Annotated in this window: 54 protein-coding genes, 1 tRNA gene and 1 pseudogene (1 of these 56 cut by a window edge); 27 read left to right on the top strand and 29 right to left on the bottom strand. The window is 65.5% G+C overall.

Features of this window, described 5'->3' with window-relative positions; all coding sequences use genetic code 11:
• Positions 1–991 carry the 3' end of an ATP-binding protein gene (locus H7841_05345; GenBank protein ID MEO5336306.1) on the top strand. 1,190 nt of this gene lie to the left of the window's left edge, so 991 of the gene's 2,181 nt are visible here — the last part of the coding sequence; its start codon lies beyond the left edge, outside the window; it ends in the stop codon at positions 989–991.
• Here H7841_05345 and H7841_05340 read toward each other — a convergent pair.
• Positions 969–1,553 carry an SCO family protein gene (locus H7841_05340; protein MEO5336305.1) on the bottom strand — a complete coding sequence of 195 codons (585 nt, stop codon included), beginning with the start codon at positions 1,551–1,553 and terminating at the stop codon, positions 969–971. The two genes, H7841_05345 and H7841_05340, sit on opposite strands and share 23 nt — an antisense overlap.
• Before the next feature lie 209 nt (positions 1,554–1,762).
• Between H7841_05340 and nosZ the strand changes: the two genes are divergently transcribed.
• From nosZ to H7841_05290, 10 genes are all read left to right on the top strand, one after another.
• Complete coding sequence (gene nosZ / locus H7841_05335) at positions 1,763–4,087, top strand: Sec-dependent nitrous-oxide reductase (GenBank protein ID MEO5336304.1); 2,325 nt, start codon at positions 1,763–1,765, stop codon at positions 4,085–4,087.
• Positions 4,088–4,171: 84 nt separating this feature from the next.
• Positions 4,172–4,894, top strand: a complete 723-nt coding sequence (locus H7841_05330; protein MEO5336303.1) for a c-type cytochrome — start codon at positions 4,172–4,174, stop codon at positions 4,892–4,894.
• A 27-nt stretch (positions 4,895–4,921) separates the two neighbouring features.
• Positions 4,922–5,710: a c-type cytochrome gene (locus H7841_05325; protein MEO5336302.1), complete on the top strand. Its 789-nt coding sequence runs from the start codon at positions 4,922–4,924 to the stop codon at positions 5,708–5,710.
• Between the two features lie 123 nt (positions 5,711–5,833).
• Positions 5,834–6,820, top strand: coding sequence for a hypothetical protein (locus tag H7841_05320; protein MEO5336301.1), 987 nt, complete (start codon positions 5,834–5,836; stop codon positions 6,818–6,820).
• A gap of 23 nt (positions 6,821–6,843) precedes the next feature.
• Positions 6,844–8,160 carry a nitrous oxide reductase family maturation protein NosD gene (nosD, locus tag H7841_05315; GenBank protein ID MEO5336300.1) on the top strand — a complete coding sequence of 439 codons (1,317 nt, stop codon included), beginning with the start codon at positions 6,844–6,846 and terminating at the stop codon, positions 8,158–8,160.
• A gap of 12 nt (positions 8,161–8,172) precedes the next feature.
• The gene (locus tag H7841_05310) at positions 8,173–8,937 is read left to right on the top strand and encodes a 4Fe-4S dicluster domain-containing protein (protein MEO5336299.1); all 765 of its coding nucleotides are present in this window, start codon (positions 8,173–8,175) and stop codon (positions 8,935–8,937) included.
• A complete protein-coding gene (locus H7841_05305; protein MEO5336298.1) occupies positions 8,937–9,962 on the top strand; it encodes a NapH/MauN family ferredoxin-type protein in 1,026 nt (341 codons plus the stop codon). Before H7841_05310 ends, H7841_05305 begins: the two co-directional genes overlap by 1 nt.
• Entirely contained in the window at positions 9,959–10,816 is an 858-nt protein-coding gene (locus H7841_05300) for an ABC transporter ATP-binding protein (GenBank protein MEO5336297.1), read from the top strand. The genes H7841_05305 and H7841_05300 overlap by 4 nt, the downstream gene beginning before the upstream one ends.
• Positions 10,813–11,640, top strand: a complete 828-nt coding sequence (locus H7841_05295; GenBank protein ID MEO5336296.1) for an ABC transporter permease — start codon at positions 10,813–10,815, stop codon at positions 11,638–11,640. The genes H7841_05300 and H7841_05295 overlap by 4 nt, the downstream gene beginning before the upstream one ends.
• On the top strand, positions 11,637–12,293 hold the full coding sequence (locus H7841_05290) for a c-type cytochrome (GenBank protein MEO5336295.1): 657 nt from the start codon (positions 11,637–11,639) through the stop codon (positions 12,291–12,293). The genes H7841_05295 and H7841_05290 overlap by 4 nt, the downstream gene beginning before the upstream one ends.
• Here H7841_05290 and H7841_05285 read toward each other — a convergent pair.
• A complete protein-coding gene (locus tag H7841_05285) occupies positions 12,269–12,721 on the bottom strand; it encodes a type II toxin-antitoxin system RatA family toxin (protein ID MEO5336294.1) in 453 nt (150 codons plus the stop codon). The two genes, H7841_05290 and H7841_05285, sit on opposite strands and share 25 nt — an antisense overlap.
• A 63-nt stretch (positions 12,722–12,784) precedes the next feature.
• Here H7841_05285 and H7841_05280 point away from each other — a divergent pair, with 63 nt between their 5' ends.
• Positions 12,785–14,185, top strand: a complete 1,401-nt coding sequence (locus H7841_05280) for a formylglycine-generating enzyme family protein (GenBank protein MEO5336293.1) — start codon at positions 12,785–12,787, stop codon at positions 14,183–14,185.
• 172 nt (positions 14,186–14,357) lie between these two features.
• Positions 14,358–15,113 (top strand): response regulator transcription factor, encoded by a 756-nt coding sequence (locus H7841_05275; GenBank protein ID MEO5336292.1) that lies wholly within the window; start codon positions 14,358–14,360, stop codon positions 15,111–15,113.
• Here the strand turns inward: H7841_05275 and H7841_05270 are convergent.
• The 3 genes from H7841_05270 to H7841_05260 form a co-directional block, all read right to left on the bottom strand.
• Positions 15,100–17,697, bottom strand: coding sequence for an ATP-binding protein (locus H7841_05270; GenBank protein MEO5336291.1), 2,598 nt, complete (start codon positions 17,695–17,697; stop codon positions 15,100–15,102). The genes H7841_05275 and H7841_05270 overlap by 14 nt on opposite strands.
• A gap of 41 nt (positions 17,698–17,738) precedes the next feature.
• Entirely contained in the window at positions 17,739–18,758 is a 1,020-nt protein-coding gene (locus tag H7841_05265) for a substrate-binding domain-containing protein (GenBank protein MEO5336290.1), read from the bottom strand.
• A 98-nt stretch (positions 18,759–18,856) separates the two neighbouring features.
• Complete coding sequence (locus H7841_05260) at positions 18,857–19,063, bottom strand: hypothetical protein (protein ID MEO5336289.1); 207 nt, start codon at positions 19,061–19,063, stop codon at positions 18,857–18,859.
• A gap of 312 nt (positions 19,064–19,375) precedes the next feature.
• Here H7841_05260 and H7841_05255 point away from each other — a divergent pair, with 312 nt between their 5' ends.
• The 8 genes from H7841_05255 to H7841_05220 all read left to right on the top strand — a co-directional run bounded on the left by H7841_05255 (position 19,376) and on the right by H7841_05220 (position 28,928).
• A complete protein-coding gene (locus H7841_05255; GenBank protein ID MEO5336288.1) occupies positions 19,376–19,918 on the top strand; it encodes a chemotaxis protein CheW in 543 nt (180 codons plus the stop codon).
• Entirely contained in the window at positions 19,915–21,324 is a 1,410-nt protein-coding gene (locus H7841_05250; GenBank protein MEO5336287.1) for a protein-glutamate O-methyltransferase CheR, read from the top strand. The genes H7841_05255 and H7841_05250 overlap by 4 nt, the downstream gene beginning before the upstream one ends.
• Positions 21,321–21,959 (top strand): chemotaxis protein CheW, encoded by a 639-nt coding sequence (locus tag H7841_05245; protein ID MEO5336286.1) that lies wholly within the window; start codon positions 21,321–21,323, stop codon positions 21,957–21,959. Before H7841_05250 ends, H7841_05245 begins: the two co-directional genes overlap by 4 nt.
• A gap of 20 nt (positions 21,960–21,979) precedes the next feature.
• Positions 21,980–23,599, top strand: coding sequence for a methyl-accepting chemotaxis protein (locus H7841_05240; GenBank protein ID MEO5336285.1), 1,620 nt, complete (start codon positions 21,980–21,982; stop codon positions 23,597–23,599).
• Complete coding sequence (locus tag H7841_05235; protein MEO5336284.1) at positions 23,599–25,836, top strand: response regulator; 2,238 nt, start codon at positions 23,599–23,601, stop codon at positions 25,834–25,836. The genes H7841_05240 and H7841_05235 overlap by 1 nt, the downstream gene beginning before the upstream one ends.
• Positions 25,837–25,840: 4 nt before the next feature.
• Positions 25,841–26,899 (top strand): chemotaxis-specific protein-glutamate methyltransferase CheB, encoded by a 1,059-nt coding sequence (gene cheB / locus H7841_05230; GenBank protein ID MEO5336283.1) that lies wholly within the window; start codon positions 25,841–25,843, stop codon positions 26,897–26,899.
• Complete coding sequence (locus H7841_05225) at positions 26,896–28,587, top strand: response regulator (GenBank protein MEO5336282.1); 1,692 nt, start codon at positions 26,896–26,898, stop codon at positions 28,585–28,587. Before cheB ends, H7841_05225 begins: the two co-directional genes overlap by 4 nt.
• 77 nt (positions 28,588–28,664) lie before the next feature.
• A complete protein-coding gene (locus H7841_05220; GenBank protein MEO5336281.1) occupies positions 28,665–28,928 on the top strand; it encodes a hypothetical protein in 264 nt (87 codons plus the stop codon).
• Between the two features lie 3 nt (positions 28,929–28,931).
• Here the strand turns inward: H7841_05220 and H7841_05215 are convergent, their stop codons facing one another.
• From H7841_05215 to H7841_05190, 6 genes are all read right to left on the bottom strand, one after another.
• Positions 28,932–29,405 carry a universal stress protein gene (locus H7841_05215; protein ID MEO5336280.1) on the bottom strand — a complete coding sequence of 158 codons (474 nt, stop codon included), beginning with the start codon at positions 29,403–29,405 and terminating at the stop codon, positions 28,932–28,934.
• Between the two features lies 1 nt (position 29,406).
• On the bottom strand, positions 29,407–30,255 hold the full coding sequence (locus tag H7841_05210; GenBank protein MEO5336279.1) for a universal stress protein: 849 nt from the start codon (positions 30,253–30,255) through the stop codon (positions 29,407–29,409).
• Positions 30,252–31,322 (bottom strand): sulfite exporter TauE/SafE family protein, encoded by a 1,071-nt coding sequence (locus tag H7841_05205; GenBank protein MEO5336278.1) that lies wholly within the window; start codon positions 31,320–31,322, stop codon positions 30,252–30,254. The genes H7841_05210 and H7841_05205 overlap by 4 nt, the downstream gene beginning before the upstream one ends.
• A gap of 4 nt (positions 31,323–31,326) precedes the next feature.
• Positions 31,327–31,557, bottom strand: a complete 231-nt coding sequence (locus tag H7841_05200; protein MEO5336277.1) for a hypothetical protein — start codon at positions 31,555–31,557, stop codon at positions 31,327–31,329.
• Between the two features lie 150 nt (positions 31,558–31,707).
• The gene (locus H7841_05195; GenBank protein ID MEO5336276.1) at positions 31,708–32,331 is read right to left on the bottom strand and encodes a response regulator; all 624 of its coding nucleotides are present in this window, start codon (positions 32,329–32,331) and stop codon (positions 31,708–31,710) included.
• A complete protein-coding gene (locus tag H7841_05190; protein ID MEO5336275.1) occupies positions 32,324–33,889 on the bottom strand; it encodes an ATP-binding protein in 1,566 nt (521 codons plus the stop codon). Before H7841_05190 ends, H7841_05195 begins: the two co-directional genes overlap by 8 nt.
• Positions 33,890–34,128: 239 nt before the next feature.
• On the opposite strand from H7841_05190, the gene H7841_05185 reads away from it, so the two are divergent.
• Positions 34,129–34,965, top strand: a complete 837-nt coding sequence (locus H7841_05185; GenBank protein ID MEO5336274.1) for a hypothetical protein — start codon at positions 34,129–34,131, stop codon at positions 34,963–34,965.
• Between the two features lie 6 nt (positions 34,966–34,971).
• Here H7841_05185 and H7841_05180 read toward each other — a convergent pair whose 3' ends face one another.
• Both H7841_05180 and H7841_05175 read right to left on the bottom strand, forming a co-directional pair.
• Positions 34,972–36,105: a DUF2336 domain-containing protein gene (locus tag H7841_05180; GenBank protein ID MEO5336273.1), complete on the bottom strand. Its 1,134-nt coding sequence runs from the start codon at positions 36,103–36,105 to the stop codon at positions 34,972–34,974.
• A 69-nt stretch (positions 36,106–36,174) separates the two neighbouring features.
• Positions 36,175–36,864: an orotate phosphoribosyltransferase gene (locus tag H7841_05175; protein MEO5336272.1), complete on the bottom strand. Its 690-nt coding sequence runs from the start codon at positions 36,862–36,864 to the stop codon at positions 36,175–36,177.
• 91 nt (positions 36,865–36,955) lie between these two features.
• Here H7841_05175 and H7841_05170 point away from each other — a divergent pair, with 91 nt between their 5' ends.
• Entirely contained in the window at positions 36,956–38,839 is a 1,884-nt protein-coding gene (locus tag H7841_05170; protein ID MEO5336271.1) for a tetratricopeptide repeat protein, read from the top strand.
• On the opposite strand, the gene H7841_05165 is transcribed toward H7841_05170, so the two are convergent.
• The 6 genes from H7841_05165 to H7841_05140 all read right to left on the bottom strand — a co-directional run bounded on the left by H7841_05165 (position 38,822) and on the right by H7841_05140 (position 43,670).
• Positions 38,822–40,501: a thiamine pyrophosphate-binding protein gene (locus tag H7841_05165; protein MEO5336270.1), complete on the bottom strand. Its 1,680-nt coding sequence runs from the start codon at positions 40,499–40,501 to the stop codon at positions 38,822–38,824. The two genes, H7841_05170 and H7841_05165, sit on opposite strands and share 18 nt — an antisense overlap.
• A 49-nt stretch (positions 40,502–40,550) precedes the next feature.
• Positions 40,551–41,642: a radical SAM protein gene (locus H7841_05160; protein ID MEO5336269.1), complete on the bottom strand. Its 1,092-nt coding sequence runs from the start codon at positions 41,640–41,642 to the stop codon at positions 40,551–40,553.
• Between the two features lie 90 nt (positions 41,643–41,732).
• Positions 41,733–42,461, bottom strand: a complete 729-nt coding sequence (locus H7841_05155; protein ID MEO5336268.1) for a PhoH family protein — start codon at positions 42,459–42,461, stop codon at positions 41,733–41,735.
• A 289-nt stretch (positions 42,462–42,750) separates the two neighbouring features.
• Positions 42,751–42,954 carry a hypothetical protein gene (locus H7841_05150; GenBank protein ID MEO5336267.1) on the bottom strand — a complete coding sequence of 68 codons (204 nt, stop codon included), beginning with the start codon at positions 42,952–42,954 and terminating at the stop codon, positions 42,751–42,753.
• A gap of 131 nt (positions 42,955–43,085) precedes the next feature.
• Positions 43,086–43,397, bottom strand: coding sequence for a hypothetical protein (locus H7841_05145; protein MEO5336266.1), 312 nt, complete (start codon positions 43,395–43,397; stop codon positions 43,086–43,088).
• Between the two features lie 39 nt (positions 43,398–43,436).
• Positions 43,437–43,670 (bottom strand): hypothetical protein, encoded by a 234-nt coding sequence (locus tag H7841_05140; protein MEO5336265.1) that lies wholly within the window; start codon positions 43,668–43,670, stop codon positions 43,437–43,439.
• A 182-nt stretch (positions 43,671–43,852) separates the two neighbouring features.
• Here H7841_05140 and H7841_05135 point away from each other — a divergent pair.
• Positions 43,853–43,927, top strand: a tRNA-Gln gene (locus tag H7841_05135).
• Between the two features lie 458 nt (positions 43,928–44,385).
• Positions 44,386–46,104 carry a diguanylate cyclase gene (locus tag H7841_05130; GenBank protein ID MEO5336264.1) on the top strand — a complete coding sequence of 573 codons (1,719 nt, stop codon included), beginning with the start codon at positions 44,386–44,388 and terminating at the stop codon, positions 46,102–46,104.
• A gap of 82 nt (positions 46,105–46,186) precedes the next feature.
• On the opposite strand, the gene H7841_05125 is transcribed toward H7841_05130, so the two are convergent.
• The 6 genes from H7841_05125 to H7841_05100 all read right to left on the bottom strand — a co-directional run bounded on the left by H7841_05125 (position 46,187) and on the right by H7841_05100 (position 53,838).
• Positions 46,187–46,453, bottom strand: a complete 267-nt coding sequence (locus H7841_05125) for a hypothetical protein (protein ID MEO5336263.1) — start codon at positions 46,451–46,453, stop codon at positions 46,187–46,189.
• Positions 46,454–46,522: 69 nt separating this feature from the next.
• Positions 46,523–47,821 carry an ABC transporter substrate-binding protein gene (locus tag H7841_05120; GenBank protein MEO5336262.1) on the bottom strand — a complete coding sequence of 433 codons (1,299 nt, stop codon included), beginning with the start codon at positions 47,819–47,821 and terminating at the stop codon, positions 46,523–46,525.
• 2 nt (positions 47,822–47,823) lie between these two features.
• Complete coding sequence (locus H7841_05115; GenBank protein ID MEO5336261.1) at positions 47,824–49,110, bottom strand: DUF2336 domain-containing protein; 1,287 nt, start codon at positions 49,108–49,110, stop codon at positions 47,824–47,826.
• Positions 49,111–49,112: 2 nt separating this feature from the next.
• Positions 49,113–50,384: a DUF2336 domain-containing protein gene (locus tag H7841_05110; GenBank protein ID MEO5336260.1), complete on the bottom strand. Its 1,272-nt coding sequence runs from the start codon at positions 50,382–50,384 to the stop codon at positions 49,113–49,115.
• Between the two features lie 10 nt (positions 50,385–50,394).
• Positions 50,395–52,065, bottom strand: coding sequence for a sensor domain-containing diguanylate cyclase (locus H7841_05105; GenBank protein ID MEO5336259.1), 1,671 nt, complete (start codon positions 52,063–52,065; stop codon positions 50,395–50,397).
• Between the two features lie 72 nt (positions 52,066–52,137).
• Positions 52,138–53,838: an EAL domain-containing protein gene (locus H7841_05100; protein MEO5336258.1), complete on the bottom strand. Its 1,701-nt coding sequence runs from the start codon at positions 53,836–53,838 to the stop codon at positions 52,138–52,140.
• 182 nt (positions 53,839–54,020) lie between these two features.
• Here H7841_05100 and msrA point away from each other — a divergent pair.
• A pseudogene (msrA, locus tag H7841_05095) lies at positions 54,021–54,470 on the top strand (peptide-methionine (S)-S-oxide reductase MsrA).
• Positions 54,471–54,653: 183 nt separating this feature from the next.
• Positions 54,654–55,070 (top strand): peptide-methionine (R)-S-oxide reductase MsrB, encoded by a 417-nt coding sequence (gene msrB, locus H7841_05090; GenBank protein MEO5336257.1) that lies wholly within the window; start codon positions 54,654–54,656, stop codon positions 55,068–55,070.
• A 9-nt stretch (positions 55,071–55,079) separates the two neighbouring features.
• On the opposite strand, the gene H7841_05085 is transcribed toward msrB, so the two are convergent.
• The 4 genes from H7841_05085 to H7841_05070 all read right to left on the bottom strand — a co-directional run.
• Positions 55,080–55,331: a hypothetical protein gene (locus H7841_05085; GenBank protein MEO5336256.1), complete on the bottom strand. Its 252-nt coding sequence runs from the start codon at positions 55,329–55,331 to the stop codon at positions 55,080–55,082.
• Entirely contained in the window at positions 55,328–56,086 is a 759-nt protein-coding gene (locus H7841_05080) for a molybdopterin-binding protein (protein MEO5336255.1), read from the bottom strand. Before H7841_05080 ends, H7841_05085 begins: the two co-directional genes overlap by 4 nt.
• Positions 56,087–56,104: 18 nt before the next feature.
• Entirely contained in the window at positions 56,105–56,560 is a 456-nt protein-coding gene (locus H7841_05075) for a (deoxy)nucleoside triphosphate pyrophosphohydrolase (GenBank protein MEO5336254.1), read from the bottom strand.
• Positions 56,557–56,776: bifunctional ornithine acetyltransferase/N-acetylglutamate synthase (locus H7841_05070; GenBank protein ID MEO5336253.1), on the bottom strand; the 220-nt coding region annotated here is incomplete at its 5' end. The genes H7841_05070 and H7841_05075, both read right to left, overlap by 4 nt.

The following is a 56,776-nucleotide window of genomic DNA, read 5'->3' as shown; positions in this document are numbered from 1 at the left end:
CGTGGTGTTCTGCAACGCCATCGACCATACCCACGATGCCGTCTTCGAGGGCATGAAGCCGCACGGCCACTATTGCGTGCCCATCATGACCGATCGGGAGGTGAAGGGGGTTCTGAACATCTATGTTCGCGAAGGGCATCCCTGGGACGAGCGGGAGGACCGCTTCCTGCGCACCGTTGCCAACACCTTGGCCGGCATCATCGAACGCAAGCGTGTCGAGGCCGACCTGGAACGGGCCAAGGAACTGGCCGAGTTCGCCAACCGCAGCAAGACCGAATTCCTGGCCAACATGAGCCACGAACTGCGCACGCCGCTGAATTCCATCATCGGCTTCTCCGATCTCCTGGTGGCCGAGATCTTCGGCAAGATCGGCGCGCCGCAATATGCGGAGTACGCCAAGGACATCAACGATTCCGGGCGCCATCTCCTGAACCTGATCAACGATATTCTGGACGTGTCGCGCATCGAGGTGGGCAAGCTGGAACTGCACGAAGCGCCCATCGATGTGGAACGGATGGTCGATGCATGCCGCCGACTGGTCGCCGAACGGGCCGGCACTCACAGCTTGGCCGTGCCGGTGACGGTGCAGAAAGTCCAGGCGGCGCTGGTGGCGGATGAAACGCGGGTCAAGCAGATCCTGCTCAACCTGCTGTCCAACGCCGTCAAGTTCACGCCCGACGGTGGTCAAGTCGCCATCGATGCCCGTCTCGACGACCGGGGCCGGTTCGTCTTTTCGGTCGCCGATACGGGAATCGGCATCGACGAATCGGATATGGAAAAAGTGATGCTGCCGTTCGGCCAGGCCGATGGTTCCCTGGCCCGGCGCTACGAGGGGGCCGGACTTGGCCTGCCGCTCGCCACGCGGTTGGCGGAATTGCACGGCGCCACCCTGGAACTGCGCAGCCAAGTGGGAAAGGGGACCACGGCGGTGGTCACCTTCCCGCCCGAACGGACCCGGATCTTCGGCGTCAACGCGACAGTTCTTCCCTGAGGCGGCGCGCCAGTTCCTCCGGCCCCATGCCGTGCAGGAACTTGACACGGAACCTGCCCTCGCGGTCCATCAGGTAAAGCCCGGCCGAATGGTCGATCAGGTATTCGTCGGGGGCGGCGCCCTGGGCGCCGGGAACCTTGCGGTAGGTCACCTTGTAGGTACGGGTCATCCGTTCGATCATTTCGGGATTGCCGGTCAGGCCCACCAAGCGCGGATGGAAATGTCCGACGAACTCGCGCAGCCGGGCCGCGGTGTCCCGTTCCGGGTCGACGGTGACGAAGACAGGGGTCAGCCGGTCCGCCTCCGCCCCGTCCAGCCGGGCCAACGCCTCGGCGACGGTTCCCAAGGCGGTCGGGCAGATGTCCGGACAGAAGGTGTAACCAAAGAAGATCAGCATGAACTTCCCATGGAAGTCCTGGTCGGTGACGATCCGTCCCGTATGATCGCTCAGGATGAATCGGCCCCCGATCTGAGGCTCGGCCGCGGAAAGGGAGTCTGGCGAGAGGGCCAGCCAAGCTCCGAACGAGGCCAAGGCGTGAAGAAAGTTTCGTCGCAACAACATGACAATTTCCTGAAGGTCAGAGGTATTGGAAGCAAGGCTTTCATTGTTCTAAGTGTAAGACTTTAGGAGGGGTTGACCGCCGTCAATGAGTTATACATGCTTTGCACGATAAACCGCTGCCGATCAAGAAGCGGCGGAGTGCCATTCGGTGAGCCCACCGTTGGCCGGATGCTGTCGAGAATCGAGTCAAACGAGGAAGGTACCTATCCATGAAATCCTTTTACAGGAAGGCGTTGATCACGCTGACCGCGGTGGGCTTCAGCCTTGCCGCGGGCGCCGATGCGTGGTCGGCCGAGAAGCTCAACGACGTGATGAAGCGTCGTGGGCTGACGGAGAAGGACGTCCTGGCCGCGGCCAAGACCTACGTGCCGACCGGCAAGCGCGATGAATTCATCGTGTTCAGCTCGGGCGGCCAGAGCGGCCAGGTGATCGTGTATGGCATTCCGTCCATGCGCATCCTCAAGTACATCGGCGTCTTCACGCCGGAGCCCTGGCAGGGCTACGGCTACGACGACGAATCGAAGGCCGTGCTGGCGCAGGGCAAGATCAACGGGAAGGACATCCTTTTCGGCGATACCCATCACCCCGCCATCTCGGAAACCAACGGCGAGTACGACGGGCAGTTCCTGTTCATCAACGACAAGAACAACCCCCGCATCGCGGTCATCGACCTGCACGACTTCGAGACCAAGCAGATCGTCGTCAACCCGATCATGAAGTCCGAACACGGCGGCGCCTTCGTGTCGCCCAATACCGACTACGTGCTCGAGCCGACGCAGTACGCCGCGCCGCTGACCAACGACTTCGTGCCGCTCTCGGAATTCAACGAGAAGTATCGCGGCGCCATCACCTACTGGAAGTTCGACCGCAAGAAGGGCCGGATCGTTCCCGAGGAATCCTTCTCGCTCGAACTGCCGCCGTACAGCCAGGACCTGTCCGACTTCGGCAAGGGTCCGTCCGACGGCTGGTCCTTCACCAACTCCTTCTGCTCCGAGCGTTATGTCGGCGGTATCGAGCGCGGTCGCCCGCCCTTCGAAGCCGGCTGCTCCCAGAAGGACACCGACTTCCTGCACGTCGTGAACTGGAAGAAGGCCGAAGAACTCGTCAAGGCCGGAAAGGCCAAAGAGATCAATGGCATGAAGGTGCTGCCGATGGACGTGACGGCCGCCGAAGGCGTGCTGTTCCTGATCCCCGAGCCCAAGTCCCCGCACGGCGCGGACGTGAGCCCGGACGGCAAGTTCGTGATCGTGTCCGGCAAGCTGGACACCCACGCTTCGGTCTACAGCTTCGAGAAGATCAAGGCCCTGACCGAGGCCAAGGACTTCGCAGGCAAGGACGCCTACGGCATCCCCATCCTGGACCTCAAGAAGTCGCTGCACACCCAGGTGCAGGTCGGCCTCGGCCCCCTGCACACCCAGTACGATTCCAAGCCCTGCGTGGTCTACACCTCCATCTACGTGGACAGCCAGGTCACCAAGTGGAACTACTGCGAAGGCAAGGTACTGGACAAGATTTCCGTCCACTACAACATCGGCCACTTGATGTCGATGGAAGGCGATTCCGTGACGCCGCAGGGTAAGTACCTGGTGTCGCTGAACAAGCTGGCCATCGACCGCTTCAATCCGGTCGGTCCCCTGCATCCGCAGAACCACCAGCTGATCGACATCAGCGGCGACAAGATGGAGCTGCTGTACGACATGCCGCTGCCGCTGGGCGAGCCGCACTACGCGGTGGCCATCAAGGCCGATCGCCTGAAGCCCGAGATCGCCTACAAGAGCGGCACCAACAGCCGCACCAACGAGCGTTCCGAATTCCGCACCCTGCCGGGCCGCGAGAAGATCGAGCGCAAGGACGGTGTGGTCCATGTCTACGCCACGGCGATCCGCTCGCACTTCAACCCCGAAATCATCGAGGTCGAGGAAGGCGAGACGGTGAGCATCCACATCACCAACCTGGAGCGCGCGGAAGACGAAACCCACGGTTTCGCCATCTTCGGCACCAACGCCAACCTGTCGCTGGAGCCGGGCAAGACCGCCTCGGCCACCATCGTCGCCGACAAGGCGGGCGTCTATCCGTACTACTGCACGGAGTTCTGCTCCGCGCTGCACCTGGAGATGCAGGGTTACCTGCTGGTCAAGCCGAAGGGCTACCAGGAGGCCTCCGCGAAGATCTCCGAGGGCCAGGCCTATACCGATGCCGACTACAAGAAACAGGTCGAGCAGAACGTGGCCACCCAAGGTGTGATCGACAGCGTGGTGAAGTTCATCACCGAGCATAACTTCCAGGACTTCAAGCCCGTCGTCGCGATGGTCGAGGACGCCACCGAGCAGCTCAAGTTCGCTGACGAGTGGAAGAAGAAGTCCGAAGAAGGTGCTGGCAAGCAGGATTGGCAGGCCGCCACCCTGAATGCCCAGCAGTGGTTCCAGTACCAGGTCAAGGCCGCCGACATCGGTCTGCGCGCCAAGACCTACCTCGAGCAGAACGGGGCCAAGCGCGTGAAGGCCGCTGAACCGGCCGCTCCCGCCAAGAAGTAAGACCCCGACTTGGCCAAAAGGGGGGGGACGGCGTCGTCGCCGTCCCCCTTCTCTCTTGCTAGACACCAGAGCCCGGGAGACCAAATGATGATCCGTAATGCAGGACTTTTCGCGATGGGTGGCGCCGTCGCCCTGATGTTGGCCGCCGGACCCGTCCAGGCTGGCGCCGCCGAGACCGTCCAACTTGCCCAGGCCGCGCCGGCCATGGCGCCGGATCGCATCTACATGATGATGACCTGCGTCGCCTGCCACGGCAAGGAAGGCAAGGGCATGCTGCCCGGCAACAAGCCGACGCTGCCCGAGTATCCCGTGTTGGCCGGCCAGGACGAGGCCTACATGGTGGCTCAGATCAACGATATCATCGAGGGCAAGCGCACCGGCAGCAACGACGCCACCGGCAATCCGCGCTCTCACGGCATGAAGGGCGCCCTGCTGGATACCGAGGGCAAGCCCCGCATTTCCAAAGACCAGATCCAGCAGATTTCCGCCTGGCTGGCCAAGATGGACCCCATCAAGCCGGCCGGTACGCCGGACGCGCAGAAGATCGAGGAAGGCAAGAAGCTCTACGTCGCCAACAAGTGCCAGACCTGCCACGGCGTCGACGGCAAGAAGCCGACGGTCAAGGGCTATCCGCAGACCGCAGGACAGAAGAAAGAGTACATCCTGATCCAAATCAAGGATATCCGCGACGGAAAGCGTACCAATGGGAAAAGCAAGTTGATGCTTCCCAACGTCAAGAACATGACGGACCAGCAGATGGAACTGGTCGCCGAGTATCTGTCGCAGGTCGACAGGACCGCGAAGTAAATCCAGCATCGTGACGGAGAACCAGGAATGAACCTCACCAACAAGATCAAGGCGGTTTCCGCCTTCGCCCTCGTGGCCGGACTCGCCCTGGCGGCGGCCGGCGCCGCCTTCGCGGCCGGCGGGGCCGCCCCCGCGGCGGCTACCGGCGGCATGAAGCCCCCGGCCGGCGAGAAGACTAATATCGACGTCTGGAACTCGCCGGGCGGCGAAAAGGACGAGGCGCTGCACCTCAAGCCCGACACGAAGAACGGCCGCGACGTCTACGAGGTCTGCGCCGCCTGCCATATGCCGGAAGGCTGGGGCCTGGACGATGGCACCTTCCCGCAGTTGGCCGGTCAGCACCGCAAGGTCATCATCAAGCAGCTGGCTGACATCCGCGCGCTGAACCGCGACAATCCGACCATGTACCCGTTCGCCCTGCCCAGCCAGATCGGCGGCCCGCAGTCCATCGCGGACGTGTCCGAATACATCGCCAAGCTGCCCATGAACCCCAACAACGGTGTGGGCGACGGCAAGGACCTGGAACACGGCAAGAAGCTCTACAAGGAAAACTGCGTCCGCTGCCACGGCGAGAACGGCGAGGGCGACGTCGAGAAGTACTATCCGCGCATCCAGGCTCAGCACTACAAGTACATGCTGCGCCAGTTCGAATGGATCCGCGACAAGAAGCGCCGCAACGCCAATCCGGACATGGTGCAGCAGATCAAGAACTTCACCGATCGCGACATGAAGGCGGTGATCGACTACACCTCGCGCATCAAGCCGCCCAAGGAGATGATCGCTCCCGTCGGCTGGCTGAATCCGGACTTCAAGTAAGCGAGACCGAGCGCCTATCCCCCGCCGCCGCGAGCGGCGGGGGAGACCCGGGGGGGAGAAGCCGGACGCAAGGGGGAGGACGCGCCGGCGGCGGCATACCTTTTTTCGAGGAACCGAGAGCCCATGAACGCCGACGCGAACGCCAAGCAAACCCTTCTTTTCCGCCTCCTCATCGTCGCCGCCCTGGTCTGTCTGGCGGTGGCCTACGTCTCCCCCATCTGGTGGGTGTCCCTGAAGGCGCCCCAGTATCCCGAGGTCGCCTTCCCGCAAGGCATCCGCATCCACTTTCATGTCGACAAGGTGGAAAACGGCTGCCAGATCATCGAATCGGCCGAGAAGACCCAGACCGAGCGGCTGAACTGCAAGCACGAGATGGACGCCATCAACCACTACGTCGGCATGTATCCCATTGCTGCCGGCGGTCCCGTCGAGCGCGCCTTCTCGCCGTTCCTGTTCTCCCTGCTGGGATTGATGATCGTGGCTTTCGCCATTCCGAAGAAGGGCTTGCAGGTGGGCGTCGTGGCCGCGGGCTCCCTCGGCATTGCCGTCTGGATGACAATGGCCATGTTCACCAAGGGCGGGGTTCTGATGCTGAGCCCCAACTATATCGGCGACTTCGTCGGCACCATGGACCTGGACCTCAAGGATTACGCCGACTGGTCCGGATTCGTCGTCATCGACGAAAGCTATCGCGAGGCCCTGGGCCGCTATTTCCGCGACATGCAAGAGATCGGGCACCGGTCCGGCATCATGAACGCGGCGGCCAAGGTGACTTATTGGGGCATCCTGGCGGCCTTGGCGGTGCTCAGCTTCGGCGTCTGGAAGTGGGGCTTCACCCGCTGGGTGCTGGTCATCGTGCCGGCCCTTTTGCCGGTGTTCTTCGTCATCGAATACTCGGCTTGGCTCTGGTGGTTCGGCCATAACCTGCACGAGATGGCGGCCTTCACCATCAAGCCCTTCATGCCCACCGTCTTCGGGCAAGGCAAGGTGGCCCAGTTCAGCACCCATTCCTATCCGCATTACGGCTTCGCCCTGTTCGCCGCGGTCGGGGTCAGCATGGCCCTGGCCGGCCTGCTGGAACTGAAGCGCACGCGGATGGCCGGTCACTGAACGGGCGGCGCCGGCAACGGGCCATGGCGATTATCAGGGTGGCAGCGGCGGTCGTGGCGGCGGGGCTGATGGGGCCCGCCGCCTGGGCGGCCGTCCTGCCCTCCGCCCAACCGTTCATCGACGCCGCCCAGGACAAGGACGTGGTGATCCTGCCGCCCGGCACCTATGCCGGGCCGCTAGTCGTTGCCAAACCCATCGTATTGGACGGCGACGGCAAGGTCACCATCGACGGCGGCGGCAAGGGAACGGTGCTGGCCATCGAGACCGACGGCGCCACGGTGCGCGGCCTGCGTCTGGTCAATTCCGGGGAATCCCATAACGACGTCGATGCCGGCATCCAGGTCAAGGGCAGCTTCAACGTCATCAAGGACAACGTCATCGAGGACACTCTGTTCGGCATCGACCTGCACCAGTCGGACAGCAACGTCGTGCGACGCAATGTCGTCCATTCCAAGGATCTGGAACTGGGCATGCGGGGCGATGCGATCCGGCTCTGGTTCAGCCGTTCCAATCGTATCGAGGAGAACGAGATCAGCCGTTCCCGCGACGTGGTGGTCTGGCATTCGGTGGACAATACGATCCGCGGCAACAAGGTCAGCGACAGCCGCTACGGCCTCCATTTCATGTACGCCCAGCATAATCTGGTCGAGGACAACACCTACTGGGACAATTCGGTCGGCATCATCCTGATGTATTCGGACGGCATCGTCATCCGGGGCAACCGGGTGACCAATGGCACCGGGGCCACGGGCGTCGGCATCGGCCTCAAGGAAACCAGCAGCACGACCATCGAGGACAACGAGATCGTCTACGTGTCCAACGGCATCTACCTGGACTTATCGCCCTTCCAGCCGGACACCGGCAACCGCATCGAACGCAACCACGTCGCCTTTACGGGGATCGGGGTTCTGTTCCATAATGACTGGAAAGGCAACGAACTGAGGGCCAACCGCTTCGAGCACAATCTGGTGCAGGTGTCGGTGAACGCCCGGGCCTCGGCGGCCCGGAACCTCTGGGACGGCAATTATTGGGACGACTACCAGGGGTTCGACCGCGACGGCGACGGCATCGGCGATACGCCTTACGAACTTCGGGTCTATGCGGATCGCCTGTGGATGGATGTCCCGCATGCCGCGTTCTTCCGCGGCGCGCCGGTGCTCACCTTGGTCGATTTCCTGGAACGCCTGGCGCCGCTCACCGACCCGATCCTGTTGATGCGCGACGACAAGCCGCTGATTATGCCGCCGGTGGCCGGGCGTCAGGCGCGGGCGGCTGCCAAGGGGGGAGACGACGGGGGGGAATTCGACCCGTTCGGCCTCAAGCAACGCCTGGGCAAGTAGAAAGACAGGATCATGAAACCCGAAGCCCCCCCGCCCAAGATCGTCAAGAATCCCAAGAAGCAACGCAAGGAACGGCGCGCCATCCTGCGTTCGGCGGCGGCTGGCGCCACGGTGGTCGGCGCCGCCCTGCTGGGCTTCTTCCCGGTGCTGAAGAAATGGACCGAGCGCCTGCGCCCGCCCGGCGCCATCGCCGAAAAGGACTTCCTCGCCGCCTGCATCAAGTGCGGCCAGTGTGTGCAGGTCTGCCCCGTCGAGGCGATCAAGCTGGGCGACCTGGACGAAGGCTTCGGGGTCGGCGTGCCCTACATCGACGCCCGGACCCAGGCCTGCGATTTTTCCTGCGATGCCACCCAGTGCATCCTGGCCTGCCCCACGGAAGCCTTGAGCCACAAGATCGACAAGAAGGAACAGGTGCGCATGGGCCTGGCCCGCCTGGCCCGTCCCGGCGCCTGCCTGGCGCGCCAGGGCAAGGGGTTCCAGGGCTACGCGCGGGGCGACGGTTTTCCGGGCTTGCACCGCTACAACGAGATCGACCGCTGGAAGCCCATTCCCCTGGGCCAGTACAAGTACGACCTGGCGCTTTGCGATCTTTGCGTCCGCGAATGCCCCATCGAAGGCGCCATCGCGCTCTATCGCATCCAGGCGGGCGACGACGATTTCCGCGGCTCGCCCGTCATCACCGACAAATGCGTCGGCTGCGGCATGTGCGAGATGATCTGTCCGGTGGAACCGGCGGCCATCGTGATCGACATCCGCAAGACCTGGGGAGACGTGTGATGAGCATGCTTCGCCAGACAGCCGTCATGCTGGGCCGTGCGCCCGACGCCAAGCCCCGCGATTCCGACTATACGCCGGCCGCCCGCGCCATCCACGCGGCTAAGCGGGCCATCGAGGACAAGAAGGAACGGGTCGCCGCCATCCGGGCCGAAGCCGACAAGGCGCGGTCCCACAAATGGCGCAACCGCCGCTGGGCGACCCTGCTGGTGGTCAATCTGCTGTTCGTGGTTTCCTACTGGTGGGACGTGCAACTGGTGGAAGGGGCGCTGACCGCCTCGCGGGTGGTCGGCTTTCACTTCGCGGACCTCAATTCGGCGCTCCAGGTCATGCTGGCTCACAAGAAGATCCTCATCAACCTGGTGATCGGCACCATCACGGTATTGATCCTCTGGTGGATCTTCGGTGGGCGGACCTTCTGTTCCTGGGTCTGCCCTTACCACCTGCTGGCCGAACTGGCGGAAAAGATCCACGTGAAGCTGGCCGAACAGAACCTGGTGCGCGATTTCACCATGCACCGGGGTACCAGGACGGTGCTTTATGCGATCTTCGCCGGCTTGGCCTTCGTGACCGGCTATACGGTCTTCGAGGCCATCTCGCCCACCGGCATTCTCAGCCGCGCCCTGATCTACGGGCCGACGTTGGCCCTATTGTGGGTGGCGGGTCTGCTGCTGTTCGAGATCTTCATCACCCGGCGCGCCTGGTGCCGCTACATCTGCCCCATCGGCCTGACCTACGGCTTCGTGGGTACGGCGGCGACACCGGTGCACGTGCGCTACGACATCCAGAAGTGCCTGCACGAGGGCGACTGCCGCAAGGTCTGCCTGGTGCCCCACGTGCTGGAAGTGACCAAGAAGGCCTACGCCCAGGACGTCGCCACCCAGATCGGGCCCGACTGCACCCGTTGCGGGCTTTGCGTCGACGTCTGTCCGACGGGGTCGCTCAAGTTCGAAATCAAGGGGCTCAGCAAGATGCTGAGCCATCCGCCCAAGCAGCAACCCCAGCCGGAGGCGCCCGCCAGCCCATGATCCGCATCCAGGAACTGGTCAAGACATTCCGCGGGCGGCGGGTGCTGGACGGGGTCGATCTCGACCTGCCGGCCGGCGACCGTATCGCCCTGGTGGGCTCCAACGGGGCCGGCAAGACGACGATGATCCGCTGCCTGCTGGGCGAATACGTCTACCAGGGGACGGTGGAAGTCGGCGGACTCGATGCTCGCCGCGACCGCCACGAGGTTCTGAAAGGCATCGGCTTCGTGCCGCAACTGCCGCCGCCCTTGAAGATGCCGGTGGGCGACTTGGTGGCTTTCGCCGCCGGGGTCTGCGGCAGCGATCCGAAGCGCATGGAGGAAGTGGCGGGCAAGCTGGGGCTGGACATGGGGGCCGTGCGTCGCCAGCCCTTCGTCAAGCTGTCGGGCGGCCAGAAGCAGAAGCTGCTGATCGGCATCGCCTTGGGGCGCGACAGTCGCATCCTGATCCTGGACGAGCCGGCCGCCAACCTGGACCCGGACTCGCGCCGGGTCTTCTTCGGCCTGCTGGCCGAACGCCAGGAGGACGTGATGCTGATCTCCAGCCACCGCCTGGACGAGGTGGCGCCCCTGGTCAACCGGGTGATCGAACTGGACGGGGGTAGGGTGGTGCTGGACGACCACGTCGAGGACACGGTCGACTTGGCGAGCATCATGGTCTGCACCGTCGATCTGGCGCGCGACGACGAGGCCTTCGCCAAGGCGCTGGGCGAGTGGAAGTTCGAACGGATCAATGGGGCGCTGCGCTGGCGGGGCCGGGTGGCGGGGCCGGACCGGCTGCGCTTCCTCGGCATGCTGGCGCGCTACGCCGGGGCCTTCGCCGGCATCGACCTGAAGGAGGAGGGCCGGCCATGAAGCACCTTTGGCGAACCGCCCTGCTCGACATGTCCGAATCCCTGCGCGCCCGCTGGTTCCTGGTCTATGCCCTGGTGTTCGGCGGGGCGATGGTGGCGCTGTTGCTCACCGGCCTGACGGAATCCCGCATCATGGGCTTCACCGGGCTGACGCGCCTTCTGCTCACCTACATCCAGATCTGCGTCGCCATCCTGCCGGTCTTCGTGCTGATTACCACCGTGCGGTCGGTTGCCGGTGACCGCGAGGCCGGCGTGTTCGAGTACCTGCTGTCCCTGCCGGTACCTTTGGCTGCCTGGTTCTGGGGCAAGATGGTCGGCCGCTTCCTGGTCATCTTCCTGCCCGTCTTTCTTGCCATGGCGGTGGCGGCCATCTGGGGCGCGATACGGGGCTTCGACATTCCCTGGGCGCAGTTCTTCCTCAATACGGCCCTGATGATCTCGCTGGCTTGGTGCTTCCTGGGCATCGGCATGCTGGTTTCCAGCTTGGCCCGCTCGCCCGACGTGGCGCAGGGGGCGGCCTTCATCGTCTGGCTGACCCTTCTGCTGTTCCTCGACCTGATTCTCCTGGGCGTCATGATAAAGGAGCATGTCGCCCCCGAGACCGTGGTGGCCATCGCCCTGGTCAACCCCATGCAGGTCTTCCGCACCGCTACCATGGCGCTGTTCGATCCCCAGCTCATGCTCATGGGGCCTTCGGCCTGGGTGATCCTGGATGCCTTCGGGCACCTGGGCTATCTGATCTACGGGTTGCTCTATCCCGTGGCCCTGGGCAGCGGCTGCGCGGCCCTTGGCTATGCGGTATTCCGCCGGGGAGACCTGCCGTGACCAAAGCCTTGGCCCTTCCAGCCCTTCTGCTGGCCGCGCTGCCCGCCTTCGCCCAGGAACCCAAGATCGACCCGCAGATCGGCGAGGACATCAATCGCACCTGCGCGCCCTGTCACGGCGAGTACGGCCAGGGCGGCGGCGCCGGCACCTATCCGCGCCTGGCGGGTATGTCGGCGCAATACATCGCCGAACAGATCAAGCTGTTCAAGGATCGCAAGCGGGTCAACATCCCCATGGCCCCCTACGCCAACGACCGCGAACTGCCCGACGAGGATCTGGTCCATATCGCCGGCTACCTGGCGCAGATCAAACTGGCGACGCGGCTGCCCGAACTGAAGGAGGGGCAGACCATCGACGGATACGAGCGCTTGAAGCAGACCAAGCTGACGCTCCAGATTCCGCGGGCCGACGGCGACGCGGAAGCGGGCGGGAAGGCCTATCGGGAAGACTGCGCCGATTGCCATGGCAAGGACGGCTACGGCCGCAGGAAGACGCCGCTGTTGGCCGGCCAGCACCTGCCCTACCTGAAGAAGCAGATCGAGGGCTTCCAGTCCGGCGAGCGCGCTCACGAGGACGCCCAGAAGATATTCCCGCGACTCAAGGGCAAGGCGCTGGACGATCTGTTCGCTTACCTCTCGACGCTGGACGACTGACCGTAGAGGTCCCGCGCCCGCCGAACGAAGGCATCGATGACGGCTTCCTCCAGGCCGGCGGTGAAGGGACTGGCCGCGGCCTCGAACAGGAGTGAGCGGAAGGCCTGGTCCAGGCTCAGGCTGACCCGGCAGCCGCCTTCTCCCAGCGGTTCGAACGTCCAGACGAGACGCAGCCGGGAGAAGGGGGGATCGGTGGAGGTGACTTCGATGGACCGGGGCGGGTCCAGAACGGCATCGGTGCGAAAGCGCATCCGCAAGGGGCCGATGGCGAAAACGTTATCCACCTCCAGACGATTTCCCTCGCGCCGCCGGATGGCGGCGGACTCGCACCAGAACAGAAAACGGGGATAAGCCTCCACGTCGATCGCCAGGGCGAATATCCGTTCGGGCGTGTAGCCGGGCAGGTCGCGGTGCACCAGACGGGTCATGACGCCATTCTGCCTCGCCGGATCGTGATTACAAGGCCTGGCCGAATCCAGTACTCTGGAACCATGAGAGGGGTTCTTTTCATCCTGGCCTGGTTGGCCGCCCTGCCGGCCTCGGCCGAGCCTCCGCAGCGGCCGGACGTGGCGGCGATGGTCAACGGCGACATCCATCACGGCAGCCTGGGGGCCGATCCCCTGCGCCTCAAGACACCCTACGGCGAGGTGGCCCTGCCGCTGGCTTCCCTGGCGACGTTCCGGGCCGTCAAGGGCGGGGCGCGCGTCGAGACCGTCGAGGGCGAACGCTTTTCCGGCACGCTGCTGCATGACCGGCTGCCGTTCCTGCGGGTGGGCCAGCCGCGCCTCGACCTGCACGCCGCCGACCTGGCGGAGATCGTCTTCATGGCCCGGCCGGAGGAATTGGCCGGCCGGCCGGCGCCCGATCTGGTCGAGATGCGCAACGGCGATCGGTTCCGGGCCCGCCTTCCGGCTCTGGCGGCGCCTTCCCAAGTGATTCATGTCGAGGTCGAGGGCAAGGCGAGGGCTTTCGTCCACTCGGCGGCGGGGTTCGAGGAAATGGCCCTGGCCCAACCGAGCCTGCGCGCCGAATTGCGTTGGCGGATCGGGATCGACTTGCCTTGGACCGGGATCGCCGCCCTTGCCTTCGGCCGTCTGCCCGCCGAGGCGCCCAACCTCGGGCCATTGCCCTTGGGGTTGCACCGCCCGGTGGCGCCGCCCCAGGTGGAACGGGACCGCCTGCGCGATGGCTCGCTCGGGCCCGAGATGGTGTTTCTGCCCGGCGGGATCTACATGCGCGGCGACCTGCAGGGGGACGGGGATTTCGACGAGAAGCCGGCCCGCCCCATCACCCTCAAGCCCTTCGCCATCGCCGCCCATCCGGTGAGCTTCGAGGACTACGACCGCTACTGCGAGGCCGCCGCCAAGCCCAAGCCGGATGACCGAGGCTGGGGGCGGGGGGCACAGCCGGCGGTCAACGTCTCGTGGGACGAGGCCATGGATTACATCCGCTGGCTGTCGGATCAGACCGGCCGGCGTTATCGTCTGCCCACCGACGCCGAACGGGAATACGCCGCGCGCGGCGGCACCGCCAGCCGCTTCTGGTGGGGCGATGCGCCGCGGCCTGGGATGGCGCTCTGCGGCGGCTGCGGAACGCCCTGGGACGGAGAACGGCCGGTGCGTAGCGGGCGCTTTCCGCCCAACGGCTACGGTCTTTACGACATGGCCGGGAATATCTGGGAGTGGGTGGCGGACTGCTGGAACAACAGCTTCGCCGACGCGCCGTCCGACGGGGCCGCCCTGGACAAGGGCGAATGCAACAAGCGGGTCTTCCGCGGCGGCGCCTGGAGTACCGTCGTGCAGGAACTGCGCTCCGCCAACCGCTGGCGCGAATTTCCTCAGCGCCATGGCGACGACACCGGCTTCCGTTTGGCCCGGGATGCGGGGCGGTAGCTCTCTTGGATGCCCCCGATTCGTCCTTGCAAACCATTGGTTTGCGATGGGGGGTGGAATGCGGGAAGACGCGACTTTTTCGTTGAAAATCGTCGCTTCATCCTTCTTCTTGGAAGGAGAAAGGTGGGAGTTCCGCCAAGGGACACCCTGGCTCGGGGATGGAGATCGCGTCATGTCGCTCCTTGGGAGAAGCGACGTCACCGTCGGCCTGCCGGGGCCTCGGATTGTCGTCGTGGAGGATGATCCGGGGCTGCGCGAGGATCTGGTCGAATTCCTGAACGACCGGGGGCTTGCCACCCGTGGCGTCGCCTCGGGGCCGGAGTTGGCCGCCGCACTGGCGGAATCCGGGGCCGATCTGGTCATCGTGGATATCGAACTTCCGGGCGAGAGCGGGATCGAGATCGCCCGTCGCCTGCGCGGCGACGGGGATACGGGCATTCTGATGCTGACTTGCCACGGCGATACCCGGACCCATCTGGCCGGCTTGGGGGCGGGGGCCGATGCCTACCTGATAAAGACCGTGGACCTGAGCATCGTCGAAGCCACCGTCCGCGCCATCCTGCGCCGGAAAGCCGGAGTGGACGAGGCGCCGGCCTCTCCGGCGGGGCCGGAGGCGTCCGATGGCCGAACGTGGATTTACGATCCGGTCTACTGGACGCTCCGGAGCCCGCGCGGAACGTCGGTCCGTCTGACCCCCAAGGAGCGGAGTCTGGTCGAGATCCTGCTTGCCCACGCCGGCGAGGTGGTGGCGCGCGCCGCCGTCCTGGCGGCCGTGGGATACCACGAGGACGCCTTCGGCAGTCGCGCCCTCGATGCCATGGTGCGCCGTCTGCGCCGCAAGGCGGAGGAAGATGCGGGGGTCGAGCTTCCCGTGCAGACGGTACACGCTTACGGCTATCTCTTTTCCGCGCGGGTCAAGGTGAAGTGACCGGCAGGCGGACGGTGACCGTGGTGCCCACGTTCTTGCGGCTAATGACCGTCAGGCTGCCGCCGTGCAATTCGACCAGGGATTTGGCGAGGGGCAGTCCCAGTCCGGTGCCTTCGTACTTGCGGGCCAGTTGGCTGTCCACTTGGCCGAAGGGCCGCAAGGCGACGGCGACCTCGGACTCGGTCATGCCGATGCCGGTATCGACTACCGCGAACACGACGGATTCCTTGTCGCGGTAGGATTCGAGACGGACTTGGCCGCCCTGGGGGGTGAACTTGATCGCGTTGGACAGCAAGTTCAGGAGAACCTGCTTGATCCGGCGCTGGTCCACCGCGATGGCCGGAAGGTCGGAAGCGATTTCACTGCGCAGGGCCACGTCGCCGCGGTGGGCGCGTTCCCGCACGAGGCGCAGGGACGCTTCGGCCAGGGCGGCGGCCTGCACCGATTCAAGGTACAATTCCATCTGTCCGACTTCGATCTTCGATACATCCAGGATGTCGTTGATGATCTCCAGCAGGTGGCGCCCGGAATTGTGGACATCCAGCGCGTAGTCGCTGTATTGGGCATGGCCGAGGGGACCGAAGACCTCGGTCAGCATCATTTCCGAGAAACCGATGATGGCGTTGAGCGGCGTGCGCAGTTCGTGGCTCATGTTGGCCAGGAACTCGGTCTTGGCGCGGTTGGCGAGTTCGGCCTGCTCCTTGGCGGCGACGAGGGCCATTTCGGCGCGCCGCCGCACGTCGATCTCGGCGCTCAGTTCGCGGGTGCGTTCGGCCACGCGGAGTTCCAGATCCTCGTTGGTCCGTTGCAGGGCGACCTCGGCCTGCTTGCGGGCCGTGATGTCCTGGCCGTAGGCGTTGACGTAGCCGGCCTGGGGGATGGGGATCAAGGACAGGGACAGGATGCGGTCGCCCAGCGGGACTTCCCATTCGTGGTGTTCCATCGAGTGGTAGGCCGCGTCGAACTCCGTCGCCCACGGCTCGGGCAGACGTCCCCCGATCCGGGTGTTCCAGGAACGCAGCAGGGAGGAGCAGGCCGGGTTGGCGTGCAGGATGACGCCCGCCTCGCCGATGCGCAGAACCGGCAGCGGGTTCTGGCTGGGGTAGAGGGCCAGGTTCCAGAGTTCCTGTTCGGTACGGCGGGCCTGGGTGACGTCCTGCACCAGCACCAGGTCGTCCCTCCCGGTGTGCAGATGCGTCGCATGGAAGGTACGGACCGCGCCTCCGGCATCCGGCAGACTCAGGTCGCCATCCTGCGTCTTCTCGGGAACGAAGCGCGTCGCCGGTCCGCAGTCGGCGATGAAGCGCTCCATCTGAGGGGTGAACGGCAGGGGAACGCCGTCGGCGAATCTGATGACGCCGACGCCCAGCGAATCGGTCACCGATTTCAGGAGTTGAAGGCGGTCGTTTTCTGCCTGCATCTCCAACTGCCGGGAAGCGATGCGCAGCTTGTCCATGGCTTCGCGTTCCAGGGCCTCGCGGGACGTCCTGACTTCCTCGGTCAGGCGGGAGAATCGGCGCTCCAGCATCGACAGTTCGTCCCGGTCCGGATGGCCGTTCAGATGCGCGCCGAAGACCACCTCGGTGAATTGCTCCACACGGGAAGTGAGGTGGCGCACGCGCCGGATCACCAGCCAGATCAGGATCAGGAACAGGGAGATCAGGGTGAAGGCCAGGAGGGTCCGCTGCTGGCGTTCGAGCGCCAGGACGGTACCCAGCAGTTCGTCGAAACGGTTCTTGGGGAGCAGGGTGGCGAAGGTGAGGTGGACTTCCGACGAATCGTAATCGAAGAAAGTCTTGCCGGTGACCAGGAAGGTTTCCATCGCCTTATCCAGGAGCGTCCCCGCGGGCAGACGCTCGCCGTCGCTGGTCGCCAGCACCTCCGGCGGGGTATCGGTGAACAGGGCGATGACGGTTTCGGTCCGGCTGTAGGCGCCCTGGGCGTTGAGCAGGAAGCGGGACGTGATCTCCGAAACGCCGGTCAGCACTCCCAGAAGGCGGCCCTCGCCGTCGGCCACCTTGGCGGAGGAAAGCACGTAGGGACGGCCGGAAATCCGGACCACCAGGCTTTCCCTCTCGCTGGCCCGCAAGAAGCGCGGTTGCGGCTGCGTCAATTCGGGCGGTGGTGGCGTGCCGTCGGAGGAGAAGACGTGGCGCACCCGGTCCCGGGGGTCCAGGATCATCAGGAAGTCCATGCCGGGGAACGACCGGGTGAGCGACCGTTGCGGCAGCCAGGCCGGGAGTTGCGCGTCGAAGCGAGGCGGGCCTTCGCCGTTGAAATCGTCGTTGGCGGCATGCTCCTTCGCCAGATGGTCGCGGGCCTGTGCCTGCCCGGCGATCAGGCGAAGCAGGTGGTTGTGGTTGCGGATGGCCTGATCGAAGCGCAAGCGGTCCCGGCGCGACTGTTCCGTCAGGCGGGTACGGAATTCGTCTTCGTAGATGGCGTGAAGGGCCCGGCTTTGCACGGCGTCGAGCGCCGCCCAGACGATACCGCCCAGTACCAAGCCGCCCGCCAACATCCGCCAAGCCAGGGGCAGGCGATGCCGCAGACGTCTCAGGGCGCTACCTTCCAAGGCAAAGGCCATCGCGCGCTATCCCCCCGGGCCGACGACCGGCCGTCCAGATTTCAATTCGGCTCCCCGATCAGTTCGTTTTCGAGGAATTTCCATCCCTTGTCCCGAAGATCCTTGGCGGGGACGATGCCGTAGCGGGGGTCCATGACCCCGGCGTTGGCCTGGTCGATCAGCCAGGCGGCCAGTTCGTCGGCCAGCGGCTTGGAAGCCGGTGCCAAGGTCCAGGTCGTGATGTTGAACACGCGATAGAAGGGATACTTGCCGGCCGCCAGGGCGCGGTCGTCGCGAGGGTCATGGCCGTTGACCTTGACCGCCCTGACTTTGGCCTTGCGCGTTTCGCCGAACAGGGCGGCGTGGTAGAGGGTCTCGTAGCCGATGGCGCCGCGATTACGCGAGACCTGGACGATCATGTCCTCGATCGCCGAAACCTCCTCGGTATCGCGGGTGAATAGCTCCTCGTTGTCGAGGATCAGCCGCCAATGGCCCGGCCGCGTCTTGCAATGCAGCCGGGTGACCGCCTGGACTTCCTTTCGCGGGCCCGGGCGGACGGCGCTCATGGGCATCTCGCCCCAGTTCTTGATCTGGCCGCCGAACAGCTTGCGGGCGGCATCGTCGGTCACGCCGTCGAGCGGGTTGTCGGGGTGGACCAGAAGGGCCACCGCGGCGATGCCCACCGTGTGGAACTTGATGCCCGGCAGGCGGTCGGTCTCGGCAGGCGGACAGCAGGCGCCGATGATGTCGGCGGTGCGGTCGTAGGTGGCGGCCGTCGACGTGCCGCAGGTGCCTTCCTCGATGGCGATTTCCACCTTGCGTTCGCGCGCGAACCGTTGCACGAGCGGCAGCAGCGCCGGATAAAGCTGCTGATCCAGGGACAGGGCGAGGGCGACTGGTTTGGGCGTGAGGTGGCGGATCGGCGCCTTGACCCAATCGTCGGGCATGGGGGTTACGCTGGCGGGGTCCGTGAACGGCCGTCCGCCCAGGGTGCCCGGATCGGGAGCCGCGGACGCCGCCGCCGAGGCGAGGGTCAGCAGTCCGAAAACCGCCGCACAGAAATATTCGCCGCATCGCGTCATGACGTTCCCTCCTTTTTCACGGGGATCATGCCTACCCGATATCGGTTGGGCAATGGCCCCGGAGGCTGAATGAATAAGGGAGACTTTCGCCGGAAGCGCTAGCGAGGCTCCGCGTCTTCGCCATCCCGCGAAACATCCCTGTCCAGGCATATGGGTTCTCCGCGACCGATGTGCGAGACCTCCGCGATATACAAATCCGCCAAGCGGTACAGCGACGCCGCCCAGACAGGGTCCGGGGTCTGTTCGGCCTGTTGAATGTAATGCGACGCCGACAGGGTCAGCATGTCGAGGATATCCAGTTTCATTTCCCATCCGGGTACTGCGTCCGACATGGATGAACTCCATGCTCATGTTGTTCGGAAAATCCGGTCACCCGCCGAAAACCCGGGATGAGAAGATGCTAGAATGGAACGGTAATCCACACAAACAAAGTATATTCTATAATTGTAACCAAATGCTTTTGTGAGATTTTGTACGAGGTTCACGAACGAAGATCGGAAATTTTCCGGGGCGGGGCCGGTCCCCTGTGGTTCCCGGCGGCGGGAGGCGCTATAGTACCCCTGCTGCGGGGGACGCTCGGGGATGGGCGCCGGCCCAAAAAAGCAAAGAGGAACGTCGTGGCTGAATACGACGACAAGGGGATGGACGGTGCCGCGACGGGGGCGGCGGCGGGTCGGTCGGTCGCGGTCTTCGCGGTCGGCGGGTGTCGTTGCGCCTTGCCCGCGGAGGCGGTGGAGGAAGTGCTGCTCCTGCCGGAGTTGGCCTGCCCCCCCGGCATGCCCTCCGTTTTCGAGGGAGTGATGAATCTGGAAGGGCTCGCCGTTCCGGTCCTGCGCCTCGACCGGTTGTTCGGCCTCCCGGAAGGAACACCCGGCCTTTACTCGCCGCTGATTCTGCTGCGCGGACTGGTGCCGCGTACCGCGCTGCTGGTCGACGAGGTGCGGGAGGTTCGTCGCCTGGAAGGGGCGAGGGCGGTGGCTTCCGTCGTGCCGGGGGCGGTTCTGGCCGACTGCACCGTGGCGTTGATCGGCGAAGGCGAGCACGCCATTCATCTTCTCGATCCCCAGCGTCTCCTCCTGGAGGGCGAGCAGGCTCGCCTGACGGCGTTCCAGGCTCGCGAACAGGAACGCTTGGCGGGCTGGGGAGCCTCGTCGTCATGATGATGGCGCGCCGGGCCGTCGTGGACATCAAGGCGGACCCGTTCTATCCGCGCCTCAAGACCTTTTTGATCGGCGCCACCGGCATGGTCTTCTATGCCGACAAGGACGAGGATCTGGCCCGCATCCTGGATCTCCGGTTCCGGGCGCGCGATGTCGCTTCCTGCAGCCGCTACATGGAAATTCTAGGCGATCCCAAGGATGGCCGCAAAGAACTGGACGAACTGGTCGCCGAACTGACCATCGGCGAAACCTATTTCTTCCGCCATAAGGAACAGTTCGACGCGCTCCGCGACGTGGTCCTGCCCGATGCCATCAAGCGCAACGAGCAAACCCGCCACCTGCGTATCTGGAGCGCCGGCTGCTCCACCGGGGCCGAGCCCTATACCGTCGCCATCATGCTCAAGCGCGAATTGGGCCGGCGCCTGGCCGGCTGGACCGTCGATATCATGGCCACCGACATCAACAAGCGGTTCCTGGCCTTCGCGCGGCGGGGACGCTTCATGGACTGGGCGTTGCGGGCGACGCCCGACGTCGTCCGCCAGGCCTGCTTCGTCCGCCATGAAAGGGAATGGGAACTGCGGCCCGAGTATCGCGAGGACGTGACATTCCAATACCATAATCTGGTGGAGAATCCGTTTCCCTCGACCCTCGACAACCTCTATGCCTTCGACGTCATCCTCTGCCGCAACGTGACGATCTACTTCGACCGCGAGACGGTGCGGCGCATCGTCGACCAGTTCCGCGAGACCTTGGTCGACGGCGGTTGGTTGGTGGCCGGCCATTCCGAAAGCGACATGGAGACCTTTCGCCGCTTCCGCACGGTGAGCGTGCCCGGAGCCGTCGTCTATCAGAAGGCCGAACCCGACGCGGCCTACATCCCGCCGCCGCTTCCCGTGCCGCCGCTCGACGAGGCGGAGCCGCCGCCGCTCAGCGAACCGGCCCCCGTCGTGGCGCCGCCGCCGGTCGTGGCGCCGCCGCCACCGCCGCCGCCCGGCCCCAACGACGACGGCAACGAATTGCAGCGCATCCGCCGCATGGCCGATCTTGGCCAGTGGTGGGAGGCGGTCGGCCGTTGCGAGGCCATGTTGGACGCGGGCGGCAACGATCCCCTGGTGCATCTCTACTACGCGTTGGTCCTGGAGCAGATGGGCAAGCGTTCGGCGGCCGAACAGGCCATGCGGCGAGCCATTTTCCTTGATCGGGGCTTCGTCCTGGCCCATTACCACCTGGGGCTGTTCCTGCAATCGCGTGGCGATCTGGCCGGCGCCGCCAAGTCTTTCCATACGGTCGAGCGTCTGCTTGCCGATGAACCGGGCGGCCGTGTGGTCGACGAGGCCGACGGCGTGACGGCCGGCCAGCTTCGCGATCTGGCCGGCATGCATCTGGAGGTCATCGGGGAGTCATGAGCGGCAACAATTTCGACTGGGACACCTTGAAGGAAAGGCTGGAGCGCAGCCGTCAGGCGCTGGCCGGCAGCTTGGCCGCCAACCCGGCACGCAACCGGGCGACCCTGCGCATGCGTGCCGAATGGCTGGCCAACCGGGGCCGCGACCGCGGCGCCGGGGCGCGGCAGATGGCCATGCTGTCCTTCCGGGTGCGGGGCGAAACCTATGCCTTCGAATTGAACGACTTGGTGGAGACGGCATCGGCGCTCCGCTGCACCCCGATTCCCGGCGCGTCGCCGGAACTGGTCGGGGTCACCAACCTGCGCGGCGAAATCCGTCCGGTCCTCGATGCCGCCACCCTTCTGAATGCCGCCGGTGTGGCGCCGCCCATCGAGGATGACCGTGCCCCGGATGCGGCGGTCGTCGTCTTTTTGCGCCGCCAAGGGGCCGAAGTCGGCCTGAAGGTGGATGCCCTCGACCGAGTGCGCATGGTGCGCGCCGACGATCTCGCGGCCGCCGCTTCCGGCGCCGCCACCGCCAGCCCCTTCGTCAAGGGGGTGACGCGGGAGATGCTCATCGTGCTGGACGCGCGGGCGATCCTGGCCCTTCCCATCGTGGGGACCGGGAACCGCGCCTCCGGCGAGGAAACGTCATGACAGGGGAAAGAGGTTCGCACATGGCCACGTCCACGCCCATCTTCCTGGGCAGCCTCAGCGTCCGCAAGAAACTGCTGGTCATCAGTTCCGGCTTCATCGCGGCGATCGCGGGCATCATGCTCTACACGCTGGCCACCATCTCCAACCAGAAGTCCGACGGGGTGGTGATCGATCTGGCCGGCCGTCAGCGCATGCTGAGCCAGCGCTACATGAAGGAAGTCCTGCTGGCCGCCCACGGAGTCGAAACCAATCACGACGCTACAGCCCGGATCTTCGACGAGACCCTGGAAGCGTTGATTGCCGGCGGTTCGGCCATCGAGAACGTGGCGACCGGGGAACGTGCCGTCCTGCCGCGGGCCACCTTGCCCGGCGTCGACGTCGTCCTGGAAAGCCAGCGGAACCTTTCCAAGCGCCAGAAGGAACTGACGGCGCGTCTCCTGTCCCTCAAGCCCGGCGACGCGGAACGGGATCGCATCGCGCGCGAACTGCTGGACGTCAATTCGCGCCTGCTCACCGAATCCAACGAACTCACCAAGCGTTTCACCGCCCAGGCCGAGTCCAAGATCGAAGCCATGTTGCGCTGGGAGGTCCTGATAAGCCTGCTTGCCGCCCTGCTGGGGCTCGCCACCGCCTGGACGGTCGGCCGCGCCATCGGCAAGCCCCTGGCGGCCTGCGTCGAACGGGCCCAGGAAATCGCCGAGGGCAACCTGGCGATCGAGCCGCTGCCGGTGCGCAGCAGCGACGAGATCGGCCGTCTGGCCGCGAGCTTCAACGCCATGCTCCAGTCCCTGCGCGAGGTCACGGGCGAGATCCGCAACGTCACCGAGAACCTGAACGCCGCCGGCGCGGAAATCCATGCCACCAGCCACGAACAGACATCCGCCACCAAGGAGCAGGCGGCCGCGGTGCAGGAAATCACCTCCACCGTCGAGGAGATCAACCAATCGGGCCTGCAGGTCTCCGACCGGGCCCGCCAGGTGGCGACGGCGGCCGACACCACCATCGCCTCCAGCGCCCAGGGCATGCAGGCCGTGGAAACCATCAGTCGCGCCATGGAAGGAATCCGTCAGCAGGCGGCCACGGTGGCCGAGAACGTGGTCATGCTGTCCGAGAAGACGCAGGCTATCGGCGAGATCATCGCCACGGTCAACGACATCGCCGAACAGTCCAATCTGGTGGCGCTGAACGCCGCCATCGAGGCCGCCGATGCCCGCGAGGACGGGCGCCGCTTCTCGGTGGTCGCCAACGAGATCAAGAACCTGGCCGACCAGGCCAAGGACGCGACCCGCCAGGTGCGCAGCATCCTCGAAGAGATCCAGCGCGGCATCAATTCCTCGGTCATGGTCACGGAGGAAGCGGTCAAGCGCGTCGAGTTCGGCCGCGAGAAGGTCGAGGTCGCCCAGCAGACCATGCGCAAGATGGGCGACAGCATCCGCGAGAGCGCCGGGGCTTTCCAGCAGATCGTCGGCGCCACCAACCAGCAGACCATCGGCCTCGAACAGGTTACCCAGGCGCTGCACGAGATCCGTCTGGCGAGCCAGCAGACCGCGACCAGCACCGGCCAGTTGGGCGATGCGGTCGCCAACCTCAACACCCTGGGCCTGCAGCTCAGGAAGCTTGTGGAGAAGTACCGGATTTGATGGACATCCGCGCCAAGCTTCTGGCGGCCTTCCAGGTCGAATACAAAGACCACCTGGAATTCATCCGCCAGGCCATGGGAAAGGTGGAATCCGGAGAGGCGCCGGCCGGCGCCCTGCCTCTGGACGAAGTGTTCCGCCGTGCCCATAGCTTGAAGGGAGCGGCACGGGCCACCGACCTCAAGCCGGTCGAAACCCTGGCCCATCGCCTGGAGACCCTGTTCGGCCGCCTGCGCACCAACAAGGCTACTCTCGATGCCGGAGCCCTGACGGTCGTCCGCCAGACCGGCGACGCCATCGAGGACTGGGTCGCCGCCTTCACCAAGGGGCACGCCCCGCCCGATCCCACCGAGGCCATCGCCGCTCTCGACGCCTATCTGGCGGTCGAGCCTACGCCGCCGCCTCCTTCCCCTCCATCGACGCCGCCTCCGTCCCCCGCGCCCGGTCCGGGGGCGACACCCGAGGCGCCGCCGCCCGTCGTGGTGAGGGCGGAAGACGCCGTGCGGGTGCGGACCGCCAGCCTGGACCGGCTGCTGCGTTCCGCCGGCCAGATCCTCACCGAGAACCTCGGCCAGGCGGCGGTAACCCAGCGCCTGCGGGCCATCGAGCAGGATATCGCCAGCCTTGAGCGAGGCTGGCAGGTGCTGCGCCATCTCGATCTTGGGGCGTCGGCCATTCAGTCCGGCGACCCCAAGGCCGATGCGGCTGCCGACCGCCGCATCTCCATCATGGAACAGCATATCCGCGCCCTGGGCCGCGAGGCCCGCGCCATCCGCCTGATGCAGCAGAAGGCGGCCTGGAATTTCCGCCAACTCGGTTCCGAACTGCAGGAAGGCATCCGCCTGGTGCGCATGACCCCGGCCGAGGACCTGTTCGGCGATTTCCGCAAGATGATGCGAGACATGGCCCGTGACGAGGGCAAGGATATCGATTTCCGGCTGAACGGCCTGTCGGTCGAGGCGGACCGGCTGGTCTTCCAGGCTCTCAAGGACCCGGTGATGCACATGCTGCGCAACGCCGTGTTCCATGGCATCGAGTCGCCGGAGGAGCGCGCGGCGAAGGGCAAGGAGGTGCGCGGGCGCATCGGGTTGCGGTTCGAGGTCCACGGCAGCCGTCTGGTGTTGCTGGTCGACGACGATGGTCGCGGGATCGACATCGCCAAGATCGCCCGGCGCGGCGTCGAGGACGGCGTGCTGTCGGAGGACGATGCCGCGATGGCCAATGCACGGGACTTGGTGCGCCATATCTTCCGGGCGGGATTCTCGACCGCCGACGGCGTCACCGATTTAGCCGGGCGAGGCATGGGCATGTCGGTGGTCTACGAGGCCGTGGGCCAGTTGTCGGGCAGCCTGGAAGTGGTCGAAAAGGATGGGCCGGGCACCTGTTTCCGCATCGAAGTGCCGCTGTCGGTTTCGTCGCACCGCCTGCTCCTGGTCACCTGCGAGGACCGCATCTACGGCATCCCGACCCAGGGCATCGAACGGGTCATGCGCGCCCGTGCCAGCGATGCGCAAACCGTCGAAGGTCGCCCCACGCTGATGGTCGAAGGCCACCAGATTCCCCTGCGGGGTCTGGGCGAACTGCTTGGCCTGCCGGGGGCCGAGGTCCGGACCCAGGACGGCGTGATGTCCATCCTGGTGCTGCGCTCCGGCGACCTGCGTGCCGCCGTCGCCGTGGATTCCTTCGTGGTCATCCGCGACGCGGTCATCAAGGACCTGGGGCTGCCGCGCTTCTCGGGCAGCAAGGCCGTGGGGGGCATTCTGATGGAGGACGGCACGGTTGCCGTGGTCCTTTCGCCTCTGGAAATGGCCGAGGCTTTCCGCCAGCAGGGCGGGTCCCTTGGGCTGGTGACCGCGGAGCGCAAGGCCGCGCCGCGCGTCCCGACCATTCTGGTGGTCGACGATTCGATCACCACCCGGACCCTGGAAAAGAGTATCCTGGAGGCCCACGGCTACAAGGTGCGCTTGGCCGTGGACGGCATGGATGCCCTGATGCAGTTGCGTGGCGAAGCGGCGGACTTGGTGGTGTCCGACGTCGAAATGCCGCGCATCGACGGATTTTCCCTGCTGAAAGAGTTGAAAAAGGATCGCAACCTGGCCCACATTCCGGTCATCCTCTGCACCTCGCTCCGGCGCGACGAGGATCTGGAACGGGGCTATTCCCTGGGCGCCGAAGCCTATCTCGTCAAACAGAAATTCGATCATCGCGAACTGCTGGAAACCATCGAGCAGATACTGTGAAGCCATGAAGAAAATCCGGGTTCTCATCGTCGAAGATTCGCCCGTCGTCCGGGAACTGCTGCTGTACATCATCGGCAGCGATGCCCGGTTCGAGGTGGTGGCGGCGGTGGGCAGCGCCGAGGAGGCCTTGCAAGGACTGGATAGGTTCGCCCCCGACGTCATCTCGCTGGACATCCGCTTGCCCGGCATGAACGGCCTGGACGCCACCCTGGAGATCATGGCGACCCATCCCATGCCTATCGTGGTGGTATCGGCCAGCGTCCAGGACGACGAACTCAATATCGCCATGAACGCGCTCCGTGCCGGTGCCCTGACCGTGGTCGAGAAACCGGTCGGGGTGACCAGCGACGCTTATCGGGCCTTGGCCGACCAACTCTGCAACCAGTTGGCCATCATGAGCCAGGTGCGGGTGGTCAAGCAGGCCCGGCGCCGCAACCTGAACTTCGGTTCGGCGGAGCGGATGGAGGCCATGCCCGCGCCTTCTTGGGAAACGGTGCGCCCCAAGATGCTGGGGCTGGTGGCCTCGACCGGAGGGCCGAACGCGCTCAGCCGGGTGCTTAACGGGCTGCCCAGGGACTTTCCGTTGCCGATCCTGATCGTCCAGCACATGACGGCAGGCTTCGTCGATGGCTTCGTGCAATGGCTGTCCCAGGTCACGCCCTTTCCAGCCCATATGGCCGGCGACGGCATGCTGCCCAGGCCGGCCTCCCTCTACCTGCCGCCGGCCGACCACCATTTGGAGATCAAGGGCGGGCGGCTTTATCTGAATACCGCGCCGCCGGTGGTCGCCCAGCGGCCCTCGGGAACCGTTCTGTTCAAGTCCATGGCCCGCGATTTGAAGGAGGCGGGCATTGGCGTGCTGCTGACCGGCATGGGTGCCGATGGCGCGGAGGGCATGCTCGAGATGAGGAGGAGCGGCGCCTATACCCTGGCCGAAGACGAATCGACGACCGTCATCTACGGCATGCCGGGCGAGGCGGTGCGCATGGGCGCGGTCCGAGAAAGCCTGCCCCTGGACGCCATCGCGCTCAGGCTGCGTCAACTGGTCGGAGTCCTGTCATGAACCCGGCGCCCATGGACCGTCGCCGCATTCTGGTGGTCGAGGATTCGCCGACCCAGGCCATGCTCATGCAGTTGCGCCTGGAACAGGAGGGCTTCGAGGCTATCGTCGCACCCACTGCCGAGGCGGCCCTGGAGTCCCTCGGCCAAGTGCGTCCCGACCTGATGCTGGTCGACTACCATCTGCCCGGCATCCAGGGCGACGAGTTGTGTCGGCGCGTGCGCATGAACATCAACACCCAGGGCATCCCCATCCTGATGCTGACCGCCGAGCAATCGGCGGCGGCCGAGGTGCGCGGCCTGGAAAGCGGCGCCGACGACTACGTCGGCAAGGCCGAGGATCCGGACGTCCTGATGCTGCGCATCCGGGCCTTGCTGCGCAAGTCGAGCACCCAGGTCAACCTGCTGATGCCCGACGAGTCGTTCTTCCGCAAGGCGCGTGTCCTGGCTATCGACGATAGCCCCACCTACCTGGAACTGCTGCGCGCCGAACTGTCTGAAGAGGGCTATACGGTCGAAACGGCGGCCTCGGGCCTGGAGGGTCTAGGCCATCTGGATGCCGAAAGCTTCGACTGCGTCCTGGTGGACCTGGTCATGCCGGGCATGGACGGCCTCGAGGTCATCCGCGAGATCGTCTCCCGCCAGGCGGTCGAGGATTCGCCCGTGGTCATCCTCATGGTCAGCGCGCAGGAAACCAAGGAGAACGCCATGCGCGCCCTGGAATCTGGCGCGGACGACTTCGTTGGAAAATCGAGTGACATCTCAGTGCTGAAGGGCCGCCTGCGCGCGATGCTGCGCCACAAGTACCTGCACGAGCAGCACAAGCGTATCATCGACGAGTTCAAGCGACAGGAAGACGACTTGGAACGGGCTGTCGAGGAACGGACCCGCGAGTTGAAAGGCGAAATCGCCGAACGGCGGCGTGCCGAGGAGGAACTGCGCAAGGCCAAGGAAATCGCCGAAGCCGCCAGCCGCGCCAAGACTGAGTTCCTGGCTAATATGAGCCACGAGCTGCGCACGCCGCTGAACGCGATCATCGGCTTTTCGGATATGATCCGCAATCAGGTCTTCGGCAAGTTCGCCGATTGCACGGTCGGACAGAAATACCTGGAATATATAGACAACATTCACGATTCCGGCGTGCATCTTCTGAAGATCATCAACGACATCCTCGATGTGTCGCGCATCGAAGTGGGCAAGGTGAAGCTGAACGAGGAATACCTCGACCTGCGCGAGGTGGTGAAGGCGACCGAAAGGTTGATCCGATCCCAGGCCGACAAGAACAAGGTTCGTCTGCGGACGGAGCTTCCCGATTCCTTGCCTGCCCTGCTGGGGGACGAACGCATCCTCAAGCAGACGATCCTCAACCTGATGTCCAACGCCGTGAAATTCACTCCCGAGGGCGGGACCGTCACGGCGACGATCCGCCTGCGGCAAGGCGGGGTGTTGGAGGTTGCAGTCATGGACACGGGCATCGGCATCGCGCCCGAGGACCATGGCAAGGTCATGCTTCCGTTCGGACAGGTGGATAGCAGCCTGTCGCGTCGTCACGAGGGTACCGGCCTGGGCTTGCCGCTCGCCAAGACCTTCATGGAACTGCACGGCGGAAGCTTGACCCTGGAAAGCGCGCTAGGGCAGGGGACGACCGTCACCCTGAGCTTTCCCCAGGAACGCACCCAGATGGCGGCGTAGCGCGCGATTCTTTTCTCTGCCATTGCCTGACGGGCTTGGTCGGCGTTAGGATTCCTTCTTGCAAGGAAATGGCAGCGATGGCCCCGACCAACGACCCTACCGATGTCCTGGTTACCGGCGTGATCGATGGCATCGCCTACCATCGCAGGCCCTTGGTCGACATCATGCCCGACCGGGCAGCGCGGGAGGCATGGCTTGCCCAGCAACGCCGGCAGGAAGCCGAGGACGCCGCCGCCCCCAGGCCGGAAGCCGATTGGGAGGCGGTCGAGGACATCCGCCTCAAGGAGGAGGCCGATCTTCAATTCGAACAGGGGTCTACCTTCCTGGACCTCCTGCGGTAGGCCCTATTGCCGGTTCATCACCAAGATGGGGCAGGGGGCCCGGCGGAGCAACCGGTCCGGCAAGCTTGCCTTGAAGACGTTCGAGAATCTCCGGGGGCCAGGAGCCGCAAGGACGATCAGGTCGGCACTCTGTTCCCGGGCGCAATCCAGAATGGCCCGGCAGGGATCGCCAGGCAATGTCATGCCCAGGAGCTCCAATCCTTCTCGCTTTCCCCAGGCGCGGAGGGGGTCGATGATGGAACGGACCTTGTCCTGCCATTCCCGAGTCCCGACCAGGCGACGCCCGGCGAGGACCAGAACTGTCAGGTCGGCGGTGGCCAGTTTCGCCAGATGCCGGGCTTGGCACAGCACGTCCGGATCGCCATCCCGCCCATCGACCACAGCCAGGATGCGACGGCCATGGAAGGGCGCCGGTTCGGTGGGGGGGAGCGGGGAGTCCCCCGCCACCAGGGTCAGGCGGGCCTTGGGCGCGATCATGTCACCCCCGCACGATCATCACCGGACAAGCGGCTCCGGCCACGACCTTGTCGGACACGCTGCCCTGCAGGATACGACTCAAGCCCGCCCGGCCATGGCTGCCCATGACCACCAGGTCGGCGCCGATCTCGGATGCCGCGTCGAGAATAGCTTGGTGGGGGTGGCCAAAGCGGATCAGTCCATTGCCCGCGATACCTTCACGCCGGGACCAGCCATGGATGCGGGCCAGCACTGCGTCAGCTTCCTGGCGCCAAGCCGGGAGGGTCTGACTCTCCTCGTTGCCCACCACCAGGGCGGTGAGCTTGGCGCCGGCCAGTTTGGCCAAGTAATGGGCGTAGACGGTCGCCATGATGCTGTGCTCCTCGCCGTCCGTGGCGAGCAGGACTTGGCGGCCTTCGAACCGGGCGGTGCGCGGTACCACCATGACGCAAGTCTCCGGGCGCGTGGCCAGGTCGCCGGAAACGCTGCCAAACAGGAAGCGTTCGACTACCGAGCGGTCCCGTCGACCGAGCACGATCAGGTCGGCGTTTTCCTCGCCGGCGACATCGGCGATGGCCGCCGATGCATCCTGGTCGTGGCGCACCATGCCCTTGCAGGAGACGCCTTCCGCCAAGGCCTTGGTGCAAACGCCGCGCACCGCGGCTTCGGACTGGGCTTCACCGCCCGCCCCGCCGTCGACCCTCAGGTCGTCCATGTCGCCGCCGCCCAGCACCACCGAGACTCCGATCAGTCCGGCCCCCGACCACTTGGCGAGGCGGATGGACTCGCGGAGCGCGCCCTCGCAGCTTTCCGTGCCGCAGGCCGCCAGCACGATCTTGCGGAACAGGGGCTTTTCCGCCGGGACGATCATGACGACGCCACCGTGGCGGCCCGGGTTTCCGCCGCCGCTTGGCGCATGCCCTTGAAGATGGCTGTCAGGACTATACCGGCCCCGACCACCAGACCCATCAGCATCAAGCCGAAGCTGACGTTCTTCAGCAGGGTGGCCGTGGTCGGTTCCATCGGGCCGATCACCTCCAATTGGGCCAGGTAGACCGGAACCACCAGGGCGCGGCTGAACAGCACGATTACCATGATGGTGCCCATCACGACCTTGATCATGTAGGGCTTGACATAGGTGGTGCCGATGGCCCCCAGCTGGATGCCGAACAGCGAGCCCGCCAGGATGATCATCGCCAGGCGAATGTCGACGAAGCCGCCCCAGGCGAACTTGATGGTGCCGCCGACGCCCATGACGAAGGCGATCACCAGTTCGGTGGCCGAGGCCATCATGCTGGGGACGCCCAGCGCGTAGATCATCGACGGCACGCCGACGAAGCCGCCGACCGCGATGGTCGCCGCCAGCATCCCGGTGGCGAAGCCCAGCGGGATGGTGACCAGCACCGAGACCCGGGCCTTCATGCTTTCGAAGTACATCATGGTGCCGGGGATGTGGATCGACTGGATCCAGCGGGCGAGCGGACCGGCTGTTTCCTCGGCGTCCTGGGCGCCGGTACGGTAGATCTTCCAGGCGTCCTTCAGCACGTAGCCGCCGACGATGCCCAACACGATGACGAAGGCGACGCTGACGTAGAGATTGGAGCCAGCATCCCCGAAGGCGGTGCGGATATTCTCTTGCACGCCGGCTCCGACCAGCACCCCGGCTTCGGCCGAGACGCCCATGATCAGGCCCAGCTTGACGTCCACGTGGCCGTACTTGGCGCGCTTGATGGCGCCCACCAGGGCCTTGGGGAACTTGTGGCAGATGTTGCTCGCCACCGCGACGATGCCGGGCACACCCATGCTCATCATGGCGGGCGTCAGCACGAAGGCGCCGCCGGAGCCGATGAAGCCGCTCACCATGCCGCCGACGAAGCCGACGACGAACAGGTAGATCAACTTGAGGGCGTCCAGTTCGATGAAATTGATGCTGTCCATGGCCCTATTTCCTCGCCTTGATGCCCAGCGCGTCCCAGAAGGCGCCGGTGAAGGTGCCGTGGACGTAGGAGAACAGGAAGGCGATGCCGACTGGGACGATGAACATCCAACGGGCCTGTTTGGCCAAGTCCAGCAACATCGTCTCGTAGCCGAACAGGAAGAGATAGAGGGCAAGGGATGCCGCTCCGGTCGCCAGGGCCTTGAATACGGCCCGGCCGGAAATTTTCTCGGACATGTTTTTCATCTTCTTCGTTTTCTGCGGTTCGCTGAGGAAAGGGAGCGAAGCCACGCCCGGCGATCGACTGCCATGGGTATGGAATGCCTCGGCACATGTTGGGAGAGTCGAGGCCCGCCGGAAATTCGTTAATGTACTTAGGAGATAAGGCTACCTTTGTTCCCCGACACCCTCGTCGGAAAGGCAGGCCATGCGGACCAGGTCGGCCAAGCTGCGGGCGCCGGTCTTTTCCATGATGTGGGCGCGGTGCACTTCCACGGTGCGGGGGCTGATCCCCAGGCGCTCGGCGACCACCTTGTTGGGGTGGCCGGCGACCAGAAGGAGCATCACCTCCCGCTCCCGCTGGCTGAGAGACGACAGGCGGGCAGCGATTCCCGGTCCGCCCGGTCGGCCGATCTCGTCTTGTGGCATGGCGAGCGCCGAGCGGATGCTGGAGAGCAGGACTTCGTCGCGGAAAGGCTTTTCGATGAAGTCGACGGCGCCGGCCTTGAGCGCCGCAACCGCCATCGGCACGTCGGCATGGGCGGTAATGATGACTACCGGCAGGCCGTAGCCGCGTAAGGCGAGTTCCCTTTGCATCTCGATGCCGCTCATGCCCGGCATGCGCACGTCCGCCACCACGCAGCCTCGCCAGCCAAGCGGGACACTGCCGAGGAACTCCAGGGCCGAGGCGAAGGTGCGGACCCGGTAGCCCACGGTTTCCAGCAGGATGGCCAGGGAGTCGCGCACATCCTCCGCATCGTCGACCACGAAGACCTGTTGCGGTTCAGTCATACCGCTTCTCCTCCAAGGCGACCGGCAAGGAAAGATTGAATACCGCTCCGCCGGTCGGGCCGTTCTCGCCCCACAGCCGTCCGCCGTGGGACTCCAGGATCGACTTGCTGATCGACAGCCCCAGGCCCATGCCCGCCTCCTTGGTGGTGACGAAGGGCTCGAACAGCCGTGCCAGCACTTCCCCCGGTATTCCCGGCCCGTTGTCCGTCACGGCGATGCGGACCGAGCCTTCGTCCGGGTACGCCGACACCTGGACCATCGCTTCCCCCTCGCCAGCCGCCGCGACGGCTTGGACCGCGTTGCGCAACAGATTGACAAGTACCTGGACGATCTGGGTCTTGTCCACCAGGACAGGAGGCAGGGCCGGGTGCGGCGGCGTGTCGACGACGATTCCGGCCGCGCTCGCCTCCGCCGACACCAGTTGCAGGGCATCCTCGATCAGGTCCCGTACCGAGGCTTGCGCCAACCGCATTTCGCCCTTCCGCATGAAATCGCGTAGGCCCGAGATGATATGGCCGACCCGTTCGATGCGGTCGATGGCCTTGCCGACGATCTCGGCGATCCGTTCCCGCTCGGAGGAAGGCGTGCGCAGCAGGCGCTGGGCGGCCTGGGTGTAGTTCATGGCGGCGGTGAGCGGCTGGTTCAGTTCGTGGGCCAGCGCCGAGGCCATTTCCCGCCCCACGTTGAGGCGCTGCAGGCGGGCCAGTTCGGTCTGGCGGGCCTGCATGCGCAGTTCTGCCGCTTGGCGCTCGCTGACCGTGGCGCCCAGCAGCAGGCCGGTCGCCGCCAAGGCCAGCAGGCGGATCTGCAATTCGATGATCGCTCGGTCATGGTGCTGGACCAGGCGGTCGGACAGCAGGGCGGCGGCGAAGATCGCGATCAGGGCCAGGCTTGCTCCCTTCTGCCCGTGACGGGTGGCGATCCAGGCGACGGGTAGAAACAGCAGATAGAAGAAGTGAATCTCCTCGTTGGCGAAGCGACCCAGGACCTCCCAGGCGATCACCCCCAGGGCGACCACCTGGAGGGCGGTCTCGACGGAAAGCAGCCTTCGCGACGGCTGCCAGCGCCAGGGCCGGTGGATCAGCAGGGCGGGGACCACCAGGGCCATCGCCACCAGGAAGGACAAGCCGGTACGCAACCCGATCGGGGCGAAGGCCGCGATGTCGATGGGGCCGTGTAGCGGTGCGGTCATTGCCCGGACGGCGGCGGCGACGCAGGCCGCCAGCAGGATGACCACGAAGAACCGCAGAAGGCCGGGAAGCCGATCGAGGCCCGGCAATCGGACATCGCCCTTGCTGAACTCGAGGGCGGCGATGGAACAGATCAGGCCTTCCGCCAGGGCTTCCGCAACCGCCGCCAACGGGGCGCCCACCATCGGGTGGCAGAGCAGCGGGGCGACGAAGGTCAGGGGCGCCCAGCCGAACCCGAACCGAGCCACCAGGACGAATCCAAAGGCCACCCCGGGATGCCAGGGGCCGTCGGCCAGGCCGAACAGGGCATGGTCGCGGGCGGTCAAGTCGAACAGGCCATAGGCGGCGAGATAGGCGCCCGCTACCATCAGCCTGCGATAGTCTTTGGACGAAGCTGCATCCACCATGGCTCCAGAGTGACATTCCATTGCAGAATGCAGCAAGGGCAATCTACGAAAGGCTTGGTCGATCACCGTCGTTCCCGGCGACGAGATTGGCTATCGCTTTCGTCTTGCTTGTTCTTTAACCAATCGCGGCGCATTCTGGCGAAGATCCGGTGCGATGGTGGTTGGTCATCGTCATCGGCGAAACGGGCGAGGATTGAGGTATGTCGGGTTCGGAAAGGGCTTCCTGGCCGAAGAAGGCCGGAGGCACCGTCGACTGGGAGAAGGTCTTCGAGGACCCGCGGGACGGCCTCATTCCCCTGATATCCAAGGCTCGCACGGCTCAGGCTTTGCGTCAGAGCACGATACTGGTCATTCAGAAGCTCTATACCCGCAAGGACGATCCGCCCGAGGTGGCGCGCTTCGTGGGCGAGGTAACGTCATTGATCCGCGACGATTTGCCGGTGGAGAGCCTCCCGCGTCTGGTGCAAGGCGTGACGGCGATTCTCCGGCAGGTAAAGGAAGAACGTATCCGCAAGGCTGCCGAGTTCGAGCGCGAGAAAGCCTTGGAGGCCGAGGGCAAGAAGAAGCCCGAGCCGGCCAAGGACCGCCGGGCCCCGAAGAAGACGAAGCCGGATCGCCGCCGCATGGTGATCGTCGGCGGCGCGGCGGTGGGAGTTTTGCTGGTGGCCATCGTCGCCTATTTCGTGATCGCCGCGCCGAGCCTCCAGGATAGGATCGGTCCCAACATGCAGTTGGTCGAGCAGATGAAGGCCGCCGCCCAGCAGGGCCATGCTTCCGGCACCAATCCCTTCGGCGGGACCCTGAAGGTGGAGCAACAGTCGGGCCGTACCGCCGTGACCGCCGACGGCCTGCCCGTCGACGCCTGCATGAGTGTCGCCTGGGTGCTGCTCAACCGGGGAATCATCATCGTCAACGGCATGACATCGCACCGTATCGGGCCGGCGGTGATAAAGGAACTTTGCACGCGTACCGACGGACCTACGGCCACCATCACGTGGCTGCCCAAGGCGACCGACAAGGACGACAAGGACAAGTAGCCGGCTTCAGCCGATCTTGCCCAGCGTCTTGGCCCGCAGCTTCCAGAATCGCATGGCGCGCTGGGCGGTTTCGGGGGCGATCTGGTCGTAGATTTCGGCCAGCTTCTGGATTTCCTCCGGCCGTCGGCTGCCCGACTGATCGGTCATCAGCAACAAGTTCGAGAAATAGACCCGATCGAACGCCACTGCCTTGCAGGCGATGGCGACCGCCTCGCCGCTGGGATCGTAGAGAATGCGCCGGGCCGTTTGGGTGTCGACACCCACCAGCCGCGCGAAGCCGGTGACGAAATAGGCCACCTGGCCCTGGCGCAGGAGCTGAACCAGGAGGTCGGGCGTCAATTGGCCGGCGGCTTCCTTGTTGTGGGCGAACTTCTCGGCCATGTCGATGGTGGAAGGATCGAATGCCGGTCCCTTGACCGTATGTCCCGTCGCCAAGGTGGACAGCCCGGCCATGATTTCCGTCTCGGCGTCGGCCAGCAGCCGGTCGACCTCGTCACCGGGAATGTTGGCGGTGGCTTCCAGTATCTTCTGGCGCAACGGCGCCGAGACCGTCCAGAACATGCGGTGCAACATATCGGGAGGCACGTCGCCGCGATTGATCAGGGGTTTGTGCAGTTGGGCGTTCGCCTCCGCACGGTCCACCACCGCCGCCATGCCGGCCCGCGAGAAGCGTGCCCCCCGGTTGCTGACCAGCGACAGCAGGACCCGGTCATCGCCACGCGCCACCAAATGATCGGAAACGGTCTCGCTGACCGAGGGGCGGACCGCGACGGCGGCCAAGTGATCCTGGCTCTGGTGGCTGGCGATGGCCACCAGGTCTGTCTCGTCCAGCACCGGGCTGTGCTCCAGGACCGGCCGCGCCACCTCGATGCTGTCGTTGGCCAGTTGGGCGATCAGGTCGTGGGGGGCGCCGGCATGCCGGGCCAAGCGCTCGGAGAGGACTTGGCGGACCTTGCTTTCCATCTCGGCGGCCACGCGGCCCATGATGTCGCCGAAATGACCACGCTCCGTCTCCGAGAGGCCGTCGGAGCTATTCATGAACAGATCGGTGACCTCCTTGAGAAGCTGGCGCCGCCGCTCCTCGGAAGGTTCCTTGGCCAAGTCCACCAGATGTTGCAGGTGGCGTCTGTCGTTCGCCATTTCCATCTCCGCCTAGCGCCAGTTAACTGCGCGGCAGCGAGGAAGGCAAGCCCCTGGCCCGAGTTCTTGTCAGGCCGCCTTCCCGCCATGGGCGGCCGACCAGCCCACCGGGTCGGCGAGGAACTCCCTTACACCAGCAATGGAGTCCTCGGGGAAGTACCGCCCCTCGGCGGCCACCTCCAGGACGTCCTGCCAAGTCGCCAAGTAGTGCAGCCGCACTCCCAAGTCGCCCAGCACCTGCTCCGCACCCGGGAAGGCCCCGTAGTAGAAGACCACCAGCACGTCGGTCACCGTGGCACCCGCCTCGCGCAATGCCTGAACGAATCCCACCTTGCTTCCGCCATCGGTGGTCAGGTCCTCGACCAGCAAGACATTGGCCCCTTCGCGTACCTCGCCCTCGATGCGGGCGTTGCGGCCGAAGCCCTTGGGCTTCTTGCGCACGTAGAGCATGGGCAGAGACATCAGATCGGACACCCAGGCGGCATAGGGAATGCCCGCCGTTTCGCCGCCCGCCACCATGTCGAAGGTACGCAGGCCGCAGGCCTTGCCGAGAGCGGCCACGGCCATGCCGATGACGCGCCGCCGCTCCTCGGTGAAGGAAATCAGCTTGCGGCAGTCGATATAGGTGGGGCTGGCCCAGCCCGATGTCAGGATGTAGGGTTCCTGGGGGCGGAAGTTCACCGCCCCGATATCGAGCAGGATCTTCGCGGCATCGCGGCCGAAGGTCGTGGGGACGAAGACGGATTTGGTACTGGGCATCGCTTTTCCGGAGCCTGTAGGGGTATGATCGCCTCCGCCTGTTTACGGCTTTCCGGAGGCCGTGACAAGTTGGCCGGGAAGGGGGATGCCGATGGCGAGGAAAAAGACCGCGAAGCCCGATGTCGAGGCCTTGTTCGCCAAGGCCGTCATCGCCCTGCACAAGGGCAAGGTCGACTATGCGGAACCGGTCCTGGCCCAGGTCTTGGAACTGAACCCGGACCATGCGGACAGCTTGCATGTCATGGGTTTCATCGCCTTCCGGCGCGGTGAGGTGGACGAATCGGCCCGCCTGATCGGCCGCGCCGTCGCCCTGCAGCCGGACAATCCGGCTTTCCTGGGCAATTACGGCGCGGTGCTCAACGAGATGGGACTCTGGGACCAAGCGGAGTCCGCCTGTCGCAAGGCCGTCGACTTGGCGCCCGGCTATCCGGACGGACTGAACAACTTGGCCATCGCGCTGACCGAGCAGGGCCGCCTGGACGAGGCGGAGGACGTCTGCGCCGAAGCCATCGAATCCCGCCCCGACTTCGCTCCGGCGCGGATATCCCTCGGTAACCTGTACCGCCGCCAGGGCCGGCGGGAGGAAGCCGTCGCTGCCTACGAGGAAGCGGTCCATCTGCGGCCCGGCGATGCCTTGGCCCTGGGTAGCCTGGGGGCGGCGCTCCGCGAACTGGGCCGGTTGGAGGAAGCCGAGTCCGCCTGCCGCCGCGCCGTCGAACTGGCCCCCCATGCCGCCGAAGCCCTCGTGGTTCTGGGCACCGTGCTTCTGGCCAAGGGCGACGGGGATGAGGCCTTGGCCGTCTTCCAGCAGGCGGTACACCTCAATCCAGGCCATGCCGAGGCACGGCTCGACCTGGCCGCCGCGCTCTACCGCCTGGGGCGCGTCGACGAGGCCATCGCCGCCTATCGGGAAGCCGGCGCCATTTCGGCGGCCGCGGCCCGGGCGAGCGACGGGATGGGCGTGGCCCTCCTGGCGGCCGGCCGGTTGGCCGAGGCGCGGTATGCCTTTCGCGAGGCCCTCGACCTCGATCCCAATCTAGCCGGCACGTGGTACAATCTGGCCTCGGCCGGAGAGCCCCTCACCGAGGCGGACGCCGGCGCCATGGCGGCGCTGCTGGGCAAAGCGGACCTGGCGCCAGCCGGCCGCGCCGCCCTGCATTTCGCCCTTGGCGACCTGCGGGACCGCGAAGGCAAGCCGGGCGAGGCCTTCGCCCATTGGCGGTCAGGTAACGACTTGCGCCGCCGCGACTTCGATGCCGACGATTTCGACGCCAGGATCGAGGCCATCATGGCCGCCTTTCCCGCCGCTTCCTTCGCCGCCTGGAAGAAGGGGGAGGGGGATTCCGAACGGCCGGTCTTCGTGGTGGGTATGCCTCGTTCGGGTACCAGTCTGGTGGAACAGATTCTCGCCAGCCATCCGGAGATCTTCGGGGCCGGAGAGTTGGACGCCATCGGAAGCCTGGAGCCAGGCGACGCGGCGGCTTATCTAAGGCGTCTGCAAGCCATGGCGCCTTGGGCGGCGCGGGTGGTGGACAAGACGCCCGCCAACTTTCTGCACTTGGGAGCCATCGCCCGCATGTTTCCCGGCGCCCGTGTCATTCATTGCCTTCGCGACCCGCGCGACGTCCTGCTGTCCTGCTATCAGCAGAACTTCGCCGTTGGCCATGCCTGGACCACCAGTCTGGAAGGGATCGCCCGCTACCAGGCCGCCCATGACCGTCTGATGCACCATTGGCGGCGGGCGTTGCCCTTGCCTTTGCTGGAGGTGTCCTACGAGGCTTTGGTCGCCGACCCCGAAGCCTGGAGCCGTCGCCTGATCGACTTTCTCGGCCTGTCCTGGCATGAGGCGTGCCTGCGCTTCTTCGAAACCAAGCGTCCGGTGCTCACGGCGTCGGCCGCCCAGGTACGCCGGCCGGTCTATGCGTCTTCGGTCGGGCGCTGGAAGGTCTACGCGGATCTACTGGGCTGTTCCTAGGCGTCCCGCGTCGCGGACCGCCGTCAGGGTGGTGCGCGGCGTGATGGCCTCGGGGTCGGTCTTCAGGTGGATGAGGGCAGGACGTCCGGAGTCGACGCAGCGCTCGAAGGCGGGGGCGAAGTCGGCGGTAACGGCGACCGTTTCCGCATGGGCGCCGTGGGCACGGGCTAGGGCGGCGAAGTCGGGGCTGGTCAGGTCCGTACCGATGCTGCGCCCGGGGTAGCCGCGCTCCTGGTGCATGCGCACCGTGCCGTACATGCCGTTGTCCATCACCAGCACCACCATGGCTGCGCCCGATTGCATGGCGGTGGCCAGTTCGATGCCGGTCATGCCGAAGCCGCCGTCGCCGCAGACGCCGACCACCAAACGTTCGGGTGCCGCCAGCTTGGCCGCGATGGCCGCCGGCACTCCGTAGCCCATGGCACCGTTGACCGGACCCAGCAGCCGCCGCCCGCCGCCGAAGCGGATGAAGCGCTGCGGCCAGAAGGTGAAGTTGCCGGCATCCACCGTGACGATGGCGTCCTTCGGCAGGCGTTCGTCCAGCCAAGCCATGACCTGGGCCATGTCGAGAGGCTGGCGGGCCGGCTGGGGTGGACTGCGGTGCCGGTCGTGGCTTCGGCGGCCCTCGGCGGCCCAGGATTCCCAGCGGCGGCCGTCGAGGCCGGGCAGGCGGGCGGCCGCTTGGGCGAATTCCGCCATACCCGCCTGGATGGCGAGATGGGGCGGGAAGACCTTGCCGAATTCGGCGGCCTCCGGATGCACCTGCACCAGCGTGTGGCGGGCGGGATCGATCAACGTATAGCCCTGGGAAATCACTTGGCCCATCCGGGTACCGACGGCCAGGATCACGTCGGCGGAGCGTACCCGCGCCACCAGTTCCGGGTCGGCGTCGTAGCCCAGTTCTCCGATGTAGCAGGGATGGAAGTTGTCCAGGATGTCGTTGCGCCGGAAGCCACAAGCGGTGGGCAGGTTGGCCTGGGCGGCGAAGGCCAGGAGGTTGGCGCGGGCTGCGTCCGTCCAGCCGCCGCCACCGATCAGCATCACAGGCCGTTCCGCCTTCGCCAGCAGGGCACGCAGGCGTTCCATGGCCTCGGGACCGGGATAGGGGCCATCGGGGTCGATGCGCGGGGCGACCTCCGGGGGCGCCGGTTCGCGCAGCATGTCCTCGGGCAAGGCGAGCACGGCCGGTCCCTGGCGGCCCGACAGCGCCAGGCGGAAGGCGCGCGCCATGGCCTCGGGCAGCCGGTCGGCGCGTTCCGCCTGTTCGGCGCTTTTGGCCAGCGGACCGAAGAAGCGGCGGAAGTCCACTTCCTGGAAAGCCTCGCGGCCCAGGTGGGACCTTGGCACCTGGCCGACCAGAAGGATCAGGGGCGTCGAATCCTGGAAGGCGATATGGACGCCGATGGAGGCATTGCAGGCTCCGGGACCCCGCGTCACCAGGCAGACGCCGGGACGGCCCGTAAGCTTGGCTTCGGCCTCCGCCATGCAAATGGCGCCATGCTCGTGGCGGCAGGTAATCACCCGAATGCGGCCCTGAAGGTCGTAGAGGGCATCCAGCAAGGGCAGGAAACTCTCGCCGGGGACGAGGTAAACGCGTTCCACGCCCTGGGCCAGCAGAGCCTCGGCGATCAGGCGGGCACCTGGCTGGTTGTCGTTCGTCATCGTCCTATTCTCCCCCTCCGCCGGGCGCCCGGTCGATCCAGGAGCTCGCCTAAATGAAATTCACATGAGGCGGCGGATTGTCGACCAGTTGGTAGAGATACCGGTTGACCTCGTCCATGCGGCAGTTGCGCCGGCAGTGCTCGATGTCGAGTTCGTTCATGATGAAATGGTAGTTGGCCTTGCGCCGTTCGCCTTCCCAGATTTCCTGGAAGCCGGCCTCGTTGACGTTGCCGAACTCGAAGCGCTTGTCCAACAGGTAGGCGCTGCAGCCCGAAACCGTTCCGTTGGCCATGATGTAGGCCCAGAGGAAGGGCACCGAATAGCAGCGCGGATAGCGGTCCGACCGGCTGTACTTGCGCATGGTATGGCCGCGGAACACCACCTTGAACTTGTCCGTGTCGAAGCGTTCCAGGCCTTCGCCGACGGCGATCAGGGAATTGTAGTCCAGGCCTTCGTACTTCCGCGTCTTGCTGAAGACGTGCTGGGAGTAGGGCTTGACCACCAGGTAGTCGAGCCCGATCTCGTCGCGGCAGAGCAGCGCCAGGGTCTCGATCTCGCGGGCGTTCTCGGGCAGCAGCAGGATCTGGGCGCCGATGGTGCAACCGCCCGGCCCGCGCGCCTGGGCCAGGGCCTTCAGGTTGGCGACCGCCTGGCCGAAGTCCTCCGGCTTGGTGCGGTGGAGCTGGGCATAGGTTTCCGCCGTTCCGGCGTTGATCGACACCTTGATCCATGAGGTCAGCGGCAAGGCGCGCTCGATGAATCCCTTGGGCAGGATGGTGCCGTTGGTGGTGAACGAGACGTCGATGCCGGACGCCTTGGCGATCTCGACCAGATCGACGATCTTCTTGTGCAGCATGGGCTCGCCCTCGCCGGCGTACATGATGCTGCGCACGCCCAGGCGTCCCATTTCGGGAAGGCGGAGGCGCATGACCTCCAGGTCCAGCATGTCGGGCTTATAGCCGATGTAGTCGACGCCGCAGAAGACGCAACGATGGTTGCAGGCTCCGATCGGCGAGACCTCCATGTAGATGGGATAGACCGATTTGGCCTTTTCCCAGTCGTCCCGCGCCGCCAGCAATTGGGCGACCCGTTCGGGGTGGTAGATCAGCTTGTGGCTGTCGATCCTGTAGTCGTCGGCCATGACCGGGGACTCCCGTTTCCATTCTGGAACGCCTTTCCCCACCATAGCCGAAATATGGGTTGGGGGGGAAAGGGGGAGAATAGGCCGGCGTCAAATAACCGTCAGCATGCTGGCGACCAAGGGATGGCGGACGATGTCGACGTCGGTCAGGCGGACCACCGCCACGTCCGGCAGACGGTCCAGGCGGGCGGCGATGTCGGACAGACCGGACAGGCCGGGCAGCAGGTCGGTCTGGTCGGGATCGCCGGTCATCACCATGGTGGAATGCCACCCCAGCCGGGTCAGCAGCATCTTGAGCTGGCCATAGGTGCAGTTCTGGGCCTCGTCGATGACCACGAAGGCGTTGTTCAAGGTCCGGCCGCGCATGAAGGCCACGGGAGCGATCTCGATGCTGCCGTCGGCCAGCAGGGCCTTCAGCCGCTTGCCGCCCAGGCGGTCGGTCAGCGCGTCGTAGAGCGGGCGCAGGTAGGGCGCCAGCTTTTCCTGCATGTCGCCGGGCAGAAAGCCCAGGCTTTCGCCGGCTTCCACGGCGGGGCGGGTGAGCACGATGCGTTCGACCTGCCGGTCTTCCAGGGCTTCCACCGCCTTGGCGATGGCCAGGTAGGTCTTGCCCGTGCCGGCCGGGCCCAGGGCGAGCACCACGCCCCTCTCGGCGATGGCCGCCATCAGGGCTTCCTGGTTGGCGCTGCGCGGCCGCACGTGGCGGCGGTAGCTCATGTCGCGGTGGCCTTCCTCCAGCGGGTCCCAGCCGGCGCGCACGGGCACCAGGGCGCGGACGGTGGCGGATGTCTTGGCTTGGCGGGCGGCACGCTTGGTCATGGTTCAAGGTCTCCTCTGGCAGGGGATGGCCCGAAACGAAAGACGCCTCCACAAAGGAGGCGTCGGCGACGGTGGGGAAAGGGAAGAGGCGACGGCTCGCCCGTTGTCTGGACGGGCGACGGGCGAGGGGGACCTTGGTCCTGTCTGCCTGCTGGCGGCCACTGGGAAAACGACCCTCCCGGAACGAATCCACGGAAAGAGTCTATGCAAAAGTCGAAGCTAATCCCAGCCCTTTTTGTGGATGTCTCTCAGACGTCACACAACATATGGGATTGCGAGGGATACCGGATCAGGTGCGCGTCGTGTCCGGGCCGGGAGTTTTCTTCGGAGGCATGGGGCCGGACTTGGGCGGCGTGGGCGACTCCGTCGGCGGCTTCTTGCGGCGGATGACGATGTCACCGTTATCCTGGATTTCCGGTGTCTCATAACTGGGGACTGCTTGCAGGAAGGTCTCGATGAGGCCGAGCAGGCGGCTCAGGGTCTCATCGACCATGGCGCCCGGTGAATCCCGGCGCGGCGTCGGGCCTCCCTGCGCGAAGGCCACCGACCCCACTGCCATCCATAAGGCCAATCCCAAAGACGAAAGCCAAAGACGACGAGCCCGGACGCGGTCGCCAACGCCGATCAAGCGACGATGCTCACATGCGCCTTGGTCTGAGGCGCCGGCGACTTGTCGTCCCCCTGGCCGGCTTCCTTCTCGCCGCCGCCGCTGCCCGGCTGTTGTTCCGGAGCGTCGTGCTGGGCGGACTTGTCGGCCTGTTCCGCGGCTGCGGCGGCCTTGGCCCGCTCCTCCTTCTGGGCTTCCAGGGCTTCCTGGCGCGCCTGTTCGGCGTATTCCCGTTGACTCTGGGTCGCTTCCCTGGAAAACGCCAAAGCCGGCTGAACGATCAGGCGTTCCGAACCGACCGGTGGGACCCCATTGATTTCCGTTGCCATGACAGAACCTCCAAGTCTCGAAGATTAAAGGGCAGGAGCTTAAGCCTCTTCGTCGACAAGACGACCGAGGTGGGGGGCGACCGGGGGGGCCTTCGGAGTGTTGTTCTTGGCCTCGTCGCCGACCGTCCCTTGGTTGGAAACGCCAACCTGGACCGCATCGACCTGCCCGACGGTAGTCACCGCCGCGGTAGCTACCTGCACTTCCTGCGGGGCCTGACGGACCGCCGACTGGTAGGCACTCGAAAAAACGGAGCCTAAAGGTTCCATGGCCATTTCATCCTCCTTTCTGGAGACGAGACGCTTCTACGAGGCGAAAGTATAGCCTACCTGTCCTCGATCTTCAAGATGAGTGTCGCGAGCTGATTTTGTCACTGGGGCCGGCGCGCGTTTGACAAAGGTCCCAGGTCGGGTGTTGCAGGGCGGCGCGATTGGCCTTATGGTGCGCCGCTTCCGGTTGGGGCGTAGCCAAGCGGTAAGGCAGCGGTTTTTGGTACCGCCATTCCCAGGTTCGAATCCTGGCGCCCCAGCCAACTCCCGTTCCCCACCGAACCGGTCGTTCCGCGTGCTTCAAGGTGGCTGTCCTGGCCACATGGTGTGTAACGGCCTTGGTTGCAGGTAATCAGCCTCCAATATGTGGATAAGGGTGGGGGCTAATTCGCGTTATTCATGTTCACGGTAGTATTTTTTTCCCCATGAGAAGCACATGGGCGGAAATAATATATTTTAATTCTAGCTTTTAATCTTTCTAAAAGCTAAGTTAAGCCGACTTTGGGGTAGGGGGGGGGAGATGGCTTGGAAAATCCCACATGTTTCTAGGGTTGTTTCGCCGGGCGAGGGAGAAACTGTGCGTCTGAATTCCAAGGTCATGTTGGCGTTTACAATCATCGCCATCGGCCTCATTGCCATGCTTGTTGCGATAAACCTTTATGCATTCCGGTCGTTTTCCATCGCTTCGTCGTCTGAACATATCCGGACGGCCGCCGAGATCGTGCGGGTCCATCTGACCGAATCGATGATCAACGGGGTCATCGACAAGCGGGAGAACTTTCTGCGCCGCCTGATGGACGTCCAAGGTCTTTCCTCGGCTCGTGTGGTCCGCTCGCCCAAGGTTATCAACCAGTTCGGCGAGGGCCTCACCCAGGAGGCGCCTGTCGATGAGCTTGAGCGCCGGGTCATCGACGAGGGGAGGACGGCCTACGAAGTCGTCGAGGTTGATGGGGATACGATCTTCAGGGGCACAATCCCCTTCACTGCCACCGCAAAGGGTTCCCCCAATTGCCTTGAGTGCCACCAGGTTCCCGAAGGGACAGTATTGGGCGCGGTGACCCTCTCGATGTCCATTGGCAACCTCAAGTACAAGGCCTTGATGATCATTGCCGGCATCGTCGGAACGGTGGCGGTGTTCGCCGCGATCTCGCTCGTTCTCGTGCGCCGGGTGATTAAGCCCATCACGCAGACCGCCGTCGATGTCGAACATGTCGTCCAGAAGGCCCTTGCAGGGGACTTCAAAGCCCGCGTCACGCAGTCGAGCAACGATGAACTTGGCAAGATCGCCACCGACCTCAACGGGCTGCTGACATTTCTCGATAATGGCCTCCACCAGATCGGCGACAACGTCGCCCGTCTGACCAAGCGGTCTCCCAAGGCCGGCGAGAACCTGCTCGATGCCACCATCGACATGGTCAGCGGTCTGACCAGGGCGGCTCATTTCAAGCAGGCCATCGAGGAGGATGAAACCAAGGAAGAGATATACGAGCGTCTGTCCCGGGTGCTTGGCAACGAGCTCGATATCCACGAATATTCCATCTATGAGATGCATTCCAACAAGACGCAGATTCTTCCGCTCATCGTCGATGGCGAGAAGGATGCCGCCTGCCGCTGGTGCGACATGCAGATCACCGTGCGCGCCGAGGCTTGCCGGGCGCGGCGCACCGGCCATACGGTCAACGGCATCGAGAATCCAGACATCTGCTATTCCTTCAGGCCCAAGGACGGGCCGGGCAGCCGCCGACACGTATGCATCCCGGTCATCCAGTCGGGCGGGGTCGGCAATGTCCTGCAACTGGTGACCCATGGGGGCAACGAGGCCGATATCATCGAAAAACTCCCCCTGATCAACGTCTACCTTCGCGAGACGGCCCCGGTGCTGGAGAGCAAGCGCCTGATGGCGACCCTCAAGGAATCGAGCCTGCGCGACCCCATGACCGGCCTCAACAACCGCCGTTTCCTCGAAGAGTACATGGACACCCTGGTCGCCAACGCCGAGCGCCACAAGGCGGGCTTGACGATCATGATGCTCGATCTCGACCACTTTAAGATGGTCAACGACACCTACGGCCACGATGCCGGGGACGTCGTGATCAAGGAACTGGCCAAGGCGCTGCGCCAGTCGGTGCGGGCCAACGACTTGGTCATCCGTTTCGGTGGAGAAGAATTCCTCATCGTCCTCGTCGATACAAGGGTCGAGGCCGCCATCCCCGTCGCCGAGAAGATTCGGACCACGGTCGAGGCCATGGAAGTCATTACCCCGACCGCCAAACTGAAGAAGACCATTTCCATCGGCGTGGCCGGATTTCCGGAAGACAGCGGAACCTTCTGGCAGGCACTCAAGTTCGCCGACGTGGCGCTCTACCAAGCCAAGGAAAAGGGGCGCAACCAAGTCGTCCGTTTCGAGCCTTCCATGTGGACCGACAATACAAGTTACTGATGTTTACCCGACAAACCGCGCCGCAGGGTTTCTGCATCGTCACAGGGTTTCAAAGGAATTCTCCCCTGAAAGCCCCCTTGCCTCAGCCGCCCTTCTTGGCGAGCGTGGTGCGGGCGCGCTGAATGGCGGAATTGTTGAGACTGGGTTGGGGTTCGCGGCGGGTGCCGTAATCGCGGTCGACCAGCGCCGCGTAGTCGTTCACCAGTTCCAGGAGCTCTTCGCGCAGTTCGGCGTTGTCCGCCGCCAAGCGGCGGTTTTCGTCCTGCAGCGAGCTGTAGCGGTCGTGCTCGGCGCGCAGGGTGGCGATTTCCTGGCGGATGGTGTCCAGGCCTTCAAGCACGCGGTCCATGGGGAGCCTCCCTTGATTGGTCTTGCGCCGATGATCCCGCGCCGTGCCCGGCCTGTCAACCGGGGGCCGTCACTCGCCTTCCCCTTTCCCCTGCCGGTCGACGATGTCGCGCACCAAGCGGATGTGCATGCGCAAGGAGTAGGCCGCGTCGGCGTAGGACAGGGGGACGGGCAGGCGCTTGACCTCGTCGTCGATGGCTTTCAGGCGGGTCAGCATGTCCTTCAGCGCCTGGGGATCGGTGGCCTCGGCCGCCTGGGTCTCGATGGCCAGCAGGTCGCGGTACCAGCGGGAGATGCGCGATGTCACGCGCCAGCGGTAGACCGGCGGCAGGATCTTGGACAACGGGATCAACAGGGTGACCACCGGAATCAGCATCACCTTGAGGCGATCCACCAGATTGGCGGCCCAGAAGGGCAGATATTGTTGCAGCAGCGGCGGGCCGGAACGGAGGAATCGCTCCGCCTCGTCGCTCAGGGGGAACTCGGCGAATCGTGCGGACGGGAAGGTGCCGGGCGTCTCGAACAGATCGCCGGGGCCGTGGACTTGGCGAGCCGTCTGAAGTAGCAGAGACACCAGCGCCGGATGGAGATCGTCGCGCGCCACCATCATGGCGGCCGGTGCCACCAGGGTCACGTCGGCGGGCGGCAGGTCGGCGCCTAGATCGACCACGCCGCGCGGCAGGCGCACGGGGCTAAGGTAACGGGTGCGTAGCGCGTAGGCCTCGGCCTGCTCGAAAGTCATCAGGCGCAGGCTTTCGTCCTTCAGCATGGCTTCGATGAGCGGAGCGCGCGGCGAGGCCACCACCAGGGCTGCGTCGATTTCGCCCGATTGCAGGGCCACGTGGGCTTCCGGCCCGGCCAGGGGCAGCATTTCCGCCTCGTCGGCGCCGATGCCATTCTCGTCGAGCAGGCGGAAAGCGACGATTCGGGTGCCGCTGCCCTCCGCCCCCACGGCAAGCCGCCGTCCCTTCAGGCGGCTCAGGCGGTCCACCTGTTCTCCTTCGCGCATGAAGACCCAGAGCGGTTCCAGGAACAGGCTGCCCAGGGCCGTAAGGCCCGACGGGTCTACCGCCGGTGCCGTGCCGCCCTGGACGAAGGCCACCTGGATGCCGGTGGCTTCGTCCTTGAGGGAACGCAGGTTGGCCACCGATCCTTCCGAGGGCACCAGCTCGAGAGTCACCCCCTGGCGAGCCAGTATCTTGCGATAGCTCTCGCCGAACAACTGATAGGCTCCCAGCGCCGATCCGGTCGCCAAGCGGATGGTGCTGGGCGGGGCGGGTTCGACGAACTGGTATGCGACCAGGAAGCCCAGTACCGTAATCAGGAAGCCCAATCCGAAGGTACGGATGCGTTCGTTCTGGCCCCGCATGGCTACCTTGCCAAGTCGTTGAGGAATTCGAGTTGCCATTCCATGTCGGCGGGCGACAGGGGCCAAGTGCCGGCTTCTTCCGGTTCCAGGATATCGCGCGGTGCCAGGCCACCCAGGCGCTGCTGGACGACGAGCGCGGTATCCGGATCGAGTCCCGCCTTCCAGCAAACGGCGACGATGCCCTTGGCGCTATGGGTGAGAAAGGCTTTTTCCACCACCCCCCGCGCCACCCCGGACAATTCGGTCAGGGCCGCCCGGACGAAGTGGCGATCATTGCGCTTGAGGGCATCGGAAACCATGGAATGGTCCAGCTTGCCCTCCTGCATCAGGGTGGCGACCTTGGACTCCACGTCTTCGATATCGAACACGCCCGGCCCTTCCTTGGTCTTGCGGGGCATTGCGTCGGAACCCAGGTCGTCGGCCTCGGCCAAGCGTTTCTCGACCACCGCGCGAACCGCCGCCAGGGCGTCCGGATCGAGGTCGTGGCGTTTGTCCAATATATCCAGAAGGTTGCTGGCAACGTATCGTGCAACCTTCTGAGCGCAGCGGGTGGACAGCGTCGGCCTTTGCACGAGGGGCATGTGCCAGCGTTCGATGTCGACGGCGCGGTCGATCACCCGGTCCAGAGTTTCCTCGCGGATCTGGGCGCTACGATTGCCCAGCAGTTCGGCGATGGCGTCCACGTCGTCGCTGGCGACCACGGCTTCCGACACCCGCTCGCTGACGAAGGCGCGGCGCGAGATGGCGCCCAGCGCGCCTTTCACCGGATTGGTGACGATGATCTCGACCAGATCCTCGTCGGAAAGGACCGGGGAAAACTCCAACACCGGACCCGAGACCACCAGTTCCGCATCGCGGGCCAGCCGGCGGATCACCTCGGGCGGGGCATCGGCGATATCCTTGAGCGCTTCGGACAGGATCTGACGTACGCGGGTGGCCTGGTCGCGGGCCAGGGTCTCCAAGACTTCGTAGGTTTGGCGCTGCAGCTTGTCCTGTTCGTTGGCCGTGAGGCCGGGCGCCAGCTTGGCGATCTTGTCGGCCAAGCCCTCGCGGACCTCCTGATCGGCGTCGCCGGCCAGCATCAGGTCGGCCTGACGGGGCAAGGCCCTGTTGGCGGCAGCGGCGCGGCGCACCACCGGCTCGGAATCCTCGGCCAGGAAGTAGAGGAGTTCCGGCTTGAGGTCGGGACGGGCCGCCAAGCTGCGGCGCTGGCTGGCGTCACCGGTACGGGCCAGCTCCTTGGCTTCCTCGTAGCTCATCTTCCGTCCGACCAGATCGTCCGCGCGCACCGCTATTTCTCCTTACCCACGAGGTCGGCGAAGAATTCCAATTGCCAGGCCATCTCGTCCTCGCCCAAGGGATAGGCGGTCCCCCGGGGCTGCAGGACATCGGCGGGCGGAATGCGACCCATGCGCTGCTGGATGGGTACGGAGAGCTTGGCTGGCAGCTCCGCACGATGGCAGATGGCAAGAATACCCTTGGCACTGCGTTCGGCGAAGACTTTCTCGACCACCTTTGTCGGCAAGTCGCTACGCACGATCAGAGCGGCCAGGACGAAGGCATGGTCGGACGCGTGCATGGCCTTGGCGACCACGTTGTTGTCCAATCGGCCCGCGCCGTGCAGGCGCTTGGCAACGGTGATCGGTGGGGCGATCTTCAGGAAGTCCTGGCTGGAGGTGGGATCGGGCCCGCGGGAAATTGCGTCCCCGCGGGCGTCGGCCAGACGGCGCTGCACCACCGAACGGACCGCCTCCAGGGTGGCACCATCCAGATCGGTACGCTTTTCCAGGACACCGATCAGGTTGTCGGCGACGAACAGGGCCAGGCGGGCAGCGGTCCCCTGGGGCAGATGAGGGCGCCCCACCAGGGGCGCATGCCAAAGATCGACCGAGGGGGCGCGTTCGATCAGGGCGTCCAGGGTTTCCTCGCGGATCTGGGCGCTGGTGTTGCCGAGCAGGTCGGCGATGGCTTCCACGTCGTCGGTTGCCGCCACCGCATCGGACACGCCCTCGCTGACGTTGGCGCGCCGGGCGATGGCGCCCAGGCCGCCCGCGGCCGGGCCGGATTCGATGATCTCCAGCAGGTCGGCGTCCGAGAGTACGGGCGAATATTCCAGCACCGGGCCCGACACCACGATCTCGGCATCCCGCGCGAGCATCCGGATGACGTCGGTGGGCGCGTCGGCTACGTCCTTCAGGGCCTCGGACAGGATCTGGCGCACCCGCGTCATCTGGTCGCGGGCCAGGGTCTCCAGGGCTTCGTAGGTCTGGCGACGCAGCCGATCCTGGTCGTCGGTCGACAGTCCGGGGGCGAGCTTGGCGATCTTGCTGGCCAAACCCTCGCGTACCGACTGGTCGGAGTCGCGGGCCAGCAGCAGATCGGCCTGATGGGGAAGGGCTTGGTTCTCCGCCACCGCCCGGCGCACTTCGGGCGCCGGATCGTTGGCCAGGAAAAAGAGGATCTCGGGCGGCAAGTCGGTCCGTCCGGCCAAGCGGACCCGTGCCGCCGGATCGTGGTTCCGCGCCATTTCCTTGGCTTGTTCGTAATTCAGGGTTTCCGCCAAGCTCACCCCCTCAGCTTGCCTTGACCGCCGTGCCGGGCGGTTCGGCCAACCGGTATCCACCCTTGCCTGCCCGTTTGATGGCATACATGGCGGCATCGGCGCGGGCAAGGAGATCGTCGAGGCTTTCCCCGGTGGCAGGGTCGAACAGGGCGATGCCCAGCGAAATACCGAGGGGATGGGCCGCGTCCCCCGAATAACGCTGCAGCGATTTGCTGTCTTCGATCAAGACCGTGGCGCGCTTGATGGTGGTCTCGGGTGGGATGCCGTCCAGCCACATGGCGAATTCGTCGCCGCCCAGGCGGGCCAGTTGATCGCCGGGGCGCGAGTGTTCCAGCAGCATGTCACGCAAGGCCAGGATGGCCTCGTCGCCCACATGGTGGCCGTGCACGTCGTTGACGCGCTTGAAGTTGTCCATATCCACATAGAACAGGGCGGCGGTGGCGTTGGCGCGGACCAGGCGGGCGATGCGGCGCGGCAGTTCCTCCTCGAAGAAGGCGCGCCGGTTGAGCATGCCGGTCATCGGGTCCGTGCGCGACATCTTGACGATGTGCTCGTGGTTGGCGATCTGCTCGTTGGCGATGCCCAACTGGTTGGCCACGTCGCCCACGAGGATGCGGGCGTCGTCGTCCCAGGCTCCCGCCGCGCCATCGCGCCACAGTGCGACTGCCCCGTTCACCGCCTGACGATACTGGGTAGCGGTAAGCAGCACCACCCAATGGCCGATTTCCAGTTCCAGGACGCCGCCGTCGCTTTCCAGGGCCGTCAGGCGGTCTGCCAGCTTTTCCAGCCCCACCACCGTTCCATGTTCGGCCGCGACCGCGAAATATCCTTGATCCTGCTGGCGGAAGATGCGGCAACCGGCGGCGGCCAGGGCCCGCCCGGTGGCGGCGGCGGCGGCGGTCAGCATGTTGAGCGGTTCGACCTCGTCGCGAACCGTGCTGACGATGTAGTTGAGCAGCTGTTCGCGGTGGCGGGCGCGGGCGAGCGCCGCCTCCTGTTCCCGTTCCACGGTGACGTCGCGGCAGACGCCGCGCGTGCCGCGCCATTCTCCCTTCTCGCTGAGCAGGGGGACGCAGGATGCCAGAACGCAGGCCACTTCGCCTTCGGCCCGGTTCATCCAGAGTTCCACGTCGCTCAAGGGGCGGTCGCTGACGAAGGGGAGAGGATCGTATTCGTCGGCGTTGCGGACGAATTGCTCGGGACGGCGGCCCACCAACTCGTTCGCCGCATAGCCCAGGGCGCCACGCGAGGAAACGAAGACGAACTGGCCTTCCGGCCCCACCTCCCAGGCGAAATCGGATGATACCTCCACCAAGTCCTTGTAACGCTGGCGGGATTCGACGAGGGCGGAGCGCAGGTTGCGTTCCATGGTCAGATCGCGGGCCAGCACCAGGAACAGGTTGTCCCGCTCCCGCGGCACGACGGTTACCTCCAGCAAGACTTCGCCCCGGGTTCCGGCCAGCGAGACGGTGCCGACCGCGAGAGTCGAATCGAGGGCGGCCTTCTCGATCAGTCCGAGGACCTCGGGGATGGCGTTGTGGCGGAGCAGCGCCTCGACCCCGGCGCCCTTGGCGTTGGCGGCGGCGACTTGGCCGTTGCCGCGGACCAGCAGGGCCGCGCCGGGAAACCCGGCCAGCAGGCCTTCGCTTTCGCCCGTCCGCTCGTTCCGCAGGTCGTCCACGTCTTCCCCCAATGCCCAGGCCGGTCCAACCTCCTGGACTTTACCCTCTACATCGGTTGGAAGGCCAGCATTTCAAGAATTCATCCAATCCAGGCGCCGTCCCCGGCCGAAGACCGAGATATCTTCGGACGGCTTGCCGAACAGGTAGCCCTGGACATAGCGGATACCGCAGTCCTTGACGAACTTGAACATCGCGAGGTCGTCGACCATCTCCGCGATGATGTCGACGCCCAGTTCGGTGCAAAGCGTCGCCAATGCCTTGAGGAAGGCCCGGCCGCGCGGGCCGGCGATGGCTTGCTTCAGAGCTTCCCCGTCCAGTTTCACGACGTCGACCTCAAGGGCCGAGAGGTACTGGAAGTTGGCGGCGCCGGCGCCGAAATCGTCGAGGCAAACCTCGTGCCCGCGCTTGCGCAGGCTCTGGATGAAGCGGTTAGCCGCATCCAGGTCGTGGATGCGGGCGGACTCGGTGATTTCGAAGATCAGGGACCGCTGGGCCCAGGTATTCTGGGCCAACTGCCGGTGCAGTTCGTCAACGAAGGACAGCACTCCGATGGAATGGCCCGACAAGTTGACGGCAATGCGGTACCGGCCCAGGCGGTTTTCGCGGGCCAGCCAGTCCAGGGCCTTGAGCACCATCGCCATGTCGAAGTCGCAGATCAGGCCGGTTTCCTCGGCGAAGGTGATGTAGCGGTAGGGCGAGCCCTGGCCGATGGCGGTGGGAAAACTTGCCAGGACCTCGAAATGGTGCGCCCGGCCGGTTTCCACATGATTGATGGGCTGGAAGCGCATGCCGAACTCGCCAGCCAGAACCAGGTTCTTGAACAGGTCCACCGCCCGCACCGCCTCGCCGACCAGCGACGACAGGTTGTTCGACAGTTTCTTCAGGGTGAAGGCCGGGCCCTCGTTCTTGCGGAAACGGTTGATGACGTGCAATAGGCCGGTCGCCAAATCCTGTTCGCTGACCAGATGGGTATCGACCGCGATGGTAGCCGAACCGACATCGACCCCTCTTTCCTCCGGGTCGGCGGCGCGGGCGTAATTGGCGATCTTGTCTTCCAGGTCGCCCACGTCCACCTCGGCCGTGTGGACCAAGCTGTAGCGCCCCGGCGCCACCACGCCGGCGGCATCCCCGTCCACCGCATGGGCCTTCAGGCAGGCGCCGATGGTTCTCTCCAGTTGCCGGTGGGCATCGGGCTGCAGGCGGGCCTGCAGGTCCGAAAAGCCGTCCAACTGGATCAGGGTGAGGGCCCGCGGGGCATCTTTGGCTTCCGGGGTGCGGGTGACTGGGGTAGCGCCCAGGGCCTCGCAGGCGATTTCGGAGAAGGTGTCGCTGCGATAGAGCCCCGAGGTGGTATCCCGGTGCAGTTCCCGTTCCGGATGGCGGAGCGCAGCCGGCGGCCCAACCCGGAAGGACAGGAAGAAGTGGCGATTCAGGTCGGGCAGGAAATAGCCGGCGAATTGCAGGGGGGCCGTCGGCCCGCGTATTCCCTGGAGGCGGATGGAGACATTCTCGATGCGGCCGCGATGGCGGGCCGCGTCGAGAAGTTCGGCCACCAGCGGTCGGTCGGCGGGCAGAACCAGATCCCCGAAGCCCAGGCCCTTCAGGTCGTCCGGCTGGCGGCCGAGAACGGCATCGACCACGCCGCCGGAGAACTGGACGACGCCGGCCTCATCCAGCTCAAGAATCATATCGGCCCAGCAGAATGCCAGGGCGACGAAGCGATCCCGCTCCGATTTCAGGGCTGGAGGTGGCTGGCTGATCGTGTCCGGCATGGCCTTCCCCGCCGGATTGAAATTCCAAGGAGAAATTCTCGTACCGGAGCAGGACGGCGACAAGAACGGAATCGGTATGGCTGCCGGGGCGTCTTGACATGGCCGGGTGGAATGCAAACCTTCTAGCCGTGATGATGAAACGCCACCTTCTCGCCCTTTTCGCATTCCTGGGAGGCTTCGCCATGGCGCCGTCCGAACCCGTTCCCTTGGCCCGGACCGAACCGCTCGATCTGGCCGTCGCCACCTTCGCCGGCGGCTGCTTCTGGTGCGTGGAATCGGGCTTCGCCAAGCTGCCGGGGGTCCATCGTGCCGTCTCCGGCTATGCCGGCGGCAAGGAGGCCAACCCTACCTACGAACAGGTCTGCCGGGGCGCCACCGGCCATCTGGAATCGGTCCAGGTCGAATACGATCCACGGGTGGTGTCCTACGCCGGCCTGCTGGAAGCCTTCTGGCGGATGTTCGATCCCACCGATGGGCATGGACAGTTTCACGACCGCGGCCCCCAGTACCGGCCGGCGATCTTCTACCACGACGAGGCGCAACGGGAGGCGGCGGAGCGTTCCCGTTCCGCCTTGGCGGCTTCCGGCAGGTTCGACCGCCCCATCGCGGTGGCGATCCTGCCTTTTACCGGATTCCATGCCGCGGAAGACCACCACCAGGACTACCATCGCAAGAACGCCCTGCAATATCAGGCCTATGCGGTGGGATCGGGACGTCTGTCCTTCGTCCGCGCCGCCTGGGGTGCCGATCTGGCGGTCGACGTGACCCGGATCGGCAAGCCGGAGCGGCGCTACGCCCGCCCGCCCGAGGCGGAGTTGCGCCAACGCCTGACCCCGCTGCAATGGAAGGTCACCCAGGAGGAGGGGACCGAGAGGGCTTTTTCCAACGAGTACTGGGACGAGAAGCGGGACGGGCTTTACGTCGATCTCGTCAGCGGCGAGCCCTTGTTCTCGTCTCGCGACAAGTTCGATTCCGGCACCGGCTGGCCCAGCTTCACCAAGCCCCTGGCGCCGGACCGCGTGACCACCCGTAGCGACCGCAAGCTGTTCTCCGTCCGCACCGAAGTGCGCAGCAAGGCCGGAAATTCCCACCTTGGCCATGTCTTCGACGATGGCCCGGCACCGACGGGGCTGCGCTATTGCATGAATTCGGCGGCCTTGCGCTTCATCCCCAAGGAAAAGCTGGCGGAGGAAGGCTACGGCGACTTCCTGTCCCTGTTCGGGGAGCGGTGAGATTTCCGCTCAGTCCCGTTCCTCGCCCAGGCTCATGATGCCGATGGCCATGCCGGCGCCGCCGAAGGTGACGAACAGGCCGAAGAACAGCAGGAACAGGTAGATCCAGCCGTCCCGCGAGGCCACGATCATGCTGCGCATGCCGCCGGCATCCACGTAAAGCAGCAGGCCGCCGAACAAGAAGCCGCCCAGAACCCCCGCCACCAGATGCCTGAGCAGGAAGCCCAGCACGTCCTTCTGGTGGGGCAGCAGGGAGGTCATGGCGGCGTCTCCTCCAGGGGATCGGTCCCGCGGGCGGCGATCAGCGCCTTCAGGTCGGCCACCGCCGCTTCCAGGGCGTCGTCGTCGGTGCTCCGCGCCACCAGGCTGACCCCCAGCCGGCCCTGGCGGATGAAGGGATAGCTGCCGATCTCGACCGCCGGATGGCGGTTCTGGACCGCCGCCAGGTCGCCGGCCAGACCCCCTTCCGGCGTGAAGCCGGAGACGGTGCGCGCCCGTTGCGGGACGCCGCCGGCCAGCCGGTCCTTGAGACCTTCGAACATGGCCTGGGCGATCATCGGCACCCCGGCCAGCACGAAGACGTTTTCCACCTGGAAGCCGGGGGCCCGGCTCACCGGGTTGTCGATCAGGATCGAGCCTGCGGGGACGTCGGCCATGCGCAGGCGGGCCGGGTTGACGTCGTCGGGCCGGTAATGGCTGAGCAACAGCGCCTCGGCCTGCGGATCGCGCACCAAAGGCCGGCCGAAGGCCTTGGCGATGCAGGCGGCGGTGATGTCGTCGTGGGTCGGCCCGATGCCGCCGGTGGTGAAGACGTAGTCGTAACGGGCCCGGCATTCGTCGACCGCGGCCACGATGGCCGCCTCGTCGTCGCGCAGCACCCGCGCCTCGACCAGGCGGATGCCCAGGTCGTTCAGGCGGGCGCCCAGGAACTGGATGTTGGCGTCGCGGGTGCGGCCCGAGAGTACCTCGTTGCCGATCACGATGACGCAGGCGGTGTAGGTCCGTGGCTCGCTCATGCGGACCAGTCTACACCATTACGCCAGGAAATCCCTAAGCAGCGGCACCAAAGGGATGTCGGCGGGGGGCATGGGCAGGTCGGCTAAGCGGGCGGGCGCCACCCAGCGCAGTTCCTGGCCTTCCAGGGGCGTCACGGTGCCCTTCCAGGTCCGGCAGACGTAAAGGGGCATCAACAGGTGGAAGCCGAGGTCCTCGTAAGGGTGTGAGGCGAAGGCGAAAGGTGCGAGGCAGCTTTCCGTGATGTCGACCGCCAGTTCCTCCTTCAGTTCGCGCACCAGCGCCGCCTCGGGGGTCTCGCCCTCGTGGACCTTGCCGCCGGGGAACTCCCAGAGCCCCGCCATGGCCTTGCCGGCCGGGCGGCGGGCAAGCAGGACGCGGCCGTCCGCGTCCACCATCGCCACCGCCGTCACCAGCAGCATCGGCAAGGGACGCGACGGCCGGCGCACGGGGGCGTCGTAGCAGCCCCCGGTCATGACCGGTAGTCGGCGTTGATGGCGATATATTCATGGGTCAGGTCGCAGGTCCAGACGGTGGCGCGACCGCCGCCGACCCCCACGTCCACCTCGATGGCGATTTCCTGGCCCTTCATGTGGGCGGCCACCGGCGCCTCGTCGTAGCCGGGCACGCGGCAGCCGTCGGCCGCCACCTGGACGCCGCCGATGCGGATCGCCAGGCGGTCGCGGTCGGCG

The sequence above is a fragment of the Magnetospirillum sp. WYHS-4 genome (assembly GCA_039908345.1).
Classification (GTDB): Bacteria; Pseudomonadota; Alphaproteobacteria; order Rhodospirillales; family GLO-3; genus JAMOBD01.
This window is presented reverse-complemented; position numbering and strand designations above follow the sequence as displayed.

Excerpts from the sequence above, each read along its gene's own strand:
- H7841_05160 (MEO5336269.1), bottom strand. The coding sequence starts at position 41,642 with ATGGCCGACGACTACAGGATCGACAGCCACAAGCTGATCTACCACCCC.
- H7841_05300 (MEO5336297.1), top strand. The coding sequence starts at position 9,959 with ATGATCCGCATCCAGGAACTGGTCAAGACATTCCGCGGGCGGCGGGTG.
- H7841_05150 (MEO5336267.1), bottom strand. The coding sequence starts at position 42,954 with ATGGTCGATGAGACCCTGAGCCGCCTGCTCGGCCTCATCGAGACCTTC.
- H7841_05330 (MEO5336303.1), top strand. The coding sequence starts at position 4,172 with ATGATGATCCGTAATGCAGGACTTTTCGCGATGGGTGGCGCCGTCGCC.
- H7841_05285 (MEO5336294.1), bottom strand. The coding sequence starts at position 12,721 with ATGACCCGTCTGGTGCACCGCGACCTGCCCGGCTACACGCCCGAACGG.
- H7841_05235 (MEO5336284.1), top strand. The coding sequence starts at position 23,599 with ATGGACATCCGCGCCAAGCTTCTGGCGGCCTTCCAGGTCGAATACAAA.
- H7841_05075 (MEO5336254.1), bottom strand. The coding sequence starts at position 56,560 with ATGACCGGGGGCTGCTACGACGCCCCCGTGCGCCGGCCGTCGCGTCCC.
- H7841_05260 (MEO5336289.1), bottom strand. The coding sequence starts at position 19,063 with ATGAAACTGGATATCCTCGACATGCTGACCCTGTCGGCGTCGCATTAC.
- H7841_05280 (MEO5336293.1), top strand. The coding sequence starts at position 12,785 with ATGAGAGGGGTTCTTTTCATCCTGGCCTGGTTGGCCGCCCTGCCGGCC.
- H7841_05250 (MEO5336287.1), top strand. The coding sequence starts at position 19,915 with ATGATGATGGCGCGCCGGGCCGTCGTGGACATCAAGGCGGACCCGTTC.
- H7841_05085 (MEO5336256.1), bottom strand. The coding sequence starts at position 55,331 with ATGACCTCCCTGCTGCCCCACCAGAAGGACGTGCTGGGCTTCCTGCTC.
- H7841_05240 (MEO5336285.1), top strand. The coding sequence starts at position 21,980 with ATGGCCACGTCCACGCCCATCTTCCTGGGCAGCCTCAGCGTCCGCAAG.
- cheB (MEO5336283.1), top strand. The coding sequence starts at position 25,841 with ATGAAGAAAATCCGGGTTCTCATCGTCGAAGATTCGCCCGTCGTCCGG.
- H7841_05145 (MEO5336266.1), bottom strand. The coding sequence starts at position 43,397 with ATGGCAACGGAAATCAATGGGGTCCCACCGGTCGGTTCGGAACGCCTG.
- H7841_05270 (MEO5336291.1), bottom strand. The coding sequence starts at position 17,697 with ATGGCCTTTGCCTTGGAAGGTAGCGCCCTGAGACGTCTGCGGCATCGC.
- H7841_05225 (MEO5336282.1), top strand. The coding sequence starts at position 26,896 with ATGAACCCGGCGCCCATGGACCGTCGCCGCATTCTGGTGGTCGAGGAT.
- H7841_05305 (MEO5336298.1), top strand. The coding sequence starts at position 8,937 with ATGAGCATGCTTCGCCAGACAGCCGTCATGCTGGGCCGTGCGCCCGAC.
- H7841_05140 (MEO5336265.1), bottom strand. The coding sequence starts at position 43,670 with ATGGCCATGGAACCTTTAGGCTCCGTTTTTTCGAGTGCCTACCAGTCG.
- H7841_05325 (MEO5336302.1), top strand. The coding sequence starts at position 4,922 with ATGAACCTCACCAACAAGATCAAGGCGGTTTCCGCCTTCGCCCTCGTG.
- H7841_05175 (MEO5336272.1), bottom strand. The coding sequence starts at position 36,864 with ATGCCCAGTACCAAATCCGTCTTCGTCCCCACGACCTTCGGCCGCGAT.
- nosD (MEO5336300.1), top strand. The coding sequence starts at position 6,844 with ATGGCGATTATCAGGGTGGCAGCGGCGGTCGTGGCGGCGGGGCTGATG.
- H7841_05210 (MEO5336279.1), bottom strand. The coding sequence starts at position 30,255 with ATGATCGTCCCGGCGGAAAAGCCCCTGTTCCGCAAGATCGTGCTGGCG.
- H7841_05245 (MEO5336286.1), top strand. The coding sequence starts at position 21,321 with ATGAGCGGCAACAATTTCGACTGGGACACCTTGAAGGAAAGGCTGGAG.
- nosZ (MEO5336304.1), top strand. The coding sequence starts at position 1,763 with ATGAAATCCTTTTACAGGAAGGCGTTGATCACGCTGACCGCGGTGGGC.
- H7841_05180 (MEO5336273.1), bottom strand. The coding sequence starts at position 36,105 with ATGGCGAACGACAGACGCCACCTGCAACATCTGGTGGACTTGGCCAAG.
- H7841_05200 (MEO5336277.1), bottom strand. The coding sequence starts at position 31,557 with ATGTCCGAGAAAATTTCCGGCCGGGCCGTATTCAAGGCCCTGGCGACC.
- H7841_05100 (MEO5336258.1), bottom strand. The coding sequence starts at position 53,838 with ATGCCGGACACGATCAGCCAGCCACCTCCAGCCCTGAAATCGGAGCGG.
- H7841_05215 (MEO5336280.1), bottom strand. The coding sequence starts at position 29,405 with ATGATCGCGCCCAAGGCCCGCCTGACCCTGGTGGCGGGGGACTCCCCG.
- H7841_05265 (MEO5336290.1), bottom strand. The coding sequence starts at position 18,758 with ATGACGCGATGCGGCGAATATTTCTGTGCGGCGGTTTTCGGACTGCTG.
- H7841_05310 (MEO5336299.1), top strand. The coding sequence starts at position 8,173 with ATGAAACCCGAAGCCCCCCCGCCCAAGATCGTCAAGAATCCCAAGAAG.
- H7841_05170 (MEO5336271.1), top strand. The coding sequence starts at position 36,956 with ATGGCGAGGAAAAAGACCGCGAAGCCCGATGTCGAGGCCTTGTTCGCC.
- H7841_05165 (MEO5336270.1), bottom strand. The coding sequence starts at position 40,501 with ATGACGAACGACAACCAGCCAGGTGCCCGCCTGATCGCCGAGGCTCTG.
- H7841_05295 (MEO5336296.1), top strand. The coding sequence starts at position 10,813 with ATGAAGCACCTTTGGCGAACCGCCCTGCTCGACATGTCCGAATCCCTG.
- H7841_05275 (MEO5336292.1), top strand. The coding sequence starts at position 14,358 with ATGTCGCTCCTTGGGAGAAGCGACGTCACCGTCGGCCTGCCGGGGCCT.
- H7841_05195 (MEO5336276.1), bottom strand. The coding sequence starts at position 32,331 with ATGACTGAACCGCAACAGGTCTTCGTGGTCGACGATGCGGAGGATGTG.
- H7841_05080 (MEO5336255.1), bottom strand. The coding sequence starts at position 56,086 with ATGAGCGAGCCACGGACCTACACCGCCTGCGTCATCGTGATCGGCAAC.
- H7841_05190 (MEO5336275.1), bottom strand. The coding sequence starts at position 33,889 with ATGGTAGCGGGCGCCTATCTCGCCGCCTATGGCCTGTTCGACTTGACC.
- H7841_05320 (MEO5336301.1), top strand. The coding sequence starts at position 5,834 with ATGAACGCCGACGCGAACGCCAAGCAAACCCTTCTTTTCCGCCTCCTC.
- H7841_05220 (MEO5336281.1), top strand. The coding sequence starts at position 28,665 with ATGGCCCCGACCAACGACCCTACCGATGTCCTGGTTACCGGCGTGATC.
- H7841_05185 (MEO5336274.1), top strand. The coding sequence starts at position 34,129 with ATGTCGGGTTCGGAAAGGGCTTCCTGGCCGAAGAAGGCCGGAGGCACC.
- H7841_05205 (MEO5336278.1), bottom strand. The coding sequence starts at position 31,322 with ATGGACAGCATCAATTTCATCGAACTGGACGCCCTCAAGTTGATCTAC.
- H7841_05120 (MEO5336262.1), bottom strand. The coding sequence starts at position 47,821 with ATGCGGGGCCAGAACGAACGCATCCGTACCTTCGGATTGGGCTTCCTG.
- H7841_05155 (MEO5336268.1), bottom strand. The coding sequence starts at position 42,461 with ATGACCAAGCGTGCCGCCCGCCAAGCCAAGACATCCGCCACCGTCCGC.
- H7841_05125 (MEO5336263.1), bottom strand. The coding sequence starts at position 46,453 with ATGGACCGCGTGCTTGAAGGCCTGGACACCATCCGCCAGGAAATCGCC.
- H7841_05340 (MEO5336305.1), bottom strand. The coding sequence starts at position 1,553 with ATGTTGTTGCGACGAAACTTTCTTCACGCCTTGGCCTCGTTCGGAGCT.